Below are 57,671 nucleotides of genomic sequence, written 5' to 3'. Positions count from 1 at the left end.
TTCGGCAGAGCCTAAAGGGACTTATTCACGGCGTCTCACAGGCGTATCTGCACATCCCTCGCCGGGCAGGCGTTAGATAGCCATGAAGGTACAACCTTAATATGACCTCAACAAATACCAACACAACTAGCAGCAGCCATTAACTATCAGAGAAGATTCGACCTTCAATTCCCCGCCCAACAAGAATCCCGCCAAATTCATTTGGCAATAAAAAACCCCGCATTCTCATACGGGGTTCTTAGATTCAGAATTCATGGCTTAATCTTTAAGCTCTGAATCCCTATCCATGTTCTCAGTATTCTCTAACCACAAGGCGTTGATGATACCGAAAGAACACGCCAGCAAAATGCCTAATATCCAAGCAAAATACCACATAGTGTCGGCTCCTGTTAGTAAAGTGACGTCTTGTTGTCTTCGATGTAGCTACGGCTCAAGCGACCAAACATCTTGAAGTAGGTCCAGATGGTGTAGCTTAGCACGATAGGCACGAAAATCGCGGCCGCCCAGGTCATCACAGTCAGAGTCATGTGACTCGCTGTGGCATCCCACATGGTCAGGCTCACGTTTGGCTCAAGTGATGATGGCATCACGAACGGGAACATGGCCGCACCGCAGGTCAGGATCACCATAGCCACCGCCAGCGAGCTAAACAGGAAGGCAAAACCAGAGCGGTTGAAACGACTCGCCAGCAGCGCCAGTACCGGCATGGCAATACCCAGGATTGGGAACAGCATGGTCACTGGATACTTGTCGTAGTTAGCCAGCCAGGCACCCGCCTCTACCGCAACCGTCTTAAGGGCTGGGTTAGATGCGCCGTGGGTGTCGATAGTCGAGGTCACTACATAGCCGTCGATACCATTGGCTAGCCATACACCGGCCAGGGTGAAGAGCACTGCAACCAGGGCCGCAGCCACCTGGGTCGCCGTCGCCGCACGTACGCGCAGTTCGCCTTCTGTCTTCATCTGTAGCCAAGAGGCGCCCTGCATGATGATCATAGACACGCTCACCAGACCGGCCAGCAGGCCAAATGGATTAAGCAGGCCAAACAGACCACCGTGGTAGGTTGCACGCAGGTACTCGTCGAAGTTAAACGGTACACCTTGCAGCAGGTTACCAAAGGCCACGCCTATGATGAGCGGCGGTACGAAGCCACCCACAAACAGCGCCCAGTCCCAAGCCTTACGCCATCTTGGATCTTCGATCTTAGAACGGTAATCGAAGCCCACGGGACGCAGGAACAGGGCAAATAGCACCAACATCATGGCCACATAGAAGCCAGAGAAGGAGACAGCGTAAACCATAGGCCAGGCGGCAAACAGCGCGCCACCGGCGGTGATCAACCATACCTGGTTGCCGTCCCAGTGTGGGGCAATCGAGTTGATCATAATACGACGCTCGGTATCGTCCTTACCTATTATAGGCAGCAAGGCACCCACGCCCATGTCGAAACCGTCGGTGACGGCAAATCCGATGAACAGCACACCAATCAGCGCCCACCAGACAAATCTTAATATTTCATAATCAAACATAATGAGATCTCCGGTTTAAGCTTCTAGGTTTTCAAAGTGATAACGGCCCGTCTTGAGACTGCTAGGTCCCTTACGTGCAAACTTGATCATCAAGAACAGCTCAATCACAAGCAGGACTGTGTAGAAGAGCGTGATAGAGATGATACTGAACCAGAGATCCGCAGCCGTTAGGCTAGACGCCGACATGAAGGTTGGCAGCACCTCAGAGATGGTCCAAGGCTGACGACCGTACTCGGCCACGAACCAACCACACTCAATGGCGATCCAAGGCAGTGGCAGGCTGTATAGCGCCGCCTTAAGTACCCAAGGCTTCTCTTCGATCTGATGACGTGTGCTCTGCCAGAAGGCCGCCGCAAACACGAACAGCATGACGACACCCAGGCCAACCATCACACGGAAGCTCCAGAACATAGGCGCAACCGATGGGATAGAGTCTTTGGCCGCGGCCTTGATCTGCTCTTCGGTGGCATCGACCACATTGTCTGTGTAACGCTTCAGCAGCAAACCATAACCCAGGTCGACCTTGGCCTCTTCGAAGGCGGCACGCAGCTCAGGGGTTTCCTTGCCGGCGCGCAGCTCGGTCAACATGGCATAAGCCTTCATACCGTTGCGAATACGCTCTTCGTGTTCGACGATAAGGTCGCGGATACCGGTCACCTCTTCATCGATAGAACGGGTGGCGATGATACCCATGGCATATGGGATCTTGATGGCGTAGTCGGTATGCATGGTCTCCTGATTCGGGAAACCCACAGCGGTAAAGGCCGCAGGTGCAGGTTCTGTGTGCCATTCGGCTTCGATAGCCGCTAGCTTAACGCGTTGGGCCTCACCCACCTTATAGCCTGACTCGTCACCCAGTACGATGACCGACAGGATAGACGCCATACCGAAGCTTGCCGCGATGGCAAATGAGCGACGGGCAAACGGCAGATCACGCTTCTTTAGGATGTAGTAAGAACTGATGGCCAGAACAAACATGGCGCCGGCCACATAGCCAGAAGCCACGGTATGAACAAACTTCACCTGCGCAACCGGGTTGAACAGGACTTCGGCGAAGCTGGTCATCTCCATACGCATGGTTTCATAGTTGAATACACTACCTACTGGGTTCTGCATCCAGCCGTTGGCTACCAAGATCCACAGCGCCGACATGTTCGAGCCCAGGGCCACCAACCAGGTCACCGCCAGGTGTTGACGCTTGCTGAATCTGTCCCAACCGAAGAAGAACATACCCACCAGGGTAGATTCGAGGAAGAAGGCCATCAAGCCTTCGATAGCCAGTGGCGCACCGAAGATGTCACCCACATAGTGAGAATAGTATGACCAGTTAGTCCCAAACTGGAACTCCATCGCCAGACCTGTGGTTACGCCCAGGGCGAAGTTAATACCAAAAAGCTTACCCCAGAACTTGGTCATATCTTTATAGATCTGCTTATTGGTCATCACATAGAGTGATTCCATAATGGCCAGCAAGAACGCCAGCCCCAAGGTCAAAGGTACAAACAGGAAGTGATACATAGCTGTCAGCGCAAACTGTAAGCGCGAGAGCTCTACAACCTCTTCAACAATCATCAGTGACTCCTTAGGTGGTGCGATCATTCTTCAAGGTTAGATCCCCATCAACCCGGAAAAATGCCTATTTAGGAATTTTATTATTCAAGTAATTTGTCAGACCCGAGTCTCACAAACCGCCAAATTTTAACTTTTTGCCTCGCTCAAGCGTCGCTGACGCTCAAAAAGGCCCTCTCACCCCAGTTTTTGAGAGGCGGCTCACAAAACCTTTTGGTTTTTAAACCCCCGTCGCAGAAAACGGCCGAGAAAATCAATTTAAATTATTTTTTTCAAAAACTTACAACAAGGCATATCAAACGTACCCTAACCATTTTATACCATTCAAAATTGATTCAAATCAATCAAACACGGCGCGGATAGTGGGTTTTGCGGACGGCGCCACACTTCACCCGGCAACACGCTTGCCAAAACATTGCAAACGTGATAGGAAGCTGGTAAGTTTTAATAAAAATGCTATTTTTAGCAAATTTCAGCTCACATCGCGCAAAACGCAACATTTAACAAGATTTAACAATTAAAGAGTCAATATATGTAACCCAAAACAACTGCACAACTAACAACACAATCAAGCAAAATCAATGGTATACAAAATTAAAAACATCAAAACCACACCAAACACACCACCCAGAGATTAAAATTACTAATGCGAACTTGCAATTTTAATCGTTTGTTCTCTTGGCGACATTTGCTTACTATATGCCTGTGTTAAGGAGACGGCTCAATCAACCCGGTGAAGTTGCCCGGCAAGCCACACTCCGCTCACATCATTAATCACTGTGTGGAGAATCCGTTATGAAAAACCTATTTGATCGTCTAGTTAACAGCTACAAGCGCACTTTTGTTGAACTCTATACTGCAAGAGAGCTGTAAATAGCACCTTAACCCGCCATTGCTTGAAGTTTTGTTAGCGCAAAACGGCCACCGTTTTCTCCTCGAAGGCGGTGGCTTTTTACTTTCTAACGACTTGGTTTAGATGATTTTAGATTAGTTTAGCAGACGCTAAATAAATAATGTCGCCTTTTAGCGATTTTCGGGGCAGATCCCATTAAGCGTGATTTGCGCGAATTAAAGGAAAAAACCATCGATACCCCTACTTTATGGCTGTTTAGCAGTTCAGAATGTAATAAAGTAAGGCTAAGTGCATGTATCTGTGTGGGTTTAAACTAACTCTTTATGGGTATAAAAAAAGGGCCTCGAATTTTCGAGGCCCTTTTTGCATCAATTAAACCGCTAAGCTTAGGTTAACCTAATTTAGCGCGAACGTTTCTGAACATTCTCATCCATGGGCTATCTTCGCCCCACTCGTCAGGATGCCAAGAGTTCGCCACGGTTCTAAACACACGCTCTGGGTGCGGCATCATGATGGTGACGCGACCGTCTGTGCTACAGATACCGGTTAAGGCGTTTGGCGAGCCGTTAGGGTTCTCTGGGTATTGTGTCGCTACCTGGCCATGGCCATCGACGAAGCGCAGCGCGATTGTGCCAGACGCCTCTGCGGCGGCCAGCGCCTCAGGCGATGCGAACTCGGCGCGCCCCTCACCGTGAGACACGGCGATCGGCATGCGTGAGCCTTCCATGCCTTCGAAGAAGAAGGATGGACTCTTCTGCACTTCCACCAGGCTGAAACGCGCCTCGAAACGCTCGGAGCGGTTACGCACGAAGTGTGGCCAATGCTCGGTACCCGGAATGATATCTTTCAGGTTAGAGAGCATCTGACAACCGTTACATACCCCGAGGGCGAAGCTGTCGTTACGCTCGAAGAAGCGGCTGAACTCTTCACGGGCACGGCCGTTAAACAGAATCGACTTGGCCCAACCTTCACCGGCGCCCAGTACGTCACCGTAAGAGAAGCCACCACAGGCCGCCAGGCCCTGGAACTCTTCGAGGCTGATACGGCCAGAGAGAATGTCAGACATGTGAACATCACGGCTCTCGAAGCCGGCGCGGTCGAAGGCGGCGGCCATCTCGAGGTGAGAGTTAACCCCCTGCTCACGCAGGATAGCCATCTTAGGCGCTGTGCCCTTGAGGATATAAGGCGCGGCAATATCTTCGCTTGGGTCGAACTTAAGATCCACGGTCAAGCCTGGGGCATCGGCCACCTGCTTGAGCTTGAACTCTTCCTCGGCACACTCAGGGTTGTCACGCATCGCCTGCATGCGATAGGTGGTCTCGGCCCAGATGGTACGCAGCTCGGTGCGTGACTCGGCCAATACCTCGGTCGCTGCATCACGGATGATGATGCTGTCGCCAGCCACTGGCTTAGCAACCACATGGCAAGCCACACCGGCCGCCTGGTACTGCGCCTTGATAGCCTGGCTATCGGCCGCGCGCACCTGGATCACGGCGCCCAGCTCTTCGTTGAACAGGCGCTCTAAATGAGTACCTGTCAGCGCGCTGAGATCCACATCCAGACCCGTGTTACCGGCAAACGCCATCTCAATCAGCGTAGTGAACAGACCACCGTCACTACGGTCGTGATAGGCCAGCAGCGCCTTGTCGGCCACCAGCGCCTGCGTCACCTCGAAGAAGCCACGCAGCAATGCCGCATCGGCCAGATCTGGCGCCTTGTCGCCCAGCTGACCAAATACCTGCGCCAGACAAGAACCGCCCAGACGACGCTCGCCCTGGCTAAGGTCGACCAGCAGCAGCTCGGTGTCGCCCTTGTCGCTTCTCAGCTCTGGGGTTACTGTCTTACGAATATCTTGCACCGCACCGAAGGCAGTGATCACCAGCGACATAGGCGAGGTAACCGTCTTATCTTCGCCGCCGTCCTGCCAAGCCGTCTTCATCGACATCGAGTCTTTACCCACTGGGATAGTGAGATCCAGCTCAGGACACAGCTCTTCGCCCACGGCCTTAACCGCCTCGTACAGGCCTGCGTCTTCACCCGGGTGACCCGCGGCAGACATCCAGTTGGCCGACAGCTTGATACGCTTGAGTGAACCAATATCACTGCCGGCGATGTTCATGATAGATTCGGCTACCGCCATGCGCGCCGAGGCGCCAAAGTCTAGCAGTGCCAGCGGGGTGCGCTCGCCCATAGACATGGCTTCACCGCTGTAAGAATCAAAACTTGATGCGGTCACGGCGCAGTCGGCCACAGGCACCTGCCAAGGACCGACCATCTGGTCGCGATTCACCAGACCGGTAACCGTGCGGTCACCGATAGTGATCAGGAAGGTCTTCTCGGCAACGGTTGGCAGACGCAGTACGCGGCGCACCGCATCTTTCAGCTCAATTGTCTCTTGTGCCAGCGCAGGCGAGTCCGCCTTTTGCGACACCACGTCACGGCTCATCTTAGGCGCCTTGCCCAAAAGGACCTCTAGCGGCAGATCGATAGGCTTGTTGTCGAAGTGCTCATCCGACAGGGTCAGGTGACGCTCTTCGGTCGCCTCACCCACCACGGCAAATGGCGCACGCTCACGCTCACAGATGGCGGTGAATAGCTCCAGGTTTTCCGGCGCCACAGAGAGAACATAACGCTCCTGCGACTCGTTACACCAGATCTCCAACGGGCTCATGCCCGGCTCGTCCGATGGCACGTTGCGCAGCTCGAAACGACCGCCACGTCCGCCATCGTCCACCAGCTCAGGGAAGGCGTTCGACAGACCACCAGCGCCCACGTCGTGGATAAATTGAATCGGGTTGGCTTCGCCCATTTGCCAGCAGCGATCGATCACTTCCTGACAGCGACGCTCCATCTCTGGGTTGTCACGCTGCACAGAGGCGAAATCCAGGTCTTCGCTCGACTGGCCAGAGGCCATAGAAGATGCCGCGCCGCCGCCCAGGCCGATATTCATCGCAGGGCCACCCAGTACGATTAGCTTGGCGCCGACGGTGATCTCACCCTTCTGCACGTGCTCTTCGCGGATATTACCCAGACCACCGGCAAGCATGATTGGCTTGTGATAGCCACGTACCTCGACGCCGTTGTGGCTCGAGACTTCCTGCTCATAGGTACGGAAGTAGCCCAGCAACGCCGGACGACCAAATTCGTTGTTAAAGGCCGCGCCGCCCAGTGGACCTTCGGTCATGATATCCAGGGCGGTCACGATACGATCTGGCTTACCATAATCGCCTTCCCATGGCTGTACGAAGCCTGGGATCTTAAGGTTTGATACGCTAAAGCCGGTGAGGCCCGCCTTTGGCTTAGAGCCGCGACCGGTTGCGCCTTCGTCGCGGATCTCACCGCCTGAACCTGTGGCCGCACCCGGATATGGGCTGATGGCCGTTGGGTGGTTATGGGTCTCCACCTTCATCAGGATATGCATAGGCTCGGTGTGATAGGCGTACACCCCGTTTGGCTCGGGGAAGAAACGACCGGCGACAGAACCTTCCATCACGGCGGCGTTATCTTTGTAGGCAGATAACACGTGATCAGGCGTCTTCTCGAAGGTGTTCTTGATCATCTTGAACAGCGACTTTGGCTGCACCTCGCCGTCGATGGTCCAGTCGGCGTTAAAGATCTTGTGACGGCAGTGCTCCGAGTTTGCCTGGGCAAACATCATCAGCTCGACATCATTAGGGTTACGATTCAGACGCTGGAAGTTTTCTACCAGGTAGTCGATCTCATCCGGCGCCAGCGCCAGACCCAATTTAACGTTGGCCGCTTCCAGTGCCGCCTTGCCTTCACCCAGCACATCGACGCTGGTAAAGACCGCAGGCTCGGTGCGGGCAAACAGGCTGCTCGCCTGTTCGAAATCTGGCAGAACCACTTCGACCATGCGGTCGTGCAGCAGGCCAAGCAGCTGCTTCTGCTGGGCGTCGTCCAGATTATCGGCCTGAACATAGTAGGCGATACCGCGCTCTAGGCGCTTGACCTTGTTCAGACCACAGTTATGAGCGATGTCGGTCGCTTTCGACGACCATGGAGAGATGGTGCCCGGACGCGGCGTTACGAAGTACAAGTTGCCTTGGGGCGCATGTGCTTCAATCGCAGGTCCATAGGTTAACAGTTTGGCCAGCTGCTGGGTTTCGCCAGCGTCCAACGCTTCTGTTAAATCGGCTAAATGTATGAACTCAGCATAGATATCTTGTACTGGAAGCGCCGCACTCTGACAGGCCTCCATTAGCTTTTGGACTCTAAACGCTGATAATGCAGGGGCTCCGCGGATGATCTCCATCACGTCTTTTCACCTTATTATTTATAATTGCAGGGTCAGATCTGGCGCTATTATAGGGAAATGTGGGGCACAAATCATCCGTAGCATGGCTTCAAAACAGCGTTTCCCTCGATTTATTATCACCATAGCGCGAAAACAGCTTTACGTAACAAAGAAACTGGCGCGGCGCCAAATTCATGCCCCATACTTAAGCTGGCAAAACGCTAAAATCATCCAACAAAAAACAACCAAACTCTGCCGACATAATCGCCATTATTGCCTTTGACCAGCTTGTGATATAATCATCGGCCGCGTTTTATAAAACGGATTAAAAAATAGTAACTTAATGAGAAGTTTCCTGCTGATTCTATTCTGTGTATCGCTACTGACAGCTTGTCAGGGCGAGCGCGTGGACGCAGCAAAAGCGGTTGAAACCCAGCCGAAAACCCAGCTCAATGTGGGCACCCTCTACGGTGCGCAGATCTATGTCACAACGGGTCAGGGGCCCGCTGGCTTCGACTATGAGATGGCCGAGCGTTTCGCCAAACATCAGGGCCTCACGCTCAACATGCAGCCCTACCCCACCATCACAGATCTCTACCAGGCGATGCGAAATGGTGAGATAGACCTGATCGCCGCAGGGCTGGCCGATACCCAGAGCCGCCGGGAGCAGTTCAGGCTGGGGCCGCCGCTCTACTATGTTAATCAGGTGCTGGTCTACAAACAGGGCGCCAAGTACCCAACGGATGTAAGTCAGCTGGATGACAACATTACCGTGATCTCAGACTCCTCCTTTATCGAGACCCTGGCGGAGATGCAAAAACTCTATCCCGAGCTGGTATGGGATCAGCAGTGGGACAAGGACAGCGAAGAGCTGCTGGCGATGATCGCCCGCGACGAAATTAGCTACACCATCGCCGATTCGACCACCTTCGAGATCAACCGCCGCTATATGCCTGAGCTTAGGGCGGGCCCTGTGCTACGAGAGGGACAGGCCGTGGTCTGGCTGCTGCCGCCCAATGGCAGCGATCAGCTGATGAGTGACCTGCTGAGCTTCTGGCATCAGGAAAAAAGAGCCGGCACCCTGGCCCACCTGAACGAGAAATATTTCGCCCATGTGAAGCGCTTCGACTATGTGGACACCCGCGCTTTCCTGCGAGCCATAGATAGCCGGCTGCCCAAGTACCGCGACAACTTCGTCGAATATGCCGGCGATCTCGACTGGCGTAAGCTGGCAGCCACCGCCTATCAGGAGTCCCATTGGAACCCCAATGCCCGCTCGCCCACAGGTGTGCGCGGCATGATGATGCTTACCCTGCCTACAGCCAAACAGATGGGGATCGACAACCGTCTCGACCCGGAGCAGAGCATACGCGGCGGCGCCAAATACCTGAGCGACATTCTCAATCGTCTGCCTGAGTCGATTCCGGAGAATCAGCGCATGTGGTTTGCCCTGGCCTCCTACAACATAGGCTATGGCCATGTAGAAGATGCCCGCAAGCTGGCGCAATCTATGGGGCTTAACCCCAGTGCCTGGCGCGATCTGAAAAAGGTATTGCCTCTGCTGCAGAAGCGTAAATACTACAAGCAGACCCGCTACGGCTATGCCCGAGGCAGCGAGGCGGTTCACTACGTGGATAACATCAGGCGCTACTACGACACCTTGGTATGGATTGACAATCAGAATCAACAATTACAAGATGAGGTGATGGAAGCGCAACAACAAACGGCCGAAAAACAATCACAAAGCGAAATTTCCGCCGCGCAGCCCAACTGATATGACGCGGCCTGTGATTGCCTGGATAACGGCCTAACGGAGGTTCATCATGAGAAAAAAAACCTTAAACAATCTGTCTTCACGGCGAAGAACCCTGCTTAAGATACGCCACCAACACACCATCAACCGACAGAAGCAGTTCTTCACCTTCATCAAGCAACCTGGCAGCCTGAGTCCAATTGACTAATCCGAATCAGACTGAAGCAAAACAAGCGAACAACTCATAAAAAAACAAGGGCCTATTGCCCTTGTTTTTTTTCTGCCATCTTAAGTGCCTTCTTCTCCTGACGCCGCCTTCGAAAGAAGGCGCTGAGCTGCTCGCCGCAATCCTCGGCCAACACCCCAGCCGTCACCTCCAGCTGATGATTGAAGGCGCTGCTGCGCACCAGATCCACCACGCTACCGGCCGCGCCCGTCTTGAGATCCGCCGCGCCAAACACCAATCGACCAATTCTGGCATGCACCATGGCGCCGGCGCACATGGCGCAGGGCTCTAAGGTCACGTACAGCGTGGTATCCAGCAGACGATAGTTCTCCACCACCTGGCCAGCGGCACGAATGCACTCCATCTCGGCGTGGGCACTGGCGTCATGGCGACAGATGCTGAGGTTGTAGCCGGTCGCTATCACACTATCATCTTTCACCAACAGCGCGCCCACCGGCACCTCGCCCTGCAACTCGGCCTGGGCGGCCAGCGCCATGGCTTGGCGCATATAGGCTTCATCTTTTACCGCCTGATCATCCAGGCTGGTTTGCTTCTCTATCGGGGTACTCATCTGCTCTCTATCGTTCTGGTCCAAAGGGCCGCTGTCTCGTCTGCGTTTCTCGGCTTACTCTTCTAGCTGGAACCTAATGCCACTCAAATAAAAAAGGGCACATCGCTATGCCCCCTTTCTATCTTTCAACTCAACTTATCGCGGGATTATTCCCACTCGATGGTTGCAGGTGGCTTACCTGAGATATCGTAAACCACGCGAGAGATGCCGTCGATCTCATTGATGATGCGGTTTGAGACTCTGCCAAGGAAATCGTATGGCAGATGTGCCCAGTGCGCCGTCATGAAGTCAATGGTTTCCACCGCACGCAGGGATACTACCCAGTCGTACTTACGGCCATCGCCCATCACGCCCACGCTACGAACCGGCAGGAAGACGGTAAAGGCCTGGCTCACCTTGTTATACAGGTCGGCCTTGTGCAACTCTTCGATGAAGATAGCATCGGCGCGGCGTAGCAGGTCACAGTACTCTTTCTTCACTTCGCCCAGTACACGTACGCCAAGGCCTGGGCCAGGGAATGGGTGACGGTAAAGCATGTTGTAAGGCAGACCCAGCTCGAGACCTATCTTACGCACTTCATCTTTAAACAACTCGCGTAGCGGCTCGACCAGACCCAGCTCCATATCGTCCGGCAGACCGCCAACGTTATGGTGTGACTTGATCACGTGGGCCTTACCGGTAGCACTGCCCGCAGATTCAATAACGTCAGGATAGATGGTGCCTTGGGCCAGCCACTTAGCGTTAACGCACTTGCGTGACTCTTCGTCGAAGATATCGACAAACACCTTGCCGATGATCTTACGCTTGGCTTCTGGCTCGGCTTCACCGGCCAGGGCGTCGAGGAAGCGTGATTCGGCGTCGACGTGAACGATATTGAGACCGAAATGGTCACCAAACATCTCGAGCACCTGGTCGGCCTCGTTCAGACGCAGCAGACCGTTGTCTACAAACACACAGGTCAGTTTGCTGCCGATGGCGCGGTGCAGCAGCATGGCCACAACAGAAGAATCGACACCACCTGACAGACCCAGGATAACCTCGTCATCGCCGACCTGCTGCTTGATACGAGCAACCGCGTCTTCGATGATAGAAGAAGGCTTCCAGTTGGCCTCACACTGACAGATATCCAGTGCGAAATGCTCCAGCATGCGCTTGCCCTGACGGGTGTGAGTCACTTCTGGGTGGAACTGAACGCCGTAGAAGCGCTTCTCTTCGTTGGCCATAGCAGCGTAAGGACAGGTATCTGTCTTAGCCACTGTCACGAAACCTTCAGGGATCTCAGAAACCTTGTCACCATGGCTCATCCAGACGTCAAGCAACGCCTTACCGCTGTCGCTGACCGCATCTTCGATGCTCTTGAACAGCTCAGATGCTGCCTGAACTTCTACCTGGGCATAACCGAATTCACCTTCGCCTACGCCTTGGATCACCTTGCCACCCAGCTGTTCTGACATGGTCTGCATGCCGTAGCAGATGCCGAGTACTGGTACGCCGGCGTTAAACACATATTCAGGTGCACGAGGCGAGTTGTCGGCGGTGACGCTCTCTGGACCGCCGGCCAAGATGATGCCGTTAGGCGCAAAGGCTTTGATCTGCTCTTCAGACACATCCCAGGCCCAAAGCTCACAGTAGACACCGATCTCACGGATACGGCGGGCAATCAATTGCGTGTACTGAGATCCAAAATCGAGTATGAGGATCTTATGATCATGAATGTTGCTCATGCTTTACCTTTTATCTTTCAGATTTTTCGCCAATGTCATTTATTAAGACCCGGCTTAAGAAAAGGCAGTGTATTTTTCAATGACACTGCCTGATTTCAATAATTAAGAACGGCTACGATAGTTAGGCGCTTCTTTGCTGATGGTCACGTCGTGAACGTGGGACTCACCCATACCCGCCGAGGTTACCTTCACAAACTCCGCCTTCTCATTAAGATCTTTAATGGTAGGACAACCTGTGAGGCCCATGCATGAACGCAGGCCACCCATGTACTGGTGGATGATCTCTTTGAGCTTACCCTTGTATGGTACGCGACCCTCGATACCCTCGGGTACCAGCTTGTCGGCAGCGTTATCGCTTTGGAAGTAACGATCAGAAGAACCTTGTGTCATGGCGCCCAGAGAGCCCATGCCGCGGTATGACTTGTATGCACGGCCGTTGTATAGCTCAGTTTCACCTGGCGCCTCGTCGGTACCGGCGAACATAGAGCCCGCCATGATGCATGATGCACCGGCGGCCAGCGCCTTAGCTAAGTCGCCTGAGAAGCGGATACCGCCATCGGCGATAACAGGAATATCTAAGTGCTTAACGGCGGCTGCAGCGTCAGATACTGCGGTGATCTGCGGCACACCCACACCGGTGACGATACGTGTAGTACAGATAGAGCCAGGGCCAATACCTACCTTAACGGCGTTCACACCGGCTTCGACCAGTGCCAGGGCACCTTCGGCCGTGGCTACGTTACCACCGACGATCTGTAGATCTGGGTACTTGGCGCGGGTGTCGCGAATACGCTGAAGAACGCCTTCAGAGTGGCCGTGAGATGAATCGATAAGTAGCACGTCGATACCGGCTTTCACCAGGGCGTCGACACGGGCTTCGTTACCGGCACCGGCACCTACGGCGGCGCCGACACGTAGACGACCCAACTCATCTTTACAGGCGTTTGGCTTCTCTTCCGCTTTTTGGAAATCTTTAACTGTGATCAGGCCCTTGAGTCTGAAGTCACCGTCGACGACCAGTACCTTCTCGACGCGGTGAGCGTGCATCAGCTTCTGCACTTCATCCAGCGGCGTGCCTTCAGGCACAGTCACCAGACGCTCTTTAGGCGTCATCACCTGATCGACGGTGCGAGACCAGTCGGTGATGAAACGTACGTCACGGCCCGTGATGATACCCACCAACTCATTGGCTTCGTCAACCACAGGATAACCCGCAAAGCCGTTCTTCTCAGTCAGGACTTTCAGCTGCTCAAGTGTGGTATTAGGCGTGACCGTTACAGGTTGCTGAACGATACCGGCTTCATAGATCTTTACTTGGCGAACTTGCTCGGCCTGCTGCTCTATGCTCATATTTTTATGGATGAAACCAATACCACCTTCCTGTGCCATAGCGATGGCAAGGCGCGCTTCAGTCACGGTATCCATGGCTGCAGACACGATAGGCATATTGAGTTCGATCTTTTGGGTTAAGCGAGTCTTGAGAACGGCAGTGTTAGGGAGTACGGTCGAGTGTGCAGGAACAAGCAACACATCATCAAAGGTTAGTGCTTCTTTTTTTAAACGTAGCATGGCAACATCTCCCCATGTAGGTGATATAAGAGGTAAAATATTGCGGCGGGATTATACCTTGCATATTGGGCGTGGTAAATGGAAAATAGTAAAAAAGTCGCTTTAGTAGCAAAAAACCTATGAAAATGCCGAAAAATAATGTTTACACCGTGTCGCGCCTCAACGGAGAAGTGAGGCAATTACTCGAGGGTGAACTGGGTAAAGTCTGGCTCGAAGCAGAAATATCCAATTTTTCGGCGCCCAGCTCGGGGCACTGGTATCTCACCCTCAAAGACAATTACGCCCAGATCCGCGCCGCCATGTTTAAGGGCCGCAATCGCGCCGTCACCTTCCGTCCGGCCAATGGCCAGCAGGTGTTGGTCAAGGGCGCCATCAGCGTCTATGAGCCCAGGGGCGACTATCAGCTGATCATCGACTCAATGCTCCCCGCCGGCGATGGCCTGCTGGCTCAGCAATATGAAGCCCTCAAGATGAAGCTGGCCGCCGAAGGCCTATTTGCCGCCGACACCAAGCGGCCGTTGCCGAGCAACATTCAACGCATCGGGGTGGTCACCTCGGCCACGGGCGCGGCCATCAGAGACGTGCTGCATGTACTCAAGAGACGCGACCCCTCTATCGAGGTGATCATCTACCCTAGCCAGGTACAGGGAGAGCATGCCGATAAGTCTCTGTGTCATGCCATCATGCAGGCCAACGACAGGATGGAAGTGGATGTGTTGCTGCTCACCCGCGGCGGCGGCTCACTGGAAGATCTCTGGTGTTTCAACAGCGAAGCCCTGGCTCATACCATCTATAACAGCGCCCTGCCCGTCGTTTCGGCCGTGGGCCACGAAGTGGATACCACCATCAGCGACTATGTCGCCGATCTGCGTGCCCCCACCCCTTCGGCGGCGGCCGAGCTATTGTCTCAGGATGCGCTCAGCAAGGCCGACAAACTCAGGATGGCCATGACACGCCTCAAGCAGGGCTGGCAACACTATGGCCTGAAACAGGCCCAGCGTTTCAGCCAGCTACACCACAGGTTAGAGCGTCAGGATCCCAAGCGCCGCCTGCAGCAATATGAGCAGCGCTTTGACGAGCTGCAACTCAGGCTCGGCGCCGCCTTAACCGGTAAGCTACACCAGATGGAGCGTCGTCAGCAGTCCCTGCACGCCAGATTAAACCAGGTCTCTCCCAGCCATCAGCTGGCCTTGGCCGCCAGCCGTCTGAGCCACCAGAACCAAAGATTACACAGCGCCATGCAGGCGCGACTCAACTCGGCAGAAAAATCCCTGCAATATGCCGCCCATCAGCTGGAGACCGTCAGCCCACTGGCGACCCTGAGCCGTGGCTATAGCATCACACTCGACGCACAGGGCAAGGTGCTGCACAGCACGCAAGATGTCCGCACGGGCGATCGCCTCACCACTAAGCTGGTCGATGGCGAGGTGCAATCGACGGTAGTTTAACCCTCACATAAAAAACGCCCTTACGGGCGTTAAAATGAGTATTTAGCAACTCAATAAAATCGAAGGCCTATTTTCTCGGCCCCACAGGCACCATGATGTGCGCGTAGGGAGTGCCCTTCCACATCACATAGGGACCACCGGCATAAGGGTCTGTAGGCAGGCTGTCGAGCAAGGCGGGATCCGGCATGATGATCATCAGGTGCGGCCCTTCGACGATCCACTGATTGTCTTTGGTTTCGCCCTCGGCGTAGGGATCGGTATTGCTCGCGCCACCATCACCGGCCAGCATATAGGAAATACCCACTGCCTTGGCCTGAAACGGCTTCTTGTTCATCCAGGCGTCGGCCCATTCCATCCAGGGCCCATCCATACACATGGGCGCCGTGCCTTGCAGACTAGGCGGGGTCGGGAAACAGGTATAGTCGACACTACCTTTTTGCAGAACATTATTGTCCCAGTCCATCACTGTGACCTTATCCCTCAGGGTTGGCGGCGCGGCGTTGAGCGCGTCTTCCAGTAAGGCCTGTTTATCTGCGGCCTGGGCGGCGCCGGCCAAGAGAGCCAGCGTGGCGGCAAGCAGCAGGGGTTGTTGGTGTTTCATAACACTATCCTTAGGTGAGTTAAACTACCTTAATTACTGCACCTTTGAGTATAGTCGGCATCCCTATAAAGGCTCGATTAGCTTGCAATAAGCAGCTTATGCGACCAAATAAATTAGATCTAACAGGATAAAACACCATTGCAACAAAAAGGCCAGCACTAGGCTGACCTTTTTAGTGAGACAGAGAAAGTTACTTCTTCTTGTCTTTGATGTGACTCATCATGCGCTTACGGCGACGCTCCTGGCTCACCGTCAGCTTCTTGGTGTTCAGGCCCTCGAACGGGTTGCCCCCTTCCTGGAAGCGTACCTGAATCGGCGTACCCATCACCTTGAGTGAACGACGGTAGTAGTTCATCATGAAACGCTTGTAAGAATCCGGCAGCTTCTTCACCTGGTTACCATGGATCACCACGATAGGCGGGTTATATCCACCGGCGTGGGCGTACTTGAGCTTAACGCGGCGACCGTTCACCAGCGGTGGCTGGTGATCGTCCTGAGCCATCTGCATGATGCGGGTCAACATAGAGGTGCTCACGCGGCGTGTGGCGCTCTCGTAGGCTTCCTCTACCGACTCGAACAGGTGACCCACACCCGTGCCGTGCAGCGCCGAGATGAAGTGAATACGGGCAAAATCGATAAAGCCCAGACGACGGTCGAGCTCACTCTTCACGCGCTCTTTCACGTCCTGATCGATGCCGTCCCACTTGTTCACGGCAATCACCAAGGCGCGCCCCGCGTTCAGGGCAAAGCCCAGCAGGCCTAAGTCTTGCTCGGCGATACCCTCGCGGGCATCGACCACCAAGAGCACCACGTTGGCGTCTTCTACCGCCTTGAGGGTCTTGATCACAGAGAACTTCTCGACTGTCTCGTGCACCTTGCTGCGACGACGCACACCAGCGGTGTCGATGATCACATATTCCTGACCATCGCGCTCCAGCGGGATATAGATACTGTCACGGGTCGTGCCCGGCTCGTCGTAGACCACGACGCGCTCTTCACCCAGAATACGGTTCGTCAAGGTCGACTTACCCACGTTAGGCTTACCGATAATCGCCAGCTTGATCGGCAAGTCCTGCAGACGCTGCTGCTCGGCCTCGGCCTCTTCCTCTGTGTATTGACGCTCGTCGGCTTCCTCTTCGCCCTCGCCGTCACGGGTCAGCCCCATGGCTTCGGCGTAAGGGGTCAGCGCGTATTCGATCATGTTGGTCACACCGCGCCCTTGGGCGGCAGCCATTTGGTAGACCTCTCCCAGGCCCAGGGCCCAGAACTCGCCACAGGCAGAGTCAGCGTCGATACCATCGACCTTGTTGGCAACCACAAAGGTGGTCTTCTCGCGGCGGCGTAAGTGCTCGGCGATCGCCTCATCGGCGGCCGTCAGACCCGCGCGGGCGTCGGTGAGGAAGAGCACCACATCGGCTTCTTCGATCGCCGCCAGCGACTGCTCTGCCATGCGGGTCTCGATCCCCTCTTCGGTGCCGTCGATACCGCCGGTATCCACCACGATAAATTCGTAACCAGATAGATGTGCACGACCATACTTACGATCCCGAGTCAGACCTGGGTAGTCAGCTACCAAGGCGTCTCTGGTGCGCGTAAGACGATTGAACAGGGTCGACTTACCTACGTTTGGTCGGCCTACCAGGGCCACAACTGGAATCATTTTTTTGCCTCTAATCTACAAATCTATCTGAATATCTTAAATAAAAAGCCCCCAGCACAAGGTCCAGGGGCTTTAAAAACTGTTAAAGCTCGCCTTAGGGAAGCGTAATTCTTGCTACCTTGCCACCGCGACTCTGGACGTAGATCTTATCATCTATTACCAGTGGCTGGCTAAATAAACCTGAACTATCCACTTCGACGCGGCCCACCAGCTTGCCAGAGGCGCGATCGATGAAATGCAGATAGCCTTCGAAATCGCCCACCACCAGGTAGTCTTTAAAGACCACTGGCGAGGTCAATTCGCGGTTAGTCAGCTCGCTGTTGCTCCAGCTTTCCAGGCCGTTACGCTTATCAACCGCATACACACGCCCGTGGTCATCCACCAGGTAAAGGTTCAGACCGGCCGAGGCCAACTCGTTGAAGCTAGAATATTTACGGCTCCAGACCACACGGCCTGTACGCAGCTCCATGGAGACCAGGTTACCGTTATAGCTGACCGCATAGATGTTCTCGCCCACGATAAGCGGCTTCATATCCACGTCGGCCATACGGGTAAACTCGTTCCCCCCTTTTGGCGTGTAGATAGGCTGCTCCCAGGCGGCCTGACCGTTGCTTTTCACCACAACAGCAACCTTGCCATCGGCGGTGCCGACGAAGAAGCCACCTGCCTCATAGGCAGCAGAACCTGTGCCCCTTAGAGTCAGGGTTGGCAACTTGCTCTCGTAGATCCAAAGCTGTTTGCCGTCATCGACGTTATAGGCTTCAAGGGCGCCAGTGCTGGTGTGAACCACCACCACATCTTCGCCCACAGTTGGCGCCGACAGCAGCTCACCGCCCGCGGTCACATGCCAGACCATCTCGCCGGTTTCGGCATCGACGGCGCCCAGCAGGCCACTCTCACCACCGAAGAACACCTTGTTACGGGCGGCGGTAATGCCTGAAGAGAGACGCGCGCCCTTATTCTTAGACAAGGCGCCTTCCTTAAACCAGGAGCTGATCTCCAGCGACCAGACCTGCTCGCCTGTGGCTTCATCGTAGGCGGCGACTTCACCGTAACGATCCATGACGAACAGCTTGCCGTAGCGCACCGCCGGACGGATCTTAGAGTAGTAATCACCCACACCACTGCCAACGGAGGCACTCCAGCTCACCTCGGGGAAAACGCTCGCCTCGATCTGCGGCAGCGGACTTACCGGCTCTTCCTCAACATCATTAGAAGAACAGGCCGACAGCAACCCCAGGCTCAAGCTGCAAGCCAGTAATGTTTTGCACCAAGACTTCATGGGCAGCTTCCTTATGCCTTGTTCAGGTTATCTAGCTTCATCTGTAAGGCTGGGCTTGAAGTTGCTCCGCCATTGTCCAGGGCTGACTGATAGGCGCTCTTTGCCTTGTCGGCCTCGCCTTGACGTACCAGGAAATCACCTTTTAATTCATCACGCTGTACGGAAAATGAAGGCGTGTTAAGCTGCTCCAGAGTCGCCAGTGCCGTTGCCAGCTGACCTTGCTCTGCCTGTACGCGGGCAAGACGCAATGTCGCAATCGCAACCAGACCTTCTTCAGGCTTGCTGACCAGAATCTGCTTAAGGGCCTGCTCGGCCTTGTCCAGCTCACCGGCTTCTACCGCGGCCTTAGCCACGATCAGTTGTAATAGCGCCTGATAGCCCTGCTGACCGTTGTGGTCCTTAGCAAAGCTCTCGGCAGCCGCCAACATGCTCGAATCGGCTTTGACCGAGTTGCTGAGGGTTTGGAAAGCTTCAGAGGCTTCTTCTGCCTGAGCCACCTTGTAATCTGAATAGTAGTTCCAGCTGTAAAGGCCACCCAGGCCTACCACTGCACCTATGACAATCGAGTTGCCATAGTCTTTCCAGAACTGTTTGATAGCATCGACTTGTTGTTCTTCTGTGCTATAAATTTCCACGTTTCTCTTCCTCTTTAAATCAGTTCTGCAACGTAAGCTGCTAACGAATCCTGTGCAACCAATTCTTGTTCTTTCTCTTCACGCAGATATTTAAGCGCCACCTGACCATTGGCCAGTTCAGTCTCGCCGATCACTATGGCAAGTTTGGCGCCGCTCTTATCGGCACGTTTCATCTGCTTCTTAAAGTTACCGCCGCCGCAGTGACTCATCACCTTAAGGCCGTCAACTTCACGTAACTGCTGCGCCACCTTGATGGCCGCCACACGGCAATCATCGCCCATGGCCGTAACATACACATCCACCGGACCGGATATATCGTCGGTCAGCGCCAGTGTCTCCAGCATCAATACGATGCGCTCGAGCCCCATGGCGAAACCTACCGCCGGGGTGTCTTTGCCACCCAGCTGACCGACCAGGCCGTCGTAACGACCACCGGCCAATACTGTGCCCTGGGCACCCAAGCTGTCGGTGACCCACTCGAATACGGTGCGGTTATAGTAATCTAAACCGCGCACCAGACGAGGGTTAATTTCGTATTGGATGCCAACGGCTTCAAGTAGTTCACACAAATGTGCAAAATGGCCGCGACTTTCTTCGCCAAGGTAATCCATCAGTGCCGGTGCATCACCCAGCAGCGCCTGCACATCTGGGTTCTTGCTGTCGAGCACACGTAGCGGATTTGAATACATGCGGCGCTGGCTGTCTTCGTCCAGCTTCTCCTTATGCTGCTCTAGGAAGGCGACCAGGGCGTCACGGTAGGCCGCGCGCTCATCGGCATCCCCCAGGGTGTTCAGCTCCAGCTTCACATGCTTGCTAATGCCTAGCTTCTGCCACAGGCGATGGGACATCATCAGCACTTCGGCGTCGATATCGGCCGAGGCGATGCCATAGACCTCTACACCGAACTGGTTAAATTGACGGTAGCGCCCCTTCTGTGGACGCTCGTGACGGAACATGGGACCCATGTACCACAGGCGCTGCTCTTGATTGTAAAGCAGGCCATGCTCGTTACCCGCACGCACGGTAGAGGCTGTGCCTTCAGGGCGCAGCGTCAGCAGATCGCCATTGCGATCGGCAAAGGTATACATCTCTTTCTCGACGATATCTGTCACTTCGCCGATGGAACGTTTGAACAGGTCGGTACTCTCTACGATAGGAGTGCGGATCTCGCTGTAACCATAGGCCGCAACGGTATCACGCAACACTGCTTCTAGTTTTTGCCATAGCGGGCTCTGGGTCGGCAGAATATCGTTCATTCCGCGAATCGCTTGAATCTGTTTTGCCACTGTATCAACTCGTCCGAAATTTAGCTGTAAAAAATAAAAAAGCGCCTCGCATTATAGGCGCATCAACAATAAACGCAAAACCGGCGCGGCGCGCCAGTGAGCTGCGCCACAAACGGGGCTAAAAGCCCCATCTTCTGCGCAGCAAACAAAGGGTTATTCCGTGATATCGGTAGTCGGAATACGCGCGTCGACGCTGGCGACCTTGGCGCGGATCTTCGCCTCGAGCTGATCGACGATATGCTCATTGTCGAAACGCTCTTTCTGGCGCACGCCATCATCATAGTAGCCGCTCTTACGATTACCGCCGGTCAGGCCAATATCCGATACCAGGGCTTCGCCCGGACCATTGACCACACAACCTATGATGGAGACATCCATAGGAGTCACCACATCTTCCAGGCGACGCTCAAGCTCGTTCACTGTGGCTATCACATCGAACTCCTGACGCGAGCAAGATGGGCAGGCGATGAAGTTGATGCCGCGCGAGCGAATACGCAGGGATTTGAGGATGTCGAAACCGACCTTGATCTCCTCAACGGGATCGGCAGCCAGCGAGATACGCAGGGTGTCGCCAATCCCCTCGGCCAGCAACATGCCAAGGCCAACGGCCGACTTCACGGCGCCGGCGCGGGCGCCACCGGCCTCGGTGATCCCAAGGTGCAGCGGCTGCTGAATCTGTTTGGCCAGCAGGCGGTAGGACTCTACCGCCAGGAAGACGTCTGATGCCTTCACACTCACCTTAAACTGGTCGAAATTGAGTCTGTCGAGAATATCCACATGGCGCATGGCCGATTCCAGCAAGGCCTGCGGCGTCGGCTCCTTGTACTTGTCCATCAGATCTTTCTCTAATGAACCACCGTTAACACCGATACGGATGGGAATATTCTTGTCGCGGGCACACTCCACCACGCTGCGGATGCGCTCTTCGTTGCCTATGTTGCCCGGGTTGATACGCAGACAATCCACGCCATATTCCGCCACTTTCAGGGCGATACGGTAATCGAAATGGATATCGGCAACCAGGGGGATCTTAGTCTGCTGCTTGATCACCTTGAACGCCTCGGCGGCATCCATGGTGGGCACAGAGACACGTACGATATCGGCGCCGACATTTTCCAGTGCGCGGATCTGAGCCACCGTGGCCTCCACATCTGTGGTGCGGGTGTTGGTCATAGATTGCACGGCGATTGGCGCGCCATCACCGATGGGCACATCGCCCACATAGATGCGTGTCGAAGGGCGGCGAATGATTGGGGACTCGTTGTACATCTTAATTCACTCTTTTACTTCAAAGATTGACGGCGCTACCGACCGTCAGTCTGGCAACTCGGCCACTGGGATACTTGGCCAAATCAACTTGTTCACCATTGAGACGCATGGTCAGCGACTGAGGCGCCCCCAATATAACCTTAAACGGCGCCTGACCAAAGACATTCATCTCTTTGCCTGCCAGATTAAGGCCATTGACCAGCACCTTGCCGTCGGCATCGGTCACCTTGATCCAGCAATCACCGCTCAGGCTCAGAGCCAACACGGCATCGTCTGCGCTCTTAAGGGGTTCATCTGGTTGGGAATTTGAGTTAGTCACTTCCAGCGCGACGCCAGTCTCAGCTGTCGAGCCAGCCTCGGATGGCAGGTTTTCAGCCTGTTCGCCTGTCGGCTGTGCACCGGTAGATTGCTCCGCCATTGTTTGATCAAGCACAGTTTGATCAGTCACAGCTTGATCAGGCGCAGCTTGCTCTCTTGGCATCTCGATACCTGTGCCTGCCTGTGGGTCTTGAGCTAGCATAGGCTCAGACGAGGCCGCCAGGGTCGAGAGCTCGGCAGTTTCTTCCACCGACGGCTTGGAGAGATCCAGATCGGCCACCATGGCGGACTTTTGTACCCACCAGAGTACCAGCAGAGCCAACAAGACAAAGATGATGAGATAAGTTACCAGCATCAGGCGGCCATCTCTGGCCTGGCGCGTCGTCTTGCGGGAGAAGCTCTGCATGGTAGGGGCGCTGACCACGGGAAAGCTTTCAGCCAGGTAGGCATCCACCTTGGCCATCTCCAGCCCCAGGATACGGGCATAATTCTTCACATAGCCTTTGACATAGGTCGCAGACGCTATGTTGTCATAGTTGTCCGCCTCAAGATCTTGAACAATCGATGGGCGCAGATTGAGTTGCTCGGCCACGCTGGCTAAAGTCATCTGGCGCGACTCACGCGCCGCCTTTAACCACCGGCCCAGTGTTTCACCGGTTTCCTTTGGTTTCTCAGCATCATCCTTGAGCATATCGATTTGATTATCAGTCATTAGTGCATGCTTGCTCTATACTGCTTGGCCTCATTGGAAGCGGGAAACTTAGCCAGGAGAAGAATGCCAAATTTTCTCATCGCTTCAGGGTCATTTAGGCCTTGCTCAATTTTAATTCCCAACGCCAAACTCTGAGCCGATTCGGGCACTACTCTATGGTAACGCGCCAAGCCTTTCTTGGCGGCGGAGTAGTTCCCCAGATCCAATTCGATCTCAGACAGTTCTAATAGGGAGTTGGCACGACGCGGGTCATAGTTAAGTGCCATCTCGAAGTAGCGTTGTGCTTTTTGCAGGTCACCCGACTTGCGGCTACAGATCCCCAGGTTCTCATAGCTGGAGGCCGAACGGGTGTATTTGGGCATTTTTACCGCCCGAAGAAACATCTCTTCGGCTTGATCGTACTTTGCCTGCTGGCAGAGGAACACGCCGAAGTTATTCATGGAGTCGCCGCTGGCATCGCTGGCATTGATGGCGTTACGATATGCCTTCTCGGTCAGCTCTAATTCACCAACCGATTGATAGTAATAGGCTAATGCCACGTGTACATCTTCGATGTTAGGCGCAAACTCGAGCGCCTTATCCAGGTTGTACTTGGCTTGTTCGCTGTTGCCTTTCTGCAGATAGGTCAGACCCAGCTGCACCCGTTGGCGGGCGGCAGAAACATTGTCGAAGGTACGCTCTTGAACGGGCACATCTGTGCCACTGTAAGTTCTTTCAGTCACGCATCCTGACATCAGCGCCGAAGTCAGGATGACTAACAGGGTCAGTGTTGGCTTTTTGCTTAACATTCGCAAGCCTATCTAGTAGCAGATACAATAAGTTAGTTTATTGTGACTGAAATCTGACTATCTTGCATGCGTTTTTTCGCTAAACGTTTGGTTCGGTCGCGAATATCTCCGGCTAACTGGCCACAGGCCGCGTCAATATCGTCTCCGCGGGTCTTACGAACGATCACCGTCAGACCATATTCCATTAGCACCTTAGAGAATCTGTCGATACGTGAGTTCGATGAACGCCCGTATGGCGACCCAGGATAAGGGTTAAAAGGGATCAGGTTGATCTTGCAAGGGGTATCCTTCATCAACTTGGCCAGCTCATGAGCCTGATCTGTGCTGTCGTTGATATGATCAAGCATCACATATTCCAGGGTCACGCGGCCGCGGTTGGCGTTGGACTTGGCCAGGTAACGACGGATCGCCGCCAGAAACTCCTGCAGCGGATACTTCTTGTTGACCGGTACCAGCACATCACGCAGCTCATCGTTTGGCGCGTGAATACTTACCGCCAGGGCCACATCCAGGTTATCACCTAAGATATCCAGCGCAGGCACCACGCCCGAGGTAGACACGGTCACCCGGCGCTTAGAGAGGCTGAAGCCGAAGTCATCGAGCATGATGTCGATAGCAGGCATGACGTTTTTCAGGTTCAGCAGCGGCTCACCCATGCCCATCATCACCACATTGGAGATAGGACGCTCGCCGGTCTCTTTCTGGAAACCGAGGAAGTGGGATACACGCCAGATCTGGCCGACAATCTCTGACACGGTAAGGTTACGGTTAAAGCCCTGCTGGGCGGTCGAGCAGAAGGTACACTCAAGGGCGCAACCAACCTGAGAAGAGACACACAGGGTGGCACGGTCCTCTTCTGGGATGTAGACGGTTTCGACTTCTTGACCATTACCCACGTTGATGGCGAACTTGATGGTGCCATCGGCAGACTTCTGGTAGCTGGAGATCTCGGGCGCCACCACCTCACAACGCGCGGCCAGTTTGGCACGTAACACCTTGTTGATGTTGGTCATTTGCTCGAAGTCACTGACGCCAAAATGATAAAGCCACTTCATCAATTGATCGGCACGAAATGGCTTTTCACCCATCTCGGTAAATAGCGCTCTCAACCCCTTACGATCGAGATCCAATAAATTGATCTTTTTTTCACTCATTTTGACTAACCTCAACACCAAAACCTGCCACAGGGCGGCGAATTATACAGATATCAATAAATTTTAGCCAGTAAGGAAATAGACTATGCTAGAATCCCTCCCAAGCTAATATTGGCTTGCTACCTGGAGTTGTTTTACCTCCCCCATGATAACCCTTATTGTTATTGTCTTTGTCGCTATCGGGATCTCTTTTCTCTGTAGTGTATTCGAAGCCGTGCTTCTGTCTGTTACCCCTAGCTTTATCGCGAACCTGAAAGAAACCCATCCCGCGGCGGCCGAACGTTTGAGCCACCAGAAGGAGAATGTGGAATCGCCACTGGTCTCTATCTTGACCCTGAACACTATCGCCCATACCGTGGGTGCCGCCGTTGCCGGTGCGCAGGCCGCAAAGGTGTTTGGCGATGAGATGCTAGGTGTCTTCTCGGGCGTACTGACCTTCTTGATCCTCTTCTTCTCCGAGATTATCCCTAAGACACTGGGGGCAAACTACTGGCGCAGCCTGGCTCCAAGTGTATCGCTGGTACTGCTATGGATGGAGCGCATCACTAAGCCGCTGATCTGGATGTCACAGCAGGTGACTCGCAAGCTGGGTAAGGGCGACGATGGCCAATACATTCGCCAGGAGATGAGCGCCATGGCCAAGATAGGCCATGAATCGGGCGAGCTGGACGAGCAGGAATCTATGATTCTAACGCAGATGTTGTCGGTCAAGGAGATGCCGGTTACCGCCATCATGACGCCGAGAACCGTGATGTTCAGCGTGCCAGCGACCATGACTCAGACCGAGTTTGCCAAGCTTCATAAGAAGAGCCCCTTTACCCGTATCCCGGTTTTCGATGGCGATCGCGACAATATCCTGGGTTATGTCAACCGCAACACCATCTTGTTGTCGGAGCGGGACACGCCTCAGGCGCCTATCTCGGCGGTGCGCCGTAACCTGGTTATCGTGCCGGAAACGGCCAAGATCTTGCCACTGTTCCAGCTGATGATTAAGCGCAACACCAAGATCGCCATGGTGGTGGACGAATACGGCAGTGGCCTAGGCATAGTCACCCTGGAGGATATCATCGAGTCCCTGCTGGGCCTTGAGATTGTCGACAGCAACGACCCTGTGACCGACATGCAGCAACTGGCGAGACGCCTGTGGAAACGCCGTATGACTCATAAGGGGATACGCATCTCGGATGAGGGCTCGTCAGAAGATGACGAGGTGCCAAGTAGCAAACCTGAGACAGACGGCATCACAGAAACCGAGCCACTGGATAAGGTGAGCAAGTAACTTGAATAAGTAGCTCATTCAGATAGCTCATGTGAGTAGCTTAAGAAAAGTTAACAAAGGGAAGCGAATGCTTCCCTTTTTCATTTACCCCCGCTGAGGTATACTTGCCCGCTTCACAGATGGAGCCTACATGACCAACAGATACTCGCTCAAGCTTGCACACATCAACGACACCCACTCTCACTTCGATCCTTCACGCGTTCAATTTCTGCTCACCCATGAGCAACAAAGTTATGAGGTCTATAGCCACAGCGGTGGTTATGCCAGGATCGGCTATCAGGTGCAGCAGGCGCGTCAGCAAGCGGCAGATGCCGGGCAAGATTTTCTGTTTCTGCATGGGGGCGACAGCTTTCAGGGCACCCTCTATTTCAATCAGTTTAAGGGGGTGGCCAACGCCGATCTGCTCAACCGTCTCGCGCCAGATGCCATGGTGCTGGGCAACCATGAGATAGACGCTGGCAATCAACCGGTAAAACGGTTTCTCGATACCACTAACTTTCCCCTGCTCGCCGGCAACATGGATCTCAGCCTGGAAGATCCCCTAAAGCAAGATAGACTCGCCGGGCACCCCAAGCTATTTGACTATATTCCCGAGGGTCAGATGGCCAAGGTGCTGCTAAAGCCCCTTGGCGACAAGCAGATCGCCATCATAGGGATCACCCTGGATCAGATGAAAGAGATCGCCAGGCCAGATGAAGATACCCACTTTGCCAACGCCATCGCGACCACAGCCAACACGGTAGCCAAGCTAAAGGCCGACGGCATAGATCATATCCTGGTGCTGAGCCATCTAGGTTGGGATAAGGACAAGGAGTTAGCCCGAGAAGTCCCCGGCATCAGCCTGATCGTCGGCGGTCACTCACATACCCTGCAGGGCGACTTTAGCGCTATCGGCATCAACGCCCTACCCTATGGCTACCGCATGGAAGACACGCCTATTTTACATGCAGGCAAGTACGCCGAAACCCTGGGGCTGTGCGACATCGAATTTGATGACAAGGGGTGTGTTACAAAGCTTGCCGGACACAACTACTTCATGCTCGATGAGCATCTGATCATCGAAGGGGAGCAAGAGGTCACCGCCGCTACCTACAACGCGCTGAAGCAGCAGCTCATGTCGCATCCAGGCGTGCTGTGGAATGAAGGAGTGTGGGATGAGGAGCTAAGCGAGATCAATCAGGTGATTGCCCAGCGCTATCGCCCGGCCATCGATGCGCTGGAACATCAAGTGCTGGGGTTTGTGCCAAAAAACTTGATCCACACCCGCCTGCCGAGCAAGGCACTGCCCCACGGCAGCGAGATCGCCCCCTGGGTCTGCAAGAGCATCTATCACGAGACCCGCAGACTCGATCTTCAGGTGGACTTTGCCCTGCACAATGCCGGCGGCGTCAGACAGTCGCTCAACAAGGGCACAGTGACCATGGCCGACGTGCTAGGGCGCCTGCTGCCCTTCGCCCTACCCCTGGTGAAATATCGCATCTTAGGTCGCTACCTTTATCAGACCCTGGAGTCGGCCATCAATTCGGCCACCAACAACAGCATTACCGGCACGGGCGCCGGCAGCTTCCCCTACACCTATGGCCTCAAATATTGTTATGACGGTAGGCAGCCGCTGGGCACCCGCATCCTCCAATTGGAGATCTTGACCGAAATTGCCGGCGAAATGCAGTGGCACAGCGTGATGCCTGACCGCATGTATAGCGGGGTATCCTCGGCCTACACAGCGTCGGGCAAGGAAGGCTATCAGGACCTGCTCAGAGCCGAGCAACAGGAATCGATTGAGGCGCTCACCCTGCCCCAGGCCTTCATCCGCTACATGCAGCGCGAAGAGGGGCTCCACGGCATCATGCCGCCCCATGTGTTGTATACCAGTCACCTGGAAGGCCTGTAGCTAGATCCAAATCAGAATTAAGTTAGGCCTGAAAACTCGGGGACGTTATAGGCTTGCTTAACAGGCTTGTCTGAGTGCATAGCAAGGCTAATGCAGAAAGGCCATATAGGGAGATTAAGTAGAGAGACTAAGTAGACAGACTTAAGTATGGAGACCTAAATAGGAGAGCTATTTAGCTGGGCTAGGCCTGAGACTTCACCAGATAGTAGGCCATAAATATTTGGCCTGCCTTTTCCTGATATCGCTTGTGCCGCAGAGTAAACCCCTCGGCCAAAAACAGTGGCCGCGACAGGCTAGAGGCATCGACGCTCAGCTCAAGCATCCCCTGCGCCGCCGACCATGACACAAGCTGGCGTAGCAGTTGACGCGCGATCCCCTGCCCCTGATATTCAGGGTGCACATAGAGACTGTCGATATATCCTCTTGAGGCATAGTGAGTCTCCACATTGATGAAGCCGACGCAGCGGGGTAGCCCGCTAACTAGGCTTTCTGTGTCAACGGCTAACCAGGCCTGTGAGCGGGTCAGGCGTTTATGCCAGTGATAGCCAGAGCGCGGCGCCCTGGACCAGGCGCACTTCTGCACCTCACTGTAATGGGTCTCGTCAATCGCCCTCACCGCCAGATGATAGACCTCGCTGACCTGAGTACTATATCCCTTACGGTAGGGAATTATCTTAATCATCGTCTAATCAAATCTCGCAGAGTGGCTTTTGCCAAGAGATACTGGCCGAATAATACTGGCCGAATGACATTGGCTGAGCGACATTGGCCGCCACCAGTCCTTTGCCACGAAAAATAGCAAACCTGCTTGTCGTAAATTGCAGCCTATATTAGTCGCCCATCAGGCAAAAAAATAGTGCCGATAACATGTTAGCGGCACTATCTATTATGTTTAGACTCTTATGTTGGATCAGGCCGCATGGCCATCCGAGTTACTTCTTGTCGATGCGACCCACAAATAGCAGTTCGTCGAAGGTGCGATTAAGCGTCTTGCTGGTAAAGTCATTCATCCACATCTGCTCTTGAACGACAACTACGTCACCTTTTTTCACCTCTGCCTGAGGTCCAGCCGCCCAGAAGGTCTTGTCGGCTTCTTTGATCTGAACATAGGTGTAACCGCCACCGTTCATGGTATCGACCACTGTGCCCTGATGCACTACACCAGCCGCCCAGGCACTCGAGATCCCCAGGGCTAAGGTGGCCGCAGCGGCTAAACGAACTAATTTAGTTATCATTGTCATTCCTTAAGTGTTTGCCTTTAACCCCTGCATTAAAACATGGCCTTTGCCATAAATCTCTACCCGACGTACCTAAAACAGCATTCAATGAATCAGTTTTAGATCAAGCTCTCATTCCCGAGTTTTATCCTTGAGTGCGCGGAACTAATAACGGCTTGAGCATGCCCTCGAGGCCATTGAGCTTCACCTCATAGATGAGTGCCAGCTGCTGCCCCAACTTGTCCTCGGGGAAGCCTTTACTGTGAAACCAGACTAAATAGGGCTCTGGCAGCTCAAGTAAGCGTAATCCCGCATATTTACCAAAGGGCATTTTTTGATTAATCGCCTCGATTAAGGCCTGTTGATCCATCTTGACTATCCTAACTTAACTATCCTAAATGGCTATCGGAGGGTGTGCAGGGCCCAGCTTACGTGACCTCTGGCGCCAAACCAAGTGCTCTGAATAAAAAGTGCCTTGGATAGAAAGGAGCTTGATATAACTAGCAGTAACACTTGTTCATTTCCCGCGCGCCGCCTTGAAACATAAGGTAAATTTCCTCAGAGGCAAGACAACCAAGTTCAAAGTTTTAGTCATTACACATATAACATTTGGAAATATAAAAATTAAACATGTGAACTTTTTGAAATAAAAGTAAGGTGAAAGTCTTACACTTTTAAGGCATGGGCATGACAAGCCAGGCAATAAAACCAACAGATAAAAAGTAACCTCATGTTTTAAAACATATTATTCTTAAGACTTTATCCCTCAAGCCCTTGGCGTCAAATATCTGCCAAACATGCCAAAACGTCAACTTAATGACAAGTGCCATAATCAAAAAAAACGTCAATTTTCATGTAGTTGACCAACAATTAATTAACACCTAAATTGGAGTCATGCCCAAACAGGTGAGGTCGCGAGACAGCAGTACATCACTTGGGAACCTAACAACAAACATCGGCAATCATTGGCAGTCGAGAGGAAATAGAATGATCATTTTAGTTGGCGGTGAAAAAGGCGGTAGCGGAAAGAGCTGTTTAGCCCAAAACATAGCGGTATTTCTCACGGTAGAATGCGGCGCGTCGGTCATCATGGTCGATTGTGATCCCCAGCGGACCACCTCAGACTGGATTCAAGCTCGTAACAACAATGGCACCCTGGCCAGCATCAACTGCGTACAGCTCTACGGCAAGATACGCAACGATCTGCTCAGTCTAGAACAACACTATGACTATGTCATCGTCGACTGTGGCGGTCAGGATAACCTGGCACTTCGCGCCACCATGTCGGTTGCCTCCCATGTGTTGATGCCACTGCGTCCTAAGCGCAGAGACTTGAAAACCGTCAGCCACATGGATGATATCGTCGCCACCTGTATGATGATTAACCCTAAGATGCGCGCATCTTTCGTGATCACTCAATGCCCTAGCCTACCAAACCAGGCTAACCGCATCTTTGAGGCGAAAGAGGTGTGTAAGACTTACGACATCAACGTGCTCGACGCCATCACCTACAGCCGAAACATTTATGATGACAGCGAAGAATCGGGTCTGTCTGTCATGGAAACTCAGCCAAAAGGCAAGGCCGCCGAGGAGATCCGCAGCATCGCCTGTGAAATGCTGCAAGCTTCGAGTGCTACAGAAATTCGCAATCGTCTCGCCGAAAAACAGATGGATAAGTTAAGGGGTAACTATGGGTCTGGCCGATCTCAAGAAAAGCTCTACGCAGTCTAGTGCCGCGAGACAAAACCGTAAGCTGCTGAATATTTCGCTCGATGCCTTGATCGATGATTTCATCGAGGATGCGACACACTATGCCGCCGGGCATCCCAGCAATGTGCAGCAGATGGCCGAGGTTATCGCCTTAGAGACGGGCTTCGATGGTGATTTTCTAAATCGCCACGCATCTCAGGCCGCCCCTAAGGTGGTGCCTAAGGGCACTGGGCCCTATCGCAAGGCGACCTTTACCCTGAGCGAGTCTGCCATCGCGCACCTCGCCGAACTGGCCAGCGGCTGCGATGTGGCTAAGTCGAAATTGATCCGTTTTCTCATCGAGCACCATTACTCGTTATCGGAAAGCGAACGACAACAGAAGGAACAATCCATCATAGTTGATTAAATTAGTCGATTAAATTAGTCGACTAAAATTAGTCGATTGAGTTAGCGATAGAATTAATCGATAAGCTATATCCCCAGACGCGCTGGGCTCATCATCACCCAGCGCGTCGCCATTTTCGCCCCGTCTCCCTAACCTTTCTGGCAGCGACAGATTTCAGTTTCCGAACTTACGGGCTGCCAGCTTTTTTTCTCCACACCTTTTTTCTCCACGCTTTTTCTGGCCCTAAGATTGAATTTGCGGCAAGCAACACCATATCTTGCTATATCATAGGGAGATTTTTATGTTAGCCATCTTTATTCTTGCGCTGGTCAGTTGCGCCGCCATAGGTTACATACTGTTTAAGCCAAGGTATGTCAGGTATCGCCGCGCGCAGATCGCCAAGCGGCCCTTTCCTGCCAGTTGGCGCGCCATACTCAAGCGCCGTATGCCCTATTTTCGTGCCCTACCGAGCGACCTGCAACTACAGCTCAAGCGTCACATCCAGATCTTCATCGCCGAGAAGCAGTTCGTCGGCTGCCAGGGGATAGAGATTGATGATGAGATCCGGGTAACCATCGCCGCCCAGGCTTGTCTGTTACTGCTCAATCGTGACACGGACTACTACCCTAAGCTGAAACAGATCTTGGTCTACCCTAGCCTGTTTATCGTCAGTCAGACTCAGCAAAATGGCGATGGCACCTTCTGGGAGCGCAAAAACATCCTCTCTGGCGAGTCCTGGGAATTTGGCAAGGTGGTGCTCTCCTGGCATACGGCCAAGGAAGACGCTGCCCAGCCCTATGATGGCCACAACGTAGTGATCCACGAGTTTGCCCACCAGCTGGATCAGGAAGATGGCCACTCCAATGGTGCGCCCATCTTAGCCCATGCCAACGACTATCATTCTTGGTCTTCCGTCATGGCGCAGGAGTTTACGCGGCTACGCGAAGACGCCAAGTGGCATCAACCCAGCCTGTTTAACTATTACGGCGCCACCAACGAGGCCGAGTTCTTCGCGGTGATCACCGAGACCTTCTTCGAACGCCCCCATGAGTTTTACCAGCAGCATCAGGCCCTCTATCAACAGATGAGTCATTTTTTCAAGCTAGATCCGGTAAACTGGCATTAACGACACGAAAAAGGAGTTTTACCATGACCGTCAGACATCCCATGCTGACTTGGCTGTTGGCAGCCAGCGCCCTGCTACTGAGCGGCATTTGCCGGGCCGAGATCCCGCTAGAGGCGACTCAGACCTTAGACAAGCTACACGGCTACGCCGCCAGTGCCGATTGGGACAACTACTTCGCCCTCTATTCTGAGGATGCCCACTTTATCGGTACCGATGCCACAGAAAACTGGAACATGCAGGAATTTTCCGCCTATGCCCGCCCGACAAAGGGCTGGCACTACACCCTGGTTTCGAGGCAGCTCCAGCAACACGGCGACGTGATAGTCTTCGATGAGCACTTAAGCAGTAAGTCCTACGGCAACTGCCGCGGCACAGGCACTCTGGTACTGAGCCCACAAGGCTGGAAGATATTGCAATACCACCTGAGTTTTCCTATCCCCAACGCCATGGCCAAGCGGATCACGGCGCAGATTAGCGCCGCGAGTAAGGAAGAGTAGAGCTAATGCACAGAGACAGATAGGCAGAGATTGGTCAGCTGCGCGAAGTGGGTAAAGCGCTCGAAATCCACTTCAGCCAGCTTGCGATCCGAGCTGTGTCTGTCGGCGTATAACAGGCCAATCACCTTGTTATCCACCAAGATCGGCGCCAACATGAAGCCCATGGCAGAGGTGTGGCGCCTGAGTTCTTCGTCGGTATAGAGACGCCACTTTTCCGAGCTAGGGTTGTCGATAAACAGCGGTTTCTTGAGGTCGACACTCTCGGCAAACACATTCTTATCGTGATTAAGCTCGACGATAAACTCATTCTTCATCTTATCGCCGTTCTCGCCTAACACCACGCGAGGCTGCAGGCGTTTTCGGTTTGGAGAGAGCAGCATCACGGCGCAGCGATCCATGCCTATACCATCGAGCAGACCGCTCAGGGTAATGGTGATCACCTCATTAAAGTTCGCCTTGTTGATGGCGCAATCTGTGAGTTCCCTGAGCTTCTTCAGCTGCAGGTCAACATTAAACTCACGTACCTTAATGGGCTCGGCTTCGGGCTCCGCCGCCAGCGTCAATTGGTGAGTATCGGGCAAAAAGGCCACCAGCACCTTGGCGCCATAGGTATCGGCCAGCTTTCTGGTGGCGTGGCTACACTGGATCATCCGCCCCTTAAATTCATCCACCTCGAGATCCAGCATGTCTGCCGCCTGCTTGATTCGATGATTCAGCTCGGCAATATCTTTGCTGTCGCTGGCCATCAACTCGCTGATCTTGTTGGCAAGATAGATGGAGCGGATCTCAGGCGTGCGCTCATTGGGATTAGACAGGGACTTTACCAGCACCTCACCGAGGCCCCAGTTTTTGGCTATGCCCATGGAAAGCTGGGTAAATGAGGTGCCCAACACCTCTCTGACTACGTTATTGGCTTCCTTCTCATCGGCCTGATTGAGGCGCGCATCGAGCTGCTCTGTGGTCTCGCCGCCCATGCTCCAGAAGGCACTCTCCCCCAGGTGATAGAGCAGCGCGGCGATAAACACCTCTTCTTGCAGCTCTTCATCATGGTCTTTAAGCATCATCTTGGCCAGCATGGCTGCCTGGAAGGCTCTGGCCATAAGGGTGAGCAGCCTGTGGTACACGGGCTCAGATAAGCCCTTATTTTCTAGCAGGCTACTCAGGAGTTTGGCGGTAATACAGATGTTGCGTATGGTATCGAAGCCCAGTACCACGGCCGCGCGGCTTACTGTGGTGACGTGGGAGATCCCCTTGTTATAGATGGCGCTGTTGGCCACCTTAAGAATTCGCGAGGTCAGCGCATTATCATGCATCACGCTGCGGCCGAGTATCGCCAGGGAGGAAACATCATCTTTGGCTAGTTTCTCTAGGGTTTTCACCGTCGAGCTAAGTGCCGGCATCTCTTGTTCGCTGATGCGTTTGGTCCAGTATTCTGCACCTTTACCTGACATGGCAGTGTTCAATGCGTATCTACTCTTTTATATAAAGAAATAAGGATAGCGCTCGCTTGCCGGCGCCGTCTTTGATGAATTATAGGCAGAAAAACTTATAACATAACAATTACATCTGCCGCCAGTGGCAAATCACGTTTATCACCTGCACCCTATTCACATGGCGAGGATTTCATCTCTTTATCGGCTGCGGGAGCGTATTGATAAGCACAAAATAAAAAAGGCGGCTCAAGAGGGACCGCCAAAGCAAGCAAAAATAAACAAGTAGAAAGGAACGAAAAACCTCGCACTGCACGTAGGAACACAGTGCGAGGAACAACCGCTGCTAAAGGACAGCAAGTCGAAACTTTAGAACTGCTCCTCTTCGGTAGAGCCAGTCAGTGCCGTGACCGAAGACTCACCGCCCTGGATCACATTGGTCACCTTATCGAAGTAGCCTGTACCCACCTCTTGCTGGTGCGCCACGAAGGTGTAGCCTTTCTTCGCTGCGGCGAATTCGACTTCCTGTACCTTCTCGACATAGTGCTTCATGCCTTCGCCACGCGCATAGTCATAGGCGAGGTCGAACATGTTGTACCACATGTTGTGAATACCGGCTAAGGTGATGAACTGGTACTTGTAGCCCATGTCCGACAGTTCCTGCTGGAAGCGGGCGATGGTGGCATCGTCCAGGTTCTTCTTCCAGTTGAAAGAAGGTGAACAGTTATAGGCCAGCAGCTGATCTGGGTATTGCGCATGGATCGCCTCGGCAAAGCGGCGCGCCTCTTCAAGATCTGGCTTGGCCGTCTCACACCAGATAAGATCAGCGTATGGGGCGTAAGCCAGACCGCGAGAGATAGCCTGGTCGATGCCAGCATTTACACGGTAGAAACCTTCTGAAGTGCGCTCGCCTGTGATGAAGTCGCGATCATAAGGGTCGCAATCAGAGGTCAGCAGATCCGCAGCGTTCGCATCGGTACGGGCGATAACCAGAGTTGGTACGCCGCTCACGTCGGCAGCCAAACGCGCCGAAACCAGCTTCTGTACCGCTTCTTGGGTCGGAACCAACACCTTACCGCCCATGTGGCCACACTTCTTCACCGAGGCCAGCTGATCTTCAAAGTGCACACCCGCCGCGCCGGCATCGATCATGTTCTTCATCAGCTCGTAGGCGTTAAGTACACCACCAAAACCGGCTTCGGCATCGGCCACGATAGGCAAGAAGTAGTCTGTGTAGCGCTCATCTTGTGGGTCAATCTGGTTGCTCCACTGGATCTGGTCGGCGCGGCGAAACGAGTTGTTGATGCGCTGAACCACTGCAGGCACAGAGTTTGCTGGATAAAGCGACTGATCTGGGTACATGGTACCCGCCAGGTTAGCATCGGCAGCCACCTGCCAGCCCGACAGGTAGATGGCCTCGATACCCGCCTTGGCCTGCTGTACCGCCTGACCACCGGTCAGGGCGCCCAGTGAGTTAACATAACCTTTCTTAGCGCCACCATTAACCAGCTGCCATAGCTTCTCGGCGCCGCGGGTTGCCAGGGTATTTTCCGGGACAATCGAACCGCGTAAGGCCACTACGTCCTCTGCTGAATAGGGGCGACGAACGCCGGCCCAACGTGGATTTTCAGCCCAATCTTGCTTAATCGCATCAATCTGTTGTTGACGTGAAATCTGTGTAGTTGCCTTAGTCATAATCTTCTCCATCTCAGGTGTTAGCATCCAGCTCCCTCAATACCACTCACGTTTAAAGGCGCTAAATAGGTTTGGGTATTACCCTTTCATTTATAAAATCATCTCGCTAGGCGTTATCGCCCTGAGTCAAAATCTCGTAGCCCGGCAGGGTCAGGAAATCCACCAACTCGTCGGCCGTGGTGATCTCTTCCAGCAACACGGCGGCCTGGGTAAAGCTGCCATGGGTGAAACGATCCGGTCCCACCTCGAGTTTGACGTTAGCCAGCTCTTCCACCAGCATCTCCTTGAACAGCGCCTTGGTGACCAGCTTGCCGTTAGAGAGCTTCTGCTCGTGCTGGATCCACTGCCAGATAGAGGTACGTGAGATCTCTGCCGTGGCGGCATCTTCCATCAAGCCGTAGATGGGCACACAGCCATTGCCACGGATCCAGGCCTCGATATATTGCAGCGCAATTCGAATGTTCAGGCGCATGCCCGACTCGGTGCGCTCGCCTTCGCAGGGCATCAGGAGATCCCTTGCTAGAATCGGCGCATCAACATCGCGGGTGATATGCAGCTGGTTGACGTGATCTTCACCTATGTATTCGTTGAAGATCCCCATAGCGGTGTCGGCCAGACCCGGATGTGCCACCCAGGTGCCGTCATGGCCATTACGCGCCTCGAGCTCTTTATCGCCGCGCACCTTGACCAGTACAGCCTCGTTCTGCGCCTGATCCTTAGCCGGAATGAAGGCAGCCATGCCCCCCATCGCCAGGGCGCCACGCTTGTGACAGGTCTTGATAAGCAGGCGTGAGTAGGCGCTCAGGAACGGCTTATCCATGGTGACCGCCTGACGGTCTGGCAAGATGCGGTCGCTATGCTTCTTCAACGTCTTGATGTAGCTGAAGATGTAGTCCCAGCGGCCACAGTTGAGCGCGACTATGTTAGAGCGCAGTTCATAGAGGATCTCCTCCATCTCGAACACCGCCGGTAGTGTCTCGATGAGACAGGTACACTTAATGGTGCCCGGCGTTAGACAGAAGCGCTCTTCGACATAGGCAAACACCTTGGCCCACCAGCGCGCCTCGACATGACTCTCGAGTTTAGGAATATAGAAGTAAGGTCCGCTGCCCTTCTCCAGCAATTGGCGATAGTTGTGGTAGAAGTAGAGGCAGAAATCGAATAGTGCCCCAGGGATCGCCTCGCCATTGAAGGCGACATGCTTCTCTTTAAGGTGCAGGCCGCGTACACGGGCGATAAGCACGGCAGGATCTTCATTGAGCGTATAATGCTTACCTGTCTCGGGCGCCGTGTACTCTATCTCGCCGCGCACGGCATCACGCAGATTAATTTGGCCTTGAATCACCTTGGTCCAGCTAGGCGCCAAAGAGTCTTCGAAGTCGGCCATAAAGACTTTAACGTTGGCATTGAGGGCGTTAATGATCATCTTGCGATCCACTGGCCCGGTGATCTCAACACGTCTGTCTTGCAGGTCTTGGGGAATACCACGGATCTGCCAGTCGCCGTCTCTGATGGCGCGGGTCTCGGGTAAGAAATCGGGCAGCGCGCCCTTATCGATCAGTTCCTGCTTCTGCCTGCGCATCTCAAGCAGCTTAGGTACCTCTGCCGCAAACTGATCACACAAGACCTCAAGCAAACTCAGCGCACCTTCGTTAAGCACTATCTCTTGCCCCGGCACTTGCGCCCCCAGGATAGACAATCCCGTCTCTAGCTGATGTTTATTTATTACCTGTTCAGTCATCCCGATATCTCCCAAGCGCTCACTTACCGTTAATTTCAATTCTTCCAGCCTTTAACCTAAGGCCCGCCATACCTTGTAATGATGGCCATACAGCTTGAAACACCAGCAAGGGGTTACAAATGTACGTTTTGAACAAAACCTACTAACAAACTGTTGGGATTGCAACAATACGAGCGGTGAGAAAAGCAGCGAAAAAAGCTGAGTTACATCACAAAAAATTGGTAAGACCAAACAGGATTTATAACAACAAGACATTGTTTCAAAACAATAAAAACCAAACATAACAAATCAAGAAATGACTAGATTTGAAAGTTGTCTGACAAATGAACCAAGCCCCACCCATTGAAAGTTATTACGTAAATTTATTACCTTAAGTAATTTTATCGATACAGACATTTCACCAAGAAGACTGACAGATTAAAAGGCGGCACGTTTTGCTTTACTTGCAAGTAAGGCTATTAAAGTCAAATTATTTCAACGCTTTATAAGCAACCTCAAAACACTTAAAATCAAACAATCGTTTTAATTTGACGTTTACGTAAACGATACAAGTAAGGGGCTAAATGGCTTGTCACAATTCGGTAACGTTTGTCGATCAACATCACGATTTTTTTTGGTTTGCTGCAAAAAAATCAAAAAAAACCGAATAAATTGCATAGTTAACCTAGCAGAGACGCTTATCATGCTGCCAAGACAAGGCATCTAACTCGGCCATTCGACAAGCCTCGCTCTCCTTCTATCGCTAAGCAATCAGCGCAAAATGACTAACTCGCACGGTAACTAGCCGCTCAGCTTTAATATCAGCGCTAATGAAAGACAGGAAACCTGAGTTCAAACAACAAAATACTGAAGGCGAACCGCACAAGCCCTAGAGGTAAACGACTGACAACATGGGACTGGAAGCTCAGCGCAAGACGAGAGAGCTAGCCAGAAGAAGTGAACCACTCGGTAAACATCGAGTACCTGTTGCAGGAAGGCCTGATAGGCTCCCATCGATGCAACAGGGAATCGCTAAGGATGCATAAAGGCAAAAGCTTCACTAGAAGAGAACAGCTTAGACAGCAAACATAGACTAGAGTCACTAACACCAACGAGAAGCGCGAACATCAACGAGAAGCGCTAGCGCAGACAAGAAGGACTTTCGCAAACAAGAAGGATTAGCAGAGTTAAAGACAAGTGTCGGCAAGCCAATGACTTGCCTAGGGGTAGCGATTTTGAACTAAACAACGGCAAACCAGTTAGCTAAGGCTAAGCATTCACCGCATTAATGGGGGTGTCGGGCGTAGACTCCATACTCGGGCGGTACATGACCACGCAGTTACGGCCATTGCGCTTGGCCTGATACATGGCGAGATCGACCCGCTTCATGAGTGGATCCAGGCTAAGATCCTCCTCCACACTGGTACAGACACCGAAACTGGCGGTAATGCTCAGGTCACTATAGTGAGGCTTAGTCTGAATCGACTCTATGGCCAGGCGACACTGCTTGGCGATCTTGAGGGCCGCCTGCTCATCCGTGTACGGCAAGAAGAGCGCAAACTCTTCACCGCCCATGCGCACAAACAGATCCCTGCTCTTGAGGCTCGGCGTCACGGCATCGACTACTCGCCGCAATGCCCAATCACCGGCGCTATGGCCATAAGTATCGTTGATCGACTTAAAGTGGTCTAAGTCGAACATCACCACACTAAACACGCTGCGATGAGCCAAGACATCGACGAAGAGATTTTCGGCAAAGTCTTGCCCCGTGCCTCGGTTTAATACTCCGGTCAAAGGATCTCGCTGAGAGATGCGCTTATATTTGCGCTTCTGCACAAACATGGTTGCACCAAAAATAATGAGACAGATAGAACAACCAAAGGCGATCATCAGCGCCATACTCTCGTTGTATCTCTCCAGCTCAACCACCTTTTGCTGCGCCGTATAGAGCGCCCTATCCTGGTTGAGCATCTTAATTTCACGGGTCTTCTCGGCATTCTCAAACTTGGCCATCTGATACGCATAGGCCTTTGCCTTGGTCTCATCGATATCGGCCTCACTAAGCTGCATATACTCGTCCAGATAACGATAGGCCTCCTGGTAGCTTCCCTCTAAAGCCAAGGCATCGGCCATCATCTTATAGGCGCGTTTCTTGGCGTTGAGCACGCTTGGTTCGTCCTCAACATCTATGACTTGCTGGGCGTATTGCTTGGCGCTTTCAACCTCTTTCTTCATCAAGTAGGTTTCGGCCAGCAAGGCATTAACATCGTTAATCTCTAACTGAAACTTAAATGTCTTGTACTTTGCAAGCGCTGAAAGGAACAGCTTCTCCGCTTGCTCAAGCTCGCCTAGCTTAAGGTGTGAAGTGCCCTTGCCCTTGTCGGCCATGGCAACAATAAGCGGAATATTATGTTCACTACAGAAGGTGCGGGTATCGGCAAATAACTGCTTAGCCTCATTGTAATGAGAGAGCTTTAGCTCCCCTGCCGCCAATAGCACTTGGGCATAACACTGCTCTTTCGGCGATCTGTCGCGGCTAAGGCCATAGGCCAGTGAGGCATAGCGCTTCACCTCATCATAGACTTCGAGATCCAGATAGAGGTTGGCCAACCTCAGATAAGAGGTCATCTTAATGGTCACATCATCTATCTGCTCGATACGGTCGAGATTCTTAGCCATAGCATCCAAGGCGCCCTGATAGTTCTTCATGGCGATCAGCGCTGTGGCCTGATACAGATAGATGGAATTTTGAGTTTCGGGAGAGTGGCTCAGCTGTTCGGCCTGAGTAAGTAGGTTAAAGGCGCGCTCGTAGGCACCATTATACATCTCCTTGTTACTCTCCAGGGTCAACACCCGAGCCCTCTGCTCGCGGCTCAAGTGCTGGGTATTCTCTTTAAGGTAGGCAATTACCTCAGACGACTTGGCCGGCTCTGCAATTAAGGATGCCTTTAGCTCATCGATAACCGCGTCATAATCGACATCGCTCGCAACGGCAGATCCGCAAAGCGCTATCGAAAAGACACAAGCCAAAAATAGTCTGAGGTAATACATATAGTTTCTACGAGTTACTTGCTGTCATCTGGGTTAGTGATGATCAAATAGGATTGTACTTCGCTGGTGTCACCTGAGAGCGAATCGAGCTGCGCTTTATCACCCGACAACACCGCCTGGATCTCTTCATCCGTTAGGCCATTGGCTTTCATCACACCTTCTGGATCAGCCTTGTAAGCCTCTAACAGCGCGGCATCCGAACCTAACTTCTGAAAAAAATCGCTTAGCTTAGACATATCATTCTCCATTGTTATGTAATAACACTAGTTGCTAGACAAAAGTTTGACCACTCTAGCTTTATTCAAACTCCGTCTCATTTTTAGCCCAATAAAGCTTCTGAAATACCGAGTTTTGCCAAAACCTTATGGTTCACCTTCAGCGGCGCCGCCGGTGGAACTAACAGGGTAGTAATAGCAGTTAACTTGGCTTGGGGTAACGCCTTGAGTAATAAGCGTTCAATTCGAGGCGCCTGTGTCGGTAAATTGGGCGCTTCATATAAAATGACCTCATGGTCTAACGGATACCACTCGCTAAGCTGCTCAACCAAGACCTGCAAACAATCCGAGTTAGTATGAAACTTGGTGAGCGTGTGCTCTCCGGCGATGGCTATCTGCCACAGCAGCAGATGGGTGGCGGGATCCGGCGTATGACAGTAGAACATGAATTGACTGGCCTCGAAGCTCTGGTGACCAGATTGTCCAGGGTCTATCCCCACGTCGGCCCATAAGCAGGCCTCGGCTGAGATCCCCGGCTCCATCTTGGCCTCGAAACCTTCTTCGCGCGCCCGGCGAATGGCGATATGGGACACACAGGCAAACACACCTGGATGACCATACAGGGCGCACACGACCCGCTTACCCGCCCTAACCTCGGTCAATATCGCCTCGACCATCTGTTGGTAGGTGTCTCGACGGCTCTTAACTTCTTCACCTTGGGCATAGTATCGATGCAGTGATCGGACATCATGATTCATGCTCTCAAGCCACTGGAGGGCAAAGGCATCGGGCACCAAAGAAAAAACCACGTCGGCCAGCTCGATATAACTCTTACTCAGCACGGTTATCTGACCGCCCAGGTTAAGACCTGTGCCGACACAAACCAAACTGCCAAGCTTTTTAGATTCATCCATTCTTGCTGTATCCATTATTACCACAGGCGATATATTACCGCTAAATTCCCGGCTAACCCGGCTAATTAGTCACTATTTGCACCTAGGGCAAACCAACGCTTGCAAACAAGATGTAAATAAAATTTAACTTACCACAATTCGGGATAAAACAAATACTAACAATTAATTAGTCTGGCATTTTCATCACGACTCAGAGATTCTCCCGCGCTACTTGGACAAAATTCATTCAGGCTAGTGAAACTAATCCTTAACACACCTGTCTGAACTATTCGCCCTCCCCTTGGGCGCCCCAAACACACAGGCCTAAGCTGATACGCAGGCGAGATCCAGAAAACGGCGATAGCGCTTGTCAGCATGGGGAATGCTTGGGTATCATGGCCGACAGATTTTTAGGGAAGTAGCGCATTCAATGACCATCAAAAAACATAGTATTACTCTATTAGGCGCAGCGGCGCTGTCTCTTTCATTAAGCGCATGTAGCGTGTTTGACTGGCTGATCTATAAGCCAGATGTGCCGCAAGGCAACTACATGGAGACGCAGCAGGTCGAAAAACTCAGAATCGAGATGACCAAAGAGCAGGTCGAATATATCCTGGGCCGTCCCGTACTGCGCGACAGCTTCTCGGACGACACCTGGTACTATGTCTATCACTACAAGAGTGGTCGTGACGCCAGCATCACACATAAAGAGCTGGTGCTGCACTTTACCAATGACAAACTTTCTAAAGTCGATGGCGACTATGAACTGGCCGCCGACTTTAACACCCCGCTGGATCAGAGCTCGCTGCCAGAACTAGGCGCCGCAAAGGGCGACCTGGTTCCGCTAAACCCTGAGCAGCGTCCAGATACCAAGCCGCTCGTGGAAGAGAAGAAAGCACAAGAACTCAACGAAGTTAAAGAGTTTGAATAAACGCTTTAACTAACGCCAGGCCAGTTTTAAGCGCCTGGGTTTTAAGACGAAAAAAGGGTCCTAAGCATTGCTTAAGACCCTTTTTACTATCTAGCGGCTTTCTCTTAATTCTTAACTCTTTAATGCGCCTTGCAGCCTATCCTGTCTGACGGCTTATCTGGCCTTACTTAACACCCGATAATTTCCCAGAGGAAACTCAGACCTGACTACCTCACCTTAGCGCCTGTGGTCTTGTTGGCACGGCCCTCACTCTTGGCCTTTTCGGCGCGTTGACGACGCACATCTTTGGGATCGGCTATCAAGGGGCGATAGATCTCCACTCGCTGCCCGGGTTCTAGCACCTCATCATGCTTCACTGCGCGGCTGAAGATACCTAGTTTTACCTTCTCCAGATCAATCTCAGGAAAGAACCGGCAGATTTCGCTCTGCTTCACCGCCTCGATACAACTAGTGCCCGGCGACACCATGACGCTAATGCGCTTCTGCTGGGTCGGCAGCGCATAAATCACTTCAACGGCAAACTTATCTTGATCGCTCATCTTACATCCTAAGAAGATTAAACAGCTGTTATTTATAAATCACTTTGGCGCGGCTGGTGAAAGCAGTCACCATGGAAGACATCAGCTCTTTGAACACTTTGCCAAAGGCCAGATCCGCAATCGAACTGGAAAACTCGAAATTGAGCTCGAAATCCACCTTACAGGCATCTTCCGTCAACTCGGTAAACTCCCATTGACCATGCAGGTGCTTAAAGGGGCCGTTTTCCAGCGCCAGCTCAATTCGCTTACCCGGGATCACCTGATTGCGTGTGGTAAAGGTCTTGCTGATCCCCGCCTTGGAGACATCGACCGAGGCCACCATGGTCTTACCATCAAACTCAAGTACCTTACCGCCAACACAACCCGGCAGAAACTCCTTATAGGACTCCACATCATTGACTAACTCGTACATCTGCATGGCACTAAAGCGCACTAATACGCTACGGGAAATCTTGGGCATATGACTGTTTAACCTGAAACCTTGGCCTGACACCATAAAGCAAAAAATTGATTTTAACATGCTAGGCAACACCGGTCACCTCACCCAGTACTCATGCTAAGCTCAAAAAAACACCACCTCGACCCATTTACGCAGGCAAATTAAACAAATAATCACGCGAGCCAATTCCAAATTGGTTTACCGCGCGTATAATAGCCCTCCTATGGCTAAGAAAAACGCAAAAAAATCAAAGAACCCACCGGCGACGATTGCACGCAATAAACGCGCAAACTTCGACTATAAATTTGAAGAGAAATTTGAAGCCGGCTTATCCCTGATGGGATGGGAAGTGAAATCGATCCGAGTCGGTAAGGTAAACCTGTCTGAGAGCTATGTATTCCTCAGAGACGGTGAGGCCTACCTGTTCGGATGCACCATCACGCCGCTCAATACCGCATCGACTCACGTGGTTTGCGACCCTATGCGCGATCGTAAACTGCTGCTTAATCGCAGAGAGCTGGATAAACTGCAGGGCCTGGTAGAGCGTCAAGGTTACTCTATCGTGCCTATCTCCATGTATTGGCGCAAAAATGCCTGGGTAAAGCTAGAGATCGGCCTGGGTAAGGGTAAGAAAGAGCACGATAAGCGCGACGACACCAAAGAGCGCGAGTGGAAGATTGAAAAATCTCGTACCATGAAACATGCCGCACGATAATAATCGCTGTGATTCAGCGACTTGTCAGGCATAAAACGTACGGATAACGAACAAACGATAGTAACCCCATGATTAATACTTGGTAATCGAGGACGACGCGGGTTACAATCGACATTGTACTGGGGGCGATTCTGGATTCGACAAGATTCACGAAACCCTAGGAGCATGCCGAGGGGCGGTTGGCCTCGTAAAAAGCCGCACAGTTATAGTTGCAAACGACGATAACTACGCTCTAGCAGCTTAGGCTAGCTAGCCATCTTGCTCACGTTTCTCAAATGGGCAGAGTATTAAGATGGTCACCTTTACATTTGATAGCGAGGGAACCATGTTCAGGGGTGAACCGCGAAACAGTACTGAACTCGCCAATAACAATCCTGTCTTTCGGAGTGTTGTTGGTTAACCAATAGAAAGACTAAGCATGTAGCGCCGAGGATGTAGGCTTTTTGGACGCGGGTTCAAGTCCCGCCGCCTCCACCAACAACAGAAACGAAGACGTCCTAGGACGTCTTTTTTTCTGCCTGCAGAATATTAAAATCAATGGGTTATCTTCAAACAACGTCCATTTAGATTTTTTTAAAGCCAAAAGTCGTAGTCACCCACGTAGTATTTTTCAACCAACTTAGCTATCTTTGAAATACTACGTCATCAACAAAACCAAACTGCTATGTGCCCTAGACTCACAACTCCACTTACGGATAACACCATCAAAAAGTGTAAAGCCATTGATAAAGATGTCGTTTTATCTGATGGATATGGTCTGCAGCTGCGAGTGAAACCCAGCGGTTCAAAACTTTGGAACTATAACTACTATCATCCCTTAACAAAGAAGAGAACCAATATCAGTCTAGGAAGCTATCCAGCCACCAGCCTTAAGCGAGCAAGAGAGGCTGCGACAGAACAAAGGGGGTTGGTAGAGAGAGGTATCGACCCAAAAACTTATCGTGAAGAACAACGACTCGCAGAACTTAAGGTAAGTGAATACACATTAAGAAAGGTGGCCGAAGAATGGCTAAATGTCAAAAAGCACAACATCACTGAAAATCATGCAACAAAGATCTGGGGCTCTTTAGAGCGCCACGTTTTTCCAAGCATTGGAAACTACCCTCTTGCTCAAATAAAGGCCCCTCTGGTTATCGCAATTTTTAGACCGATAGAAGCTAAAGGGAATCTGGAGACTGTAAAACGCCTATCGCAACGTCTTAATGAAGTCTTTAACTTCGCGGTCAACTGCGGCTATACCGATTCAAATCCCCTTTCAGGCATCAAAGCAGCTTTCAAAAAGCCGAAAAAAGAAAGCATGGCAAGTATCAAGCCAGAAGAACTTAATGAGTTAATGAGAACTTTAGCTCAGGCTTCGATTAAACGTACAACACGCTGTCTCATCGAATGGCAATTACACACGATGACTAGACCGTCGGAGGCAGCTATGACTGAATGGGCAGAGATAGATTTCAAAAACCAAGTGTGGACAATACCTGCTAACAAAATGAAAAAGCGACGCGAACATAAGATTCCACTAACTCCACAAATGCTCGCAATTCTTAAAGTTATGGAACCAATCAGTCACAACCGACGCTATGTATTTCCATCAGATAGAGAGCCTAGCAAACATTGCCATACTCAAACAGCTAATATGGCACTAAAGCGCATGGGGTTTAAAGACCGCTTAGTAAGTCATGGGTTAAGAGCCCTCGCGAGCACTACGCTCAATAACCAAAACTTCGATTCGGATTTGATCGAATCAGCTCTAGCTCATGTTGACCAAAACCAAGTAAGAGCGGCATATAACCGCAGCGACTACTTAGAGCGTCGCCGCGAAATGATGTGCTGGTGGAGCGGGCATATCGACGAGGCAGCCAAAGGGAGCCTCTCTGTAACAGGTATTAAGCAATTGAAAGTTATTTGAGCATAGCTGGTGTTAGGTGGAACTAGAACCTAACACCGAAAAGTCCACCATTTTCTGTATCGGTACATATAATCTATATAGCCGTTAAGGTATCCCCGCCGTGCTTAGTCACTCTTGGGCGACACTGAATCTTCATTGCGTCGCTGACAAATGCGTTATCACTGGCTTTGCTAGACCAAATATATGCCTCACCTGGTTTTAACGCTCCAAGCTTCTCAGGCGTTAGTGATTTCAAACCGATACAGGCTTTTTGAATATGCTTTAACCAGTCCGGAGCGTTGAACTTATGCAGAATAATCTGTGATGAAAGCTGAATAAGTTCCACCGGTACAGACGGTGGATCTTGGCTGGCAATCATGACACTGGTGCCCTTGTGGCGCATTTCGCGCACCGTCTCCACAAGCCCTTTTACTAGGTCTGGACTATCGATGTATTTATGACATTCATCAAACACAATAAGTTTGTTAAAAGATTGCCCTTGATACTTGGCTTCCGAGAATATTTGCAGAAGCACTACAAATAAGCCTAATGCCTCATCTTTTTCGATGAATTCGTCTCGAACATCTACAACGATCATTCTGCCTGGTCGAATCAGCGAACCAACGTTTATTTGGTCATCAATGTACTGTTCAGCAAAATCCAAACGCATGTCTGCTAGGTCTTTAAGTGAATCCGAAAGACTTGAGTTTTGTATTCCGTCCCTTATCGCTTGGATCGAGAGGTTATTTCGATTTTTACGCATAATATTGCCTAGTTGGCGGATATATGCGGCTTGGTTGCCGATAGCCCCCATCAAAAACTTCCAGTGCCCAGCTTGCAATTCAGAAGAACAAAACTTCAACGGATGTACCTCAATTCCAGGGTACTCAGCACGACGTTCGCTTAACTTATCTTCAGGAGCTAACAACACAACATCATTTAATGAAGTTGGCTCCGCACCATATACTTCTTTAAGCTTAGCTAACTGCATAACATCGTCATTTGGGGCTATCATCGACGTAAACTCAGGTTTATAGTCCTGAGTAGCACTGTAATGGAATATCACACTCGCCAACTCTTTATGTAGCGTATTGATCGATGGAATTGATTTAGTTGCCATCTCCACAACTGAGCCTAATGTATAGCTTTTGCCCCCACCTTGAACACCAAATAAACTTAGCGTGTGTGTATGGTTTAAATCTAAAGCTATTTTCCGTCCATGGACCTCTCCCAATAGGCCAAACTGAGCAGAGCCACCGTTGACACCAAGGACAATATCGTGGGGAACAACCTCAACTTTATTACCCGTTGTGATGTTCGGAAGGTGCAAATTTTCGTCTGCCTCTGCCTCTGCCTCTGCCTCTGCCTCTGCCTCTGCCTCTGCCTCTGCCTCTGCCTCTGCCTCTGCCTCTGCAGGATTAGCTACTACAGAAACTGGATTACCAATAGGTTTTGCTTCTTCAACGGTTTGACCTCTGGATGGAGGAGGAGTAGCTAGCTCATCATCATTAAATCGCAATACTTTAATATTGTCTTCTTTTGAAACACTTGGTCTTGCAGGTAAAGTGATCGCAGCTTGAGATGCTAATTCCGCCCAAGATACGGTTCTATCTCGCTCTTTGTGTAGAAATTCTGCCGTTTCCAACTTAGGCAGAGTTAGCTCAAGTAAGTCCAACGTGCTTTCACTTTGGTCATCATCCTCAAACACTTTAGCTGATAGCAATTCGTCAATATGGTTTCGCCCAACACGATGAAACTCAATACCGACTTCTTTTTCAACGCCGGAGCTATTTTGACCAAAATCGAAAATAACAGCACTTCGGGTAATTGAAAGCTTGTACCCTTCCTCCAAAGTTCGAAGCAAAAATTTTGCTTCCTCAACAATCTCAGAACTCAATAAACCAAAACGCTCAGATCGTTTAAGGTAATGTTCAAGAAGGACACATAACTTTTGAGTTTTAACCAGGCGATCAGGTCTATCCGGTGTTGTACGCGTCAAATCAAAATGACGCTGAATAACACGCTCTGATTCTGAAATTTGCTCGGCAATACTCTTCTTTAAACTTTCGTACTTCGTCAGATCACCGACTTCTGAATAGCACTTAACTTCGACTAAATTACAACGAATCGTGCGTGATGATGCATCTAAATCAAATAATGCTAAATCTGTTCTTCTGAAACTGACATCAGCACCTAATTCACCATCAGCCTTTTGAAGCTCAGAATAAAGCTCAAGGTGAGCATCTAAAGGAACTATTACCTGGTCCTTAAACACTCCTTGGTACTCTAAATAGAGTTTAGATAGTGCTAAACCTAGGGCTTCCGACTTTGAAGCACTATTAGAGGCAAGTTTTAACGCAAGTCTACCTGACAACGCTCTAAGCGAATCTAAAACCCGAGTCGCCTTATCAACATCAGGAACAATTTGATGTTGTTCTAAAGTACCTCTCAACAAAGCTTCTATTTCTGTTGTTGAGCGAGATGTAATAACAAAATTATGGGTATTTGAGGAGGCCATTTCCGGACTATGATCAATCAGATAGTCTGGTCGGCCGTCTTTACCACCGTGATCAAAGAACTCAATACCCAAGTTTCTATCGACAGTGAACACCCAATCACTGACTTCATGCAATTGATTTAACAGAGCTCTCTCAGCGCTATCAAGAGCCAACCTGACCACTGGTACCTGCTCTAAAGAAAAATCTCCTGTCGCCAGCGAAGCTGTTATAGCGGACATTAATTTAGGGAGTTTGGCAACAGTCTCCGATATCTGCCCGCCGAAAAGCATTTTCGCAGCGCCATGTCTCGTGTGACGGTCCCAAGCAACAACCCCATTCTCATCAAAGTAATCAATACAGTAATCCTGATACAACCCATATATAGGCGCAACTTGTTCATCTGATTGAGGTTTTACCACGGATAACTCTTGCGCGGGGAACACATCAAATAACATGCTTAAATGAGACTGAAAATCATCAGGCGACTGCTCAAACTCAGAGCTAGCTCTGAGCGAAATGCTTAATTTTGGCTGCAAGTGATTTTCTGCTGAATGAAACAGTTGGTTTTCCACCTCACTGTCCCCGCCGCTGTTGATTAGCTTAAATAAATCAGCCCCCACTTCTGTCGCATAGGGATCAGCAACGAATAGTCGAATATCAAAACAAATATGCTTTAGCTCAGCTTTCTTTCTCAGTGCCATCAACATACCCGCAACAGCACCAGCAGATCCCGCGTTAAACACATTGATCGATAAACAGTTCACATAGGGATGTTGTATCAGATATCTTTCGACTTTAGTGGCGAGAAAGGCACTACTTTGCTTACCAACTTGCTGGTAATCATTTTTAATGCCAAATGCGGTTTTGATTTTATCAATTAGAGCTTGTGGTTCTTTTTCTTGTGCAGACGACAGAACACTCCAAAATGGGTGAATACTGTCAAGTGCGACCATCAACTGACCCTGGGTGTCTGGTAGTACGTAAGGAAAATTGGTTAACGCAAGTTCTTCTAATGAACTGTTTTTAGTCCCAACCGCGATTTCCTTACCAACCTTCTCACTCTGTCTTGCCCAAGCTTCCGCAAGAGAAGCCCATCCACTTAGCCATAAAGCCCTTAATGGATGTGTGGGACCCAATACCATCGCCTTTTTATAGCTGCCGTCATAATTCCACATTACGATTGAAAGTGAATCCAAGCGAAGTAACGCGGCTAACTCAGTCGAATAGTCATGTCCACTCTCTGTTTCCTGAAATACCGCAGCTAGGTATTCTAGATAGCTGCTAGAATACAGGTAGGCTTCATGCGAGGAAGACACATGATCATGAGCGACAGAAACCAGCTCTTTCTCATCTTGATGTATGATTTGAAAATAAGTTTCACGCGCCGCTTTAAACTTTTCAAACTGGCTTTCTACCCCCTTTATTGGCCAATCTACAATATCGGCACCAGATTCACTTGCGTCTTGATTGCGAATTTCTACACGCCAAGTCAAAGCCGCCATTGGGTTTGCTAGAATTTTTTGCTCAAAGTTTTTTAAGTAAGTGGTAACGGGAATTTGAATACCACTTCCTTTCTTGAATTTCACATTGATGATCGATTCAGCCTTACTCTTACTATCCTGCCAAGTCGTTTCTATTACTTCGGCATTGCTAAATTTCTCAGTTTCGATGACGTTGGCAAATTCAGCTTTAATCTTTGCATGCGCTAATGACGCCTCTTTGACTTTTCGCCCTTCAATCGGCTCAACCTCAGCATCTACCGCTGGCAATACATAAAACAGATCACTTTCATTAATTCGTGAGCCAGCTTCTTCCGCGCTGGACGTTCCCCACTGTATTGGGCACTGCTTATCATCAATCAACGGTAATAGTTCATCATTTTCATCAAATGCTTGAATTCGAACGTAATGCCAACCTTCTTCCCATTCGATTCCAGTCAGCTTGTTAAACGTGATTGTGACAGTGGATTTTGATGTAGCTTTACCTACCTTAATTAACCCAACAAAATCACCTTGTTGAGTAAACACCTGGGCTTTATATTTCGCTAAGCCATTAACTTCACTTGGTTTTGGTGAAACAGAAAAAGTCACAGAAAACTTTTTCAAGCCGCCTTGGCCGGTAGTCAATACTTGTTGACCAATCAACTGTTGCAAGTTTGGGTCTGTTTCATCATCAGGAATAAGCGGCAAACCAACCTCAGTCACCGTTAAACAAACTGCATCAGTGGCATCTTCCTCATATTGAAAGCGCCATTTATCAAAAGTGAGTGCCCAGTTGCTGCTATCCACCACTAATTGCTTGCGCCAACTGCTATCGAGTAGATTTTCCTGATCATTTAAAAAGAGCGCTAATCTCTTGTTAAAATCTTCACCTTCTAGCTGCAGGTCATAAACGGTCGCAATCGCTGACTTCTCTGAGCGGTTTATAATTTGTACACACTCGCGATTTTTAACTAATTTACGTACCAACATGGAAGGATCTAGATGCAACTCAAGATCAGGAATCAGCCCCAGCTCGTAAAGAGCAGCACCAGCAACATTTGGATCAAAGCCATTAACCTTAATCGTTAGCGCGTATCGCAACCATTGATAAGCACTGAGTTTTAGCGCCGCCTTTTCTTGAAGAATGAAGTAAACTTCGTCCAACAACCGCTTAATCGAATCAGGAGATTTGGCCTTTAGTTGATTAAACGCCAGCCAATAAGCATCTGAAATATCAATTTGTTCAAAGGTCGCTGCACCAAAAGAGTCTTCAGAGGACGTTTTTAATTCATTTGGTACAAAAATCAGTAATGGCTGGCGAAGCTGGCCGTGTTCATCAGGGTTTCGAAGTTCAACAAGCTTGGTACTGGTAACCGAAAAATTACGCGTCGCTTTCATTGCCAATACGGCAACCTGGGCATACTCAACCGCCCCAGACACGACTTCACTAAGCTGATACATGAGCTCAGTTTCTAAATCAGATACCTTCATGCAGTGGCCCGCACCGCGAGTTTCTAGCAACACCTTAAACTTAGGTACAAGGACACTGATTAAGCAGCCGTCAATATCTGACTTAATAACGGTTTGAATTCCCTTAATCATGCGCTATGTCCTTTCATACTTTCATTTTGCTTACTATTTATCTGATATCTTGGAGTAACCGTTTGTGTTACATACGCATCAGAAAGATCGCGATAAAAACCAATTTCTCGTAACCGGCGCTTAAAACCAGATAAGTTATCTCTAAGCGCTTTATTCACATCAATTGATGACTCACAGAAAGCATCTGTGTCAGGTAACGAATCAATAAAAATGCCATATCGTTCTTTTAAGAAAGTTAACAGCTCATCTACTCTTAACTCTTTAGTGTGAAATCCCAAGTCACCACCCTTGGTGAGTACGGCTAGCTGTAACAACACTTCTAGCAAACGTCCATCAACGCTAAATCGACGGCCACCATTACTACCACTTTGTTGTTCTAACAAGGCTCCAGGCTTATTTTTGAGCATAAAACTATCTAGGTTTTTGACTAAGCCAGAACGGATTGCATTACCTTGTACAAACAATAAAATTTCTATGTAGGTTTCATACTCTGGTAAGCCAAGTTGGGTAATAGCATGAATCTCTGGTGGAATGTCTTCTGATTCATGAGCAGATGACACTGACGCATCTAAAATTCCAGCATTACGCTGACCAAAAAACTGATCGCGTTCTTGCTCTAACGGCGACTCCAGCAGAGTAAACAAATCGGGCACTGACATTTGTTTTATCGATTTTGACCCCGATAATTTGCCTTTTTTAGATAGATACTCTGCAAACTCATCGAGTTTTTTAACGCCGAAATAGGCTTTAATAAAAGCAGGAATTCGCTTGTAGTGTAACGTCGCACTTTGCTCAGCCATCGATTCACTCAAGCCATTAGCACCATTTGTCATGTCCACATAGAGCGCCGTCTTTTGTTTACTACTCTCGTCGAGATTACGGCCCTTACTCTTAGCCAATGCCGGTAGCAACTTGAACAATTTCAATTGGTATAGCGCCAAGTGAAAAGCTAATAATATCTTTATGTACTCAACCATAACTGAACGAGGAATATACTGGCGATAGGTCAGCAGCTTAATGATATCTTCAGCTAAAATATCCGCAGCTTGTTGATTAAGCGGCGCAAACCGTTCTTGTAAGTCAGCATGATCCGGCGCGTCAGAATTCACTTGATCAGACAGTCTTAAAATTGCCTGCGTTTCAACATCTACTTGGGAAGAGCTATCATACTGCCCTGTCGTAGAATCGACACCAGCAAAGAAAAACTGTTTGAGTCGGTTAATCGCGGTCTGACCATTATTGGCATGGTATAGCAACTCATATACTTGCTTAGAGGCACCATAATCCCGGCAATTTTTAGGATTTCGAAACAAATAAGTATTACCGTGAAGTGGTCTCGGCGCTGCAACCGCTTCGTTAGCCTTGCCACGATTAATCAAGTCCACCAAGTGGGTTTCAATCCACTTTTCAATCGTAATTGGGGCTTGAGTAAAGTTTTTAAAATGATTGGCATTACTGGAGTCTAAAAATTCTTTTTTAAACTTCTCAATCGTCATGACCTTGGCGCTCAATCTACTTGAAGCGCCATTATGCTTTAACCGAGCGAATAGATGAGTTAAGACCCTGTCCATTTCGACAATTTTGTAATCAAGATAGCTCACTTTATTGGTGCGAAAAGCCTTATCTTTTTTACCTAACTTCATGGCTGAACCTCCGCTACCAATTGTTCTAACTGCAAAACACCACCTTCGTCGCGGGTTATTTTTTCATACTGTTGGCCGTTGGTAGTTAGCAAAACCTCTTGATAAGGCGCTGAAGCCAATACGTTCTTGAATACGGTTAAGCTTAAATAAAAACTCTGCTCCGCTTGCGCCGAAGGCACGTAGCCTTGATTAAGACGATGCAGCATTTCAAACAAATCCAAGTCCAATTCCAACTCTGCCGTAAGGCCGGTTGCATCTTGGTACTTAAGCAATAGTGACTGCGGGCTATGCTCCACAAATGACGAGTTCATCGCTGAGTCTTTCACTTCAATGGAAAAAACATCCGATGGGAATAAGCGATAACTTCTAATAGTGCCTAAGTGTACCTTGCGTACTTGCATCGCCAGTTGGCCGTTAAAATACATCGGATTATGCAAACCTTCGCCACGGTTAATTGCATTAATGGCAAGCGATTTTGCTTCATTCAGTAATGCGCTGTCTTCGAGGTAACGTACTAATAACTTCGCTGAACGATAAGGCAGTAATGTTTGCCAGTTTTCTCCGCGGCGCTCAAAGTAGGCCTTTCTTCGTAACATCCCAACCACATTACGATGAGATAGATAGCGTTCCTTACTCTCACTTAGTGCTGTGCCATTAGGTAAGCTCTGATGAGCATTGGCCAGCAGTTGGGTTTCATGTTCACTACGCTGCTCAAACTGCAACCAATCAACAGCATCTAAGCCTAAAAAGTCCAGGCCGCGATCTAAACGCACGTCAGAACCCTGCGCAATGTCGGTTTCTCTTAGCAGCTTTAACAATCTATCTTGGGTGTTGTCGTTCCCGCACCAAGCGTTGAAGTAATAACCATGAAGAATTTTGTCGGCTTCGCCATTGGCGTACATTTCTTTAATTTCGTTACAGGAGTGTTCACCAACTAGCGTATAACTCAGTGCCGAACGTAAATCACGCATAGTGATGTGTAATTGATTTCGTAAACTGGTCAGTTTGTAAATATACTTCAAGCGCTCGATGACTTTAGGGCCAGTCTGTGCGTCCTGAAAGGTGGCAATATTGTGTTTAACGTAGCATTTGTCTTTTAGCGCGCAATAATCACACCCTTGCCAAACTTTGGCCGACGTCATTTTGCCGATGATGCGCTCAAAAATGGACTCAGGTTGACTTTGCGTCGATGCCAGAACATCACGCATATTCAGGTTTACCACCGCCACGTCATTTTGCACTGAGCCATCTTTTAAACTTTGTTCAACTATCGCTTTCAGGGCAGAAAAGCTTTCTGAATGCTGGCTTAAAAAGTCGACTAGCCGACCTTCGTTAATGGCAATTAATCGGGTCTCGTGGTGCGGCCATGTATTCGAATCGTCACCTTGATAAACGCTAAAGAATTCGTCGAGAACCGCATCATTATCTTTACTGCCTTCGTCTTGGCTACCATCGTAGTTAGTCACGTATTTGTGGCCGTTAATTTCAAACCAACTGCCATTACCTTGTGGGTTTAAGTGAACGCGCGTACCTTGCGCCGCAACTTGAGATTCCAATTGCTGTAAAAAAGCAGTTTTACCATCACCGGCATTACCAGTAATTAACACTAAGCGCAGTTGCCCAGCCAGAATTGCCGGCGCAAGCTCAGTATCCAACGCGGTTTCTACATAAATTAACTTTGCGTAATCATCTAAGCCACGGGTGCCCGAATTTGAGTGCCGACTTTGGCTATACAGCGTCAGCATAAAATCATGAAACGCGGATTTACTTGGATTAGAGCCATCAGCGAGGGGCGGTAAATGAAATTGCGACGTACTTTCTTCCGGTAAAGTTTGCGCTTTTTTCAGTTGTTGAACTTTATTCAGAGCTTTGAGTAACTGCTCGGCTGATTCAAAACGATCAACCCGTTTAGGGGCGATCAGTTTTAGCAGTACCGCCGAAACGTCATCGGTTAAATTAAAGCTCTGGGTGAACTCACTGGGGTGACGTGCTAACTCATCCATAGGTGGACACTGCACGTTGGCCCACGGGTATTCGCCGGTCATCGCGCGATACAAGGTAATGCCCAAGGCATATAAGTCCCTGTCAACTAAATCAGAGGCTTGCGGTGTTTCGGTAATACTTAAATCTGGTGGTAAATACTTCCGTGAACCGCCCCCCAAGGTTAAATCTTCAGCATCTACCGATACATTAAAATCGATGATACGAACTTTACCGTCTTTCCAAATCAGGTTCTGTGGCTTGATGTCACAGTGGAAAATATTGTGCTCGTGTAAATGCTGTAAACCTTCCGCTACCTGCTTAGCCATGGTCCACACTTCGTGTGCCGTTAATGAGCGTTGCTGGATCAGCTCACTGACATCTAAGCCTTCAAGGTACTCAAAAACAATATAAGGCGGGCCTTGGTTAGGAAGTACGTCTGCATCGTACACCTTTACCACATAGGGGTGCTCTGGCAGTTTTACCAAAGTGCGGTATTCCTGCTTTAAACGCTCTAATACCGATTCTCTATCATTCAAAATCAGTTTCACCGCACGCGAAACATCACCAAAGGTATCCGTTACCTTATACACAATACCAAAACCGCCAGGTTTACCCAGCGGTTGCTGCACGACGTATTTATTAGTTAGCTGGTAGCCACTCGGTAAGCGCTTGTAATTGACTGAAGGCTCATGGGTATTTAACGATTTAACACTCAGTTGTTCGGGTTTATTAGCCTCAATAGTTTCTACTGCTGCTTTGGGTTGCCAGAGTGCATTAAATTGCGCCAGCGCATCTTCTGGGGTTGGCCGTTGCAGTGCATCTTTGTGACATAAGGTTTGCAGCCAATCATCAAACTCTACTGGTAGCTGTTTATATCGCTCACTCAACTTTGTACTGAGCAGACACGATTTCTCGATGGCTTGCGTGACCGAATCAAAGGCCGCATCACCACTAAACAGCTCAAAAATAACCAGACCTAAACTGTACATATCCGAGGCGCAGCTCGCTGCATGGTTATCAGCCCAGAGTTCGGGGGCTTTATAACGGTTTGAGATCCGCTGCTGTACTTCGTCGGCAATGGTGGTGGTGTTTTCACTCCCTATCCGAGCGTAGTCAAAATCAATCAGCCTTGGCTGGCCGTCGGCTCCCATCAAAATATGCTCAGGGGAGATATTGCGATGCACAACGCCATAGCGGCATAAGTGCGCTAACGCCAGCAACAGGTCATTAACGATGCGCTTTTTCTGATCTAATGTGAGCAGTGAACTTGCGTCTTTAAACTTTTTGCTAAGGATTTCGCCAGGAATATCATCGGTTAATAACAAATATTTATCTTGCGCTTCGGTAACAAAGAAGTCTTTTACACCAATAATGGCAGAATGCGAGGGCATTTTTGCAATGGCACGATACGCGTTTTCAATCAGGCGCTTTTGCTTGCTGCGTTCTTCATCTGGCAGGTAAGGGTCGGCTTTATAGGCTTTAGCCAGCACAGTGCCGCCTTTGCGTCCTGCAGTAATGTTAAATACACGGTATTCCGTAAAGTACTGGTTGTCAGACAAGGTTTCAGCCACTTCCCAGTTACCAAAACGTACACCATGGCTACGCTTTTTGGCCGATTTACCCAAGGCCTCTGCGATAATCTGA

Annotated in this window: 42 protein-coding genes and 1 other RNA gene (1 of these 43 running past the window's edge); 13 read left to right on the top strand and 30 right to left on the bottom strand. The window is 50.8% G+C overall.

Annotation, left to right across the window (positions count from 1 at the left end):
• Nucleotides 1–258: 258 nt before the first annotated feature.
• From cydX to purL, 4 genes are all read right to left on the bottom strand, one after another.
• On the bottom strand, nucleotides 259–375 hold the full coding sequence (gene cydX / locus AYI87_RS15160) for a cytochrome bd-I oxidase subunit CydX (protein WP_011865106.1): 117 nt from the start codon (nucleotides 373–375) through the stop codon (nucleotides 259–261).
• A 14-nt stretch (nucleotides 376–389) separates the two neighbouring features.
• Nucleotides 390–1,529 (bottom strand): cytochrome d ubiquinol oxidase subunit II, encoded by a 1,140-nt coding sequence (cydB, locus tag AYI87_RS15155; RefSeq protein ID WP_011865105.1) that lies wholly within the window; start codon nucleotides 1,527–1,529, stop codon nucleotides 390–392.
• 15 nt (nucleotides 1,530–1,544) lie between these two features.
• Nucleotides 1,545–3,101 carry a cytochrome ubiquinol oxidase subunit I gene (locus AYI87_RS15150; RefSeq protein ID WP_011865104.1) on the bottom strand — a complete coding sequence of 519 codons (1,557 nt, stop codon included), beginning with the start codon at nucleotides 3,099–3,101 and terminating at the stop codon, nucleotides 1,545–1,547.
• Nucleotides 3,102–4,342: 1,241 nt separating this feature from the next.
• Nucleotides 4,343–8,224: a phosphoribosylformylglycinamidine synthase gene (gene purL, locus AYI87_RS15145; RefSeq protein ID WP_144203507.1), complete on the bottom strand. Its 3,882-nt coding sequence runs from the start codon at nucleotides 8,222–8,224 to the stop codon at nucleotides 4,343–4,345.
• Between the two features lie 325 nt (nucleotides 8,225–8,549).
• On the opposite strand from purL, the gene mltF reads away from it, so the two are divergent.
• Nucleotides 8,550–9,980 carry a membrane-bound lytic murein transglycosylase MltF gene (gene mltF, locus AYI87_RS15140; protein ID WP_144203487.1) on the top strand — a complete coding sequence of 477 codons (1,431 nt, stop codon included), beginning with the start codon at nucleotides 8,550–8,552 and terminating at the stop codon, nucleotides 9,978–9,980.
• 49 nt (nucleotides 9,981–10,029) lie between these two features.
• A complete protein-coding gene (locus tag AYI87_RS21250; RefSeq protein ID WP_186300638.1) occupies nucleotides 10,030–10,167 on the top strand; it encodes a hypothetical protein in 138 nt (45 codons plus the stop codon).
• Nucleotides 10,168–10,219: 52 nt separating this feature from the next.
• Here the strand turns inward: AYI87_RS21250 and tadA are convergent, their stop codons facing one another.
• The 3 genes from tadA to guaB form a co-directional block, all read right to left on the bottom strand.
• The gene (gene tadA / locus AYI87_RS15135) at nucleotides 10,220–10,756 is read right to left on the bottom strand and encodes a tRNA adenosine(34) deaminase TadA (RefSeq protein ID WP_144203485.1); all 537 of its coding nucleotides are present in this window, start codon (nucleotides 10,754–10,756) and stop codon (nucleotides 10,220–10,222) included.
• A gap of 146 nt (nucleotides 10,757–10,902) precedes the next feature.
• Nucleotides 10,903–12,480 (bottom strand): glutamine-hydrolyzing GMP synthase, encoded by a 1,578-nt coding sequence (gene guaA, locus AYI87_RS15130; RefSeq protein ID WP_144203484.1) that lies wholly within the window; start codon nucleotides 12,478–12,480, stop codon nucleotides 10,903–10,905.
• 102 nt (nucleotides 12,481–12,582) lie between these two features.
• Nucleotides 12,583–14,049 (bottom strand): IMP dehydrogenase, encoded by a 1,467-nt coding sequence (gene guaB, locus AYI87_RS15125; RefSeq protein WP_011865099.1) that lies wholly within the window; start codon nucleotides 14,047–14,049, stop codon nucleotides 12,583–12,585.
• A 119-nt stretch (nucleotides 14,050–14,168) separates the two neighbouring features.
• Here guaB and xseA point away from each other — a divergent pair, with 119 nt between their 5' ends.
• A complete protein-coding gene (xseA, locus tag AYI87_RS15120) occupies nucleotides 14,169–15,497 on the top strand; it encodes an exodeoxyribonuclease VII large subunit (protein ID WP_144203482.1) in 1,329 nt (442 codons plus the stop codon).
• Between the two features lie 67 nt (nucleotides 15,498–15,564).
• On the opposite strand, the gene AYI87_RS15115 is transcribed toward xseA, so the two are convergent.
• The 9 genes from AYI87_RS15115 to AYI87_RS15075 form a co-directional block, all read right to left on the bottom strand.
• Nucleotides 15,565–16,098, bottom strand: a complete 534-nt coding sequence (locus AYI87_RS15115) for a hypothetical protein (RefSeq protein WP_011865097.1) — start codon at nucleotides 16,096–16,098, stop codon at nucleotides 15,565–15,567.
• A 190-nt stretch (nucleotides 16,099–16,288) separates the two neighbouring features.
• Nucleotides 16,289–17,758 carry a ribosome biogenesis GTPase Der gene (gene der / locus AYI87_RS15110; RefSeq protein ID WP_144203480.1) on the bottom strand — a complete coding sequence of 490 codons (1,470 nt, stop codon included), beginning with the start codon at nucleotides 17,756–17,758 and terminating at the stop codon, nucleotides 16,289–16,291.
• A gap of 94 nt (nucleotides 17,759–17,852) precedes the next feature.
• Nucleotides 17,853–19,040, bottom strand: coding sequence for an outer membrane protein assembly factor BamB (gene bamB, locus AYI87_RS15105; protein ID WP_144203478.1), 1,188 nt, complete (start codon nucleotides 19,038–19,040; stop codon nucleotides 17,853–17,855).
• Nucleotides 19,041–19,051: 11 nt separating this feature from the next.
• Entirely contained in the window at nucleotides 19,052–19,675 is a 624-nt protein-coding gene (locus tag AYI87_RS15100; RefSeq protein ID WP_144203475.1) for a tetratricopeptide repeat protein, read from the bottom strand.
• A 14-nt stretch (nucleotides 19,676–19,689) separates the two neighbouring features.
• Nucleotides 19,690–20,961 carry a histidine--tRNA ligase gene (gene hisS, locus AYI87_RS15095; RefSeq protein WP_144203473.1) on the bottom strand — a complete coding sequence of 424 codons (1,272 nt, stop codon included), beginning with the start codon at nucleotides 20,959–20,961 and terminating at the stop codon, nucleotides 19,690–19,692.
• A 153-nt stretch (nucleotides 20,962–21,114) separates the two neighbouring features.
• Nucleotides 21,115–22,230 carry a flavodoxin-dependent (E)-4-hydroxy-3-methylbut-2-enyl-diphosphate synthase gene (gene ispG / locus AYI87_RS15090; protein ID WP_144203471.1) on the bottom strand — a complete coding sequence of 372 codons (1,116 nt, stop codon included), beginning with the start codon at nucleotides 22,228–22,230 and terminating at the stop codon, nucleotides 21,115–21,117.
• A 19-nt stretch (nucleotides 22,231–22,249) separates the two neighbouring features.
• On the bottom strand, nucleotides 22,250–23,260 hold the full coding sequence (locus tag AYI87_RS15085; RefSeq protein ID WP_144203469.1) for a RodZ domain-containing protein: 1,011 nt from the start codon (nucleotides 23,258–23,260) through the stop codon (nucleotides 22,250–22,252).
• Nucleotides 23,260–24,048: a type IV pilus biogenesis/stability protein PilW gene (gene pilW, locus AYI87_RS15080; RefSeq protein WP_011865090.1), complete on the bottom strand. Its 789-nt coding sequence runs from the start codon at nucleotides 24,046–24,048 to the stop codon at nucleotides 23,260–23,262. The genes AYI87_RS15085 and pilW overlap by 1 nt, the downstream gene beginning before the upstream one ends.
• A gap of 32 nt (nucleotides 24,049–24,080) precedes the next feature.
• Nucleotides 24,081–25,202, bottom strand: a complete 1,122-nt coding sequence (locus tag AYI87_RS15075; protein WP_144203467.1) for a bifunctional tRNA (adenosine(37)-C2)-methyltransferase TrmG/ribosomal RNA large subunit methyltransferase RlmN — start codon at nucleotides 25,200–25,202, stop codon at nucleotides 24,081–24,083.
• Nucleotides 25,203–25,347: 145 nt separating this feature from the next.
• Between AYI87_RS15075 and AYI87_RS15070 the strand changes: the two genes are divergently transcribed.
• On the top strand, nucleotides 25,348–26,481 hold the full coding sequence (locus tag AYI87_RS15070) for a CNNM domain-containing protein (RefSeq protein WP_144203465.1): 1,134 nt from the start codon (nucleotides 25,348–25,350) through the stop codon (nucleotides 26,479–26,481).
• Nucleotides 26,482–26,611: 130 nt separating this feature from the next.
• Nucleotides 26,612–28,372: a bifunctional metallophosphatase/5'-nucleotidase gene (locus AYI87_RS15065; protein ID WP_144203463.1), complete on the top strand. Its 1,761-nt coding sequence runs from the start codon at nucleotides 26,612–26,614 to the stop codon at nucleotides 28,370–28,372.
• Nucleotides 28,373–28,553: 181 nt separating this feature from the next.
• Here the strand turns inward: AYI87_RS15065 and AYI87_RS15060 are convergent, their stop codons facing one another.
• The 3 genes from AYI87_RS15060 to AYI87_RS15050 form a co-directional block, all read right to left on the bottom strand.
• Nucleotides 28,554–29,054 (bottom strand): GNAT family N-acetyltransferase, encoded by a 501-nt coding sequence (locus AYI87_RS15060; RefSeq protein ID WP_144203461.1) that lies wholly within the window; start codon nucleotides 29,052–29,054, stop codon nucleotides 28,554–28,556.
• 250 nt (nucleotides 29,055–29,304) lie between these two features.
• Nucleotides 29,305–29,607, bottom strand: coding sequence for a hypothetical protein (locus AYI87_RS15055; protein ID WP_011865085.1), 303 nt, complete (start codon nucleotides 29,605–29,607; stop codon nucleotides 29,305–29,307).
• Nucleotides 29,608–29,734: 127 nt separating this feature from the next.
• Nucleotides 29,735–29,959 (bottom strand): DUF3820 family protein, encoded by a 225-nt coding sequence (locus tag AYI87_RS15050; protein ID WP_144203459.1) that lies wholly within the window; start codon nucleotides 29,957–29,959, stop codon nucleotides 29,735–29,737.
• A gap of 617 nt (nucleotides 29,960–30,576) precedes the next feature.
• On the opposite strand from AYI87_RS15050, the gene AYI87_RS15045 reads away from it, so the two are divergent.
• From AYI87_RS15045 to AYI87_RS15030, 4 genes are all read left to right on the top strand, one after another.
• Nucleotides 30,577–31,320 carry an AAA family ATPase gene (locus tag AYI87_RS15045; protein WP_011865083.1) on the top strand — a complete coding sequence of 248 codons (744 nt, stop codon included), beginning with the start codon at nucleotides 30,577–30,579 and terminating at the stop codon, nucleotides 31,318–31,320.
• A complete protein-coding gene (locus AYI87_RS15040) occupies nucleotides 31,280–31,705 on the top strand; it encodes a CopG family transcriptional regulator (protein ID WP_144203457.1) in 426 nt (141 codons plus the stop codon). The genes AYI87_RS15045 and AYI87_RS15040 overlap by 41 nt, the downstream gene beginning before the upstream one ends.
• Before the next feature lie 280 nt (nucleotides 31,706–31,985).
• Complete coding sequence (locus tag AYI87_RS15035; protein WP_144203455.1) at nucleotides 31,986–32,810, top strand: zinc-dependent peptidase; 825 nt, start codon at nucleotides 31,986–31,988, stop codon at nucleotides 32,808–32,810.
• 23 nt (nucleotides 32,811–32,833) lie between these two features.
• Nucleotides 32,834–33,307: a nuclear transport factor 2 family protein gene (locus tag AYI87_RS15030; protein ID WP_144203453.1), complete on the top strand. Its 474-nt coding sequence runs from the start codon at nucleotides 32,834–32,836 to the stop codon at nucleotides 33,305–33,307.
• A gap of 2 nt (nucleotides 33,308–33,309) precedes the next feature.
• Here AYI87_RS15030 and AYI87_RS15025 read toward each other — a convergent pair whose 3' ends face one another.
• The 6 genes from AYI87_RS15025 to AYI87_RS15000 form a co-directional block, all read right to left on the bottom strand.
• Nucleotides 33,310–34,758 (bottom strand): HDOD domain-containing protein, encoded by a 1,449-nt coding sequence (locus AYI87_RS15025; RefSeq protein WP_144203451.1) that lies wholly within the window; start codon nucleotides 34,756–34,758, stop codon nucleotides 33,310–33,312.
• A 348-nt stretch (nucleotides 34,759–35,106) separates the two neighbouring features.
• Complete coding sequence (aceA, locus tag AYI87_RS15020; protein ID WP_144203449.1) at nucleotides 35,107–36,432, bottom strand: isocitrate lyase; 1,326 nt, start codon at nucleotides 36,430–36,432, stop codon at nucleotides 35,107–35,109.
• Nucleotides 36,433–36,538: 106 nt separating this feature from the next.
• Complete coding sequence (aceB, locus tag AYI87_RS15015) at nucleotides 36,539–38,173, bottom strand: malate synthase A (protein ID WP_144203447.1); 1,635 nt, start codon at nucleotides 38,171–38,173, stop codon at nucleotides 36,539–36,541.
• A gap of 1,248 nt (nucleotides 38,174–39,421) precedes the next feature.
• Complete coding sequence (locus AYI87_RS15010) at nucleotides 39,422–41,182, bottom strand: GGDEF domain-containing protein (protein ID WP_222116780.1); 1,761 nt, start codon at nucleotides 41,180–41,182, stop codon at nucleotides 39,422–39,424.
• A gap of 35 nt (nucleotides 41,183–41,217) precedes the next feature.
• Nucleotides 41,218–41,439, bottom strand: coding sequence for a hypothetical protein (locus AYI87_RS15005; protein WP_011865075.1), 222 nt, complete (start codon nucleotides 41,437–41,439; stop codon nucleotides 41,218–41,220).
• A gap of 83 nt (nucleotides 41,440–41,522) precedes the next feature.
• Entirely contained in the window at nucleotides 41,523–42,332 is an 810-nt protein-coding gene (locus tag AYI87_RS15000) for an SAM-dependent methyltransferase (RefSeq protein WP_186300637.1), read from the bottom strand.
• A gap of 409 nt (nucleotides 42,333–42,741) precedes the next feature.
• Between AYI87_RS15000 and AYI87_RS14995 the strand changes: the two genes are divergently transcribed.
• Complete coding sequence (locus AYI87_RS14995) at nucleotides 42,742–43,242, top strand: outer membrane protein assembly factor BamE (RefSeq protein WP_041406523.1); 501 nt, start codon at nucleotides 42,742–42,744, stop codon at nucleotides 43,240–43,242.
• A 206-nt stretch (nucleotides 43,243–43,448) separates the two neighbouring features.
• Here AYI87_RS14995 and AYI87_RS14990 read toward each other — a convergent pair whose 3' ends face one another.
• Together AYI87_RS14990 and AYI87_RS14985 are read right to left on the bottom strand one after the other, a co-directional pair.
• A complete protein-coding gene (locus AYI87_RS14990; RefSeq protein WP_144203441.1) occupies nucleotides 43,449–43,781 on the bottom strand; it encodes an RnfH family protein in 333 nt (110 codons plus the stop codon).
• 28 nt (nucleotides 43,782–43,809) lie between these two features.
• On the bottom strand, nucleotides 43,810–44,241 hold the full coding sequence (locus tag AYI87_RS14985) for an SRPBCC family protein (RefSeq protein ID WP_011865071.1): 432 nt from the start codon (nucleotides 44,239–44,241) through the stop codon (nucleotides 43,810–43,812).
• A gap of 202 nt (nucleotides 44,242–44,443) precedes the next feature.
• Between AYI87_RS14985 and smpB the strand changes: the two genes are divergently transcribed.
• The 3 genes from smpB to AYI87_RS14970 all read left to right on the top strand — a co-directional run bounded on the left by smpB (nucleotide 44,444) and on the right by AYI87_RS14970 (nucleotide 46,841).
• Nucleotides 44,444–44,935, top strand: coding sequence for an SsrA-binding protein SmpB (smpB, locus tag AYI87_RS14980; RefSeq protein ID WP_011865070.1), 492 nt, complete (start codon nucleotides 44,444–44,446; stop codon nucleotides 44,933–44,935).
• A 121-nt stretch (nucleotides 44,936–45,056) separates the two neighbouring features.
• Nucleotides 45,057–45,412, top strand: a transfer-messenger RNA (tmRNA) gene (ssrA, locus tag AYI87_RS14975).
• Between the two features lie 187 nt (nucleotides 45,413–45,599).
• On the top strand, nucleotides 45,600–46,841 hold the full coding sequence (locus AYI87_RS14970) for an integrase domain-containing protein (RefSeq protein WP_144203439.1): 1,242 nt from the start codon (nucleotides 45,600–45,602) through the stop codon (nucleotides 46,839–46,841).
• A 73-nt stretch (nucleotides 46,842–46,914) separates the two neighbouring features.
• Here AYI87_RS14970 and mads8 read toward each other — a convergent pair whose 3' ends face one another.
• The 3 genes in view from mads8 to mads6 are tightly spaced (each overlapping or abutting the next) and all read right to left on the bottom strand, a layout consistent with a single transcriptional unit that may run on beyond the window.
• Nucleotides 46,915–52,401, bottom strand: coding sequence for a methylation-associated defense system ATP-binding protein MAD8 (gene mads8 / locus AYI87_RS14965; RefSeq protein WP_144203437.1), 5,487 nt, complete (start codon nucleotides 52,399–52,401; stop codon nucleotides 46,915–46,917).
• Nucleotides 52,398–54,044, bottom strand: a complete 1,647-nt coding sequence (gene mads7, locus AYI87_RS14960) for a methylation-associated defense system protein MAD7 (protein ID WP_144203435.1) — start codon at nucleotides 54,042–54,044, stop codon at nucleotides 52,398–52,400. Before mads7 ends, mads8 begins: the two co-directional genes overlap by 4 nt.
• A protein-coding gene (mads6, locus tag AYI87_RS14955) for a methylation-associated defense system protein kinase MAD6 (protein WP_144203433.1) crosses the window boundary here: on the bottom strand, nucleotides 54,041–57,671 show its 3' portion. The gene runs 503 nt beyond the window's last position; the window shows 3,631 of its 4,134 coding nt (coding positions 504–4,134); the start codon falls outside the window, past its right edge — the gene reads right to left on this strand; it ends in the stop codon at nucleotides 54,041–54,043. The genes mads7 and mads6 overlap by 4 nt, the downstream gene beginning before the upstream one ends.

Origin of the sequence: Shewanella sp. KCT (assembly GCF_007636505.1) — a bacterium.
Classification (GTDB): domain Bacteria; phylum Pseudomonadota; class Gammaproteobacteria; order Enterobacterales; family Shewanellaceae; genus Shewanella; species Shewanella halotolerans.
The sequence above is the reverse complement of the archived record's forward strand: the minus strand, read 5'-3'. Positions and strand labels throughout refer to the sequence as shown.

Coding starts and splice junctions, on each gene's coding strand:
- cydX (WP_011865106.1), bottom strand. CDS start 375: ATGTGGTATTTTGCTTGGATATTAGGCATTTTGCTGGCGTGTTCTTTC.
- cydB (WP_011865105.1), bottom strand. CDS start 1,529: ATGTTTGATTATGAAATATTAAGATTTGTCTGGTGGGCGCTGATTGGT.
- AYI87_RS15150 (WP_011865104.1), bottom strand. CDS start 3,101: ATGATTGTTGAAGAGGTTGTAGAGCTCTCGCGCTTACAGTTTGCGCTG.
- purL (WP_144203507.1), bottom strand. CDS start 8,224: ATGGAGATCATCCGCGGAGCCCCTGCATTATCAGCGTTTAGAGTCCAA.
- mltF (WP_144203487.1), top strand. CDS start 8,550: ATGAGAAGTTTCCTGCTGATTCTATTCTGTGTATCGCTACTGACAGCT.
- AYI87_RS21250 (WP_186300638.1), top strand. CDS start 10,030: ATGAGAAAAAAAACCTTAAACAATCTGTCTTCACGGCGAAGAACCCTG.
- tadA (WP_144203485.1), bottom strand. CDS start 10,756: ATGAGTACCCCGATAGAGAAGCAAACCAGCCTGGATGATCAGGCGGTA.
- guaA (WP_144203484.1), bottom strand. CDS start 12,480: ATGAGCAACATTCATGATCATAAGATCCTCATACTCGATTTTGGATCT.
- guaB (WP_011865099.1), bottom strand. CDS start 14,049: ATGCTACGTTTAAAAAAAGAAGCACTAACCTTTGATGATGTGTTGCTT.
- xseA (WP_144203482.1), top strand. CDS start 14,169: ATGAAAATGCCGAAAAATAATGTTTACACCGTGTCGCGCCTCAACGGA.
- AYI87_RS15115 (WP_011865097.1), bottom strand. CDS start 16,098: ATGAAACACCAACAACCCCTGCTGCTTGCCGCCACGCTGGCTCTCTTG.
- der (WP_144203480.1), bottom strand. CDS start 17,758: ATGATTCCAGTTGTGGCCCTGGTAGGCCGACCAAACGTAGGTAAGTCG.
- bamB (WP_144203478.1), bottom strand. CDS start 19,040: ATGAAGTCTTGGTGCAAAACATTACTGGCTTGCAGCTTGAGCCTGGGG.
- ispG (WP_144203471.1), bottom strand. CDS start 22,230: ATGTACAACGAGTCCCCAATCATTCGCCGCCCTTCGACACGCATCTAT.
- AYI87_RS15085 (WP_144203469.1), bottom strand. CDS start 23,260: ATGACTGATAATCAAATCGATATGCTCAAGGATGATGCTGAGAAACCA.
- pilW (WP_011865090.1), bottom strand. CDS start 24,048: ATGTTAAGCAAAAAGCCAACACTGACCCTGTTAGTCATCCTGACTTCG.
- AYI87_RS15075 (WP_144203467.1), bottom strand. CDS start 25,202: ATGAGTGAAAAAAAGATCAATTTATTGGATCTCGATCGTAAGGGGTTG.
- AYI87_RS15070 (WP_144203465.1), top strand. CDS start 25,348: ATGATAACCCTTATTGTTATTGTCTTTGTCGCTATCGGGATCTCTTTT.
- AYI87_RS15065 (WP_144203463.1), top strand. CDS start 26,612: ATGACCAACAGATACTCGCTCAAGCTTGCACACATCAACGACACCCAC.
- AYI87_RS15060 (WP_144203461.1), bottom strand. CDS start 29,054: ATGATTAAGATAATTCCCTACCGTAAGGGATATAGTACTCAGGTCAGC.
- AYI87_RS15055 (WP_011865085.1), bottom strand. CDS start 29,607: ATGATAACTAAATTAGTTCGTTTAGCCGCTGCGGCCACCTTAGCCCTG.
- AYI87_RS15050 (WP_144203459.1), bottom strand. CDS start 29,959: ATGGATCAACAGGCCTTAATCGAGGCGATTAATCAAAAAATGCCCTTT.
- AYI87_RS15045 (WP_011865083.1), top strand. CDS start 30,577: ATGATCATTTTAGTTGGCGGTGAAAAAGGCGGTAGCGGAAAGAGCTGT.
- AYI87_RS15040 (WP_144203457.1), top strand. CDS start 31,280: ATGGGTCTGGCCGATCTCAAGAAAAGCTCTACGCAGTCTAGTGCCGCG.
- AYI87_RS15035 (WP_144203455.1), top strand. CDS start 31,986: ATGTTAGCCATCTTTATTCTTGCGCTGGTCAGTTGCGCCGCCATAGGT.
- AYI87_RS15030 (WP_144203453.1), top strand. CDS start 32,834: ATGACCGTCAGACATCCCATGCTGACTTGGCTGTTGGCAGCCAGCGCC.
- AYI87_RS15025 (WP_144203451.1), bottom strand. CDS start 34,758: ATGTCAGGTAAAGGTGCAGAATACTGGACCAAACGCATCAGCGAACAA.
- aceA (WP_144203449.1), bottom strand. CDS start 36,432: ATGACTAAGGCAACTACACAGATTTCACGTCAACAACAGATTGATGCG.
- aceB (WP_144203447.1), bottom strand. CDS start 38,173: ATGACTGAACAGGTAATAAATAAACATCAGCTAGAGACGGGATTGTCT.
- AYI87_RS15005 (WP_011865075.1), bottom strand. CDS start 41,439: ATGTCTAAGCTAAGCGATTTTTTTCAGAAGTTAGGTTCGGATGCCGCG.
- AYI87_RS15000 (WP_186300637.1), bottom strand. CDS start 42,332: ATGGATGAATCTAAAAAGCTTGGCAGTTTGGTTTGTGTCGGCACAGGT.
- AYI87_RS14995 (WP_041406523.1), top strand. CDS start 42,742: ATGACCATCAAAAAACATAGTATTACTCTATTAGGCGCAGCGGCGCTG.
- AYI87_RS14990 (WP_144203441.1), bottom strand. CDS start 43,781: ATGAGCGATCAAGATAAGTTTGCCGTTGAAGTGATTTATGCGCTGCCG.
- AYI87_RS14985 (WP_011865071.1), bottom strand. CDS start 44,241: ATGCCCAAGATTTCCCGTAGCGTATTAGTGCGCTTTAGTGCCATGCAG.
- smpB (WP_011865070.1), top strand. CDS start 44,444: ATGGCTAAGAAAAACGCAAAAAAATCAAAGAACCCACCGGCGACGATT.
- AYI87_RS14970 (WP_144203439.1), top strand. CDS start 45,600: ATGTGCCCTAGACTCACAACTCCACTTACGGATAACACCATCAAAAAG.
- mads8 (WP_144203437.1), bottom strand. CDS start 52,401: ATGATTAAGGGAATTCAAACCGTTATTAAGTCAGATATTGACGGCTGC.
- mads7 (WP_144203435.1), bottom strand. CDS start 54,044: ATGAAGTTAGGTAAAAAAGATAAGGCTTTTCGCACCAATAAAGTGAGC.